The organism is Paenibacillus sp. sgz302114, assembly GCF_056120345.1.
The window spans coordinates 114,377-164,199 of the sequence record NZ_JBVYOI010000010.1; the positions used below are offsets into that span (position 1 = coordinate 114,377).

Here is a 49,823-nt window from a genome sequence, read left to right on the forward strand (position 1 = left end):
GCGAAAAAATAGCACTTGCACCGCAAGGAGGGAAGGAAGGCGATGAAACGAAAGTACAGCTTACGGCGAGGCGCGCTCTTCCTTAGCGGGCTGCTGATGTTGATCGTATTAGCGGGCTGCCAGTTTACGGCGACACCGGCCGATCTGCTGCAAGGTCCGCGCTCATCGCCGGATAGCGCCGCGCTTGCTGCGGCTGTCCAGCGCGAGCTTCCCGCAAGGGCAAAGCTGTCGCTCGCATTGCAGGAGTCGACCAATACAGCAGTGCTGAAGATGGATGCCGACGGCGACGAGCGACTGGAAGCTTTCGTCACCTATGCCGATGAGGGTGCCAATCAGCATGTGATGGTGCTGCGTAATGTGAATGGGACATGGCGCAAATGGTTTATTTTCGCGGAGACGTCGAGCTACGGAATTGATGTGCTTCGCACAGCCGATCTTGATCGGGATGGCCAGCCAGAACTGCTCATCGGATGGAATCAATACGGAGAGCCGAAGCATATGCTCACGTTGTATCATGTTGCTGTCAATGCTGACGAGGTGAACGTGCCGAAGCCGATCGCGGAGCTGCCTTACGACACGATGGGGATTGGCGATGGGCAGGGCGACGGCCGGCCGGAGCTTGCGCTCATTAAGCTGCAGCGGGATAAAATGCAGGCGTCCATCGGAATTTATCAATTCGCTGCCAATCATGTGCAGAAGGTCGGCGCGGCTGAGCTGGATGGGTCGGTGAACGATTATTTGCAGGTGAAACTGGGCAAGGTGTCGCCAGATCGTTACGGCATCGTTGCTGATGCTTCCATCGGTGCGAATTCATCGACGACGACGATGCTTGCTTGGGAAGCAGGAAAGCTCGTTCAAGTGTATCCGCCGCGTGCAACAGGTAATGATCAGGTGCAAATTAATGCGAGGACGCAGCTGAGCGGCGACCGCAATGGCGATGGCATACTCGATCTGACCATGCTTCGTGAAGCGCCTGGACAATCCGAAGGCGTGGCCTATAGCGATCTGCTCTGGATTGAGCAGTATAGACAATGGGACGGCCACAGCTATTTCTCGGTTGTCGGTCAACAGTATGTCGATCCAGGACAGACGTACGCAATTACGATTCCAGAGTCATGGAGCAACTATACGTTTAGCCGGTTGAAGGATGGCAGCGACAATGATGCTGCTCTGGATGCTTTTGACCCTATCAAAGGGCTGCATAAGGAAGTGCTGGCGCTGCGCGTCATTCCGATTGCGGATTGGAGCAAAGAAGAGAATCAGCTAAGCGAGGATGGCAGCCGATATCTGGAGTTAGACACTCGGGATGGACTTGTTTATGTCGCGATCTGGAATGAGAAGCCAGCGGCAGGTGCGGACAACGCGGACTCGGATTCCAAATCAGATGGGGATGAACAGAGGTCGCGCAAATTGACCGGCGTGTTCCCGCCTGATGAGGCAGAGATGAAACAGCTGTTCAGGCTGCTGCCAGAAGCATAAAGTTCGAGGAAGAGAGAAGGGGGGAGAAGAAGCCTTGCGTATTCTATTCGTTGAGGATGAAGAGGCAATTCGCGGCTTCGTCCGCATTAATTTGCGCCGGGGCGGCATGGAAGTGACGGAGGCGGAGGACGGAGAGAGCGCGCTTGCGCTCGCGCAAACGGCTTCTCCGCCTTTTGACGTCGCTCTGCTTGACGTGATGCTGCCGAAGATGAGCGGGTTTGAAGTATGCGAGCAGCTGCGTCAGCAGTTTCCGCGCATGGGCATTATTATGCTGACCGCAAAGTCGCAGGAGGAAGATAAAATTCGCGGCCTTGAGCTTGGAGCTGACGATTACGTGCAGAAGCCGTTCAGCCCCGGCGAATTGGTCGCGCGGCTTCATGCGCTGAGGCGACGTATGCTGCCGCTTGAAGACGCTGGCGCAAGCGCAGCTGGCCAAGGGCCAAGCGCTGCGGCGAGCGGCGGTGCCGCAGCGGGACCGAGCGCTGGCGGCAGCGGGGCAGCAGGAGCGGGCATCGCGGCGAGCGAAAGCGGAAGCGGTGCGGCTGGAAGTGCAGGTGCGGGTGCGCCATTCAGCACGGCAAGCGAGAGCGGCGGTGCCGCAGCGGGAGCCGGTGCTAGCGGTAGTGCCGCGGCAGGAGCAAGCGCCGCCGCGGGCGATTCGCCGCCGCTTGACGCGTTCCCGGCGCCGGCAGCCGCGCTTAGCAGGCAGCCGGCGGCACAAGCGCGCCGGTCTTCGGAGCTTCGCTCCGGCCCATTCCGCCTCTCATCGGCGGAGCGCAAGCTGTGGAAGGAAGGCGTCGAGATCGTGCTCACGCCGACGGAATGGACGCTTGTGAAGCTGCTTATGGAGCGGGAAGGCGAAGGTTTGAGCCGCGATGATATTTTGAACTCGGTATGGGGCCGCCATTACGTCGGCGATTTGAAGATCGTTGACGTCAATATTCGCCGCATCCGGCAGAAGATCGAGATCACCCCTTCCGAGCCGCACCATATTGAGACGCTGTGGGGCTTCGGCTACCGATGGAAGAGGGGCGGGGAGCAATGAGCCGCAGCCTTCGAACCCGTATCGTTCGAAGCTACGGCATACTGATCGTTCTTGTTGTCGTTATGCTTGGCACGATGTTCGGCACGCTTGTATGGAACTACTATTACAGCAGCGCAGTCGGCTCCGTCCTTCAACGGGCGGAGACCGAGGCGGCGATACATACTCGCACGATTGCGTATGAGCCGATGAAGGCGAAAGCCAAATATATGCTGCAAAATATGTCCGAAGGGACGACGCACCTGCAGCTGCTCACAAGCTCCGGCGCTCTCGTCGTGGACAGCAACGGGCTCGGCAGCAGCGCAGATGAAAGCGAAGTAGAACAGACGCCTGATGTCGATCAAGCGATGAAGGGCAAGAAAGGGATTTGGCGCGGTGCCGATCCGGTGACCGGCGAGCGAATCGCAGCCGTGACTTTGCCCGTGATGCAAGGACCGCGAGTCGTCGCGATGTTCCGTTATACGGCGTCGCTTGAAGAGGTCGATATGACCGTCCGCAACATCCTATGGATTACGGTGCTGGTCGGCTCATTCGTCGTACTGCTCTTTTTTACGATGAGTGTGCTCATGGCGAACCGGATTGCGAGGCCGATCCGAAACCTGACGCGCGTTGCAGAGAAGATGGCGGAGGGAGACTGGACCCGCCGCGCCGTTCACCTCCATGACCGTGATGAGATCGGGCGGCTTGCTGAGACGCTGAATACGATGGCATCCGAGCTGACCCGGAGGGAGAAGCTGAAGGAGGACTTCATCTCCTCCATCTCGCATGAGCTGCGGACGCCGCTTACTTCCATTAGAGGCTGGAGCGAGACGCTCGCTTCCGGCGATCCTGGCGACGTTGAGGAGCTGAATCAGGGGCTTGCGATTATCGGGCGAGAGACAGAGCGGCTGTCCGGCCTTGTCGAGGATTTGCTCGACTTCTCCAAGCTGTATGCCAAGAGCATCGTGCTTCATCCTGAGACGCTCGACATTCGCCGAACAATTGGAGAGACGCTGCGGCAGTTCGTTGCCCGCGGACATCGCGAGTCCATTCGAATTATTGGCAAATACAGCGATGAACCGCTCGTAGCGAAGGTGGATGCGAACCGGCTCAAGCAGGTGTTCATCAACGTGCTTGATAATGCGCTGAAGTTCACTCCTAGCGGCGGAACGGTGACGGTGACCGGTGAAAGCAAGTCCGGTGAGGCACAAATTACGATTCAAGATACAGGTCCAGGCATCCCGCCTGAGGATCTACCGCATGTGACGGAGAAGTTCTACAAAGGGACAAGCCAGCGGTCAGGAAGCGGTCTCGGCCTTGCGATATGCAAAGAAATTGTCGAGCTGCACGGCGGACGGTTTCAAGTGAGCAGCGCGGAGTCCGAAGGAACGATTGTGCTGATCTCGATCCCGCTGCTGCCTGAGGAAGAGAGGCAGGAGCCAGCTTCTGGCCACAGTTGAACATACCTAATAACCCGATCCGCAAAGTGCTGTCTGTCGCACTACGCGAATCGGGTTATCTTTTTGCTAAGCTTCCTTTATTCCTTATAGAACAGCGACTTATGATTCTTGATGACGAAGAAGACGGCAATCGCCAAGAGCACAACGATGGTAATGGAAAACCAATGGTTCGAAATCCAATGTAGAAAGGTTGGCATCGTACGAATAGCCTCCTGACCGCTTATGCGAGAGCTTTCATTTATGGCTATTATGCTATAGATGAGGTCTTTCAATTCCATCCAAGGATGGAAGACAACGCTACCGCTTCTATGGTGTAATGAAGTATAATCCTCGTACAGCGACAAAATTATCCAGAAAGCGGGTAGGCAGATGATAAAAGCGAATCAGAATCGAACAAAGCGTACGATTGGCTATGGCGCCACTTTGCTGCTGCTTGCAGCGTTCATGCTCACCGGCTGCAGCGATGATAAGAAGTTGAACGCAAATTCGTCGGAGGCTGTAATCGCTCCAGCGACAAATACGAACGCAGATCAGCCAGCTGATACGGCTCCGATTGATCCGCCTGCCGTCGACCCGCCTCAATATATCGCACCGCTAACAGGGCTCGCTGAAGACAGTGAAGCGAAGAACCGTCCAATCGCGGTTATGGTGAATAACTTTGCCAGTGCCCGCCCGCAATCAGGGCTGCCGAACGCAGACGTGGTATGGGAAGTGCTCGCAGAAGGCGGCATTACGCGGCTCGTAGCCATCTACCAGAGCTATACGGGGAGCGACCCCATCGGCCCGATCCGCAGCAATCGTCCGTATCTTATTCGCATCGGTGACGGGTATCACGCGATACTCGCTCATGCTGGGGCAAGCCAGCAGGGCTACGATATTTTGCAGCATCATGGGAAGGATTATCTCGACGAGATCTCGAACGCCGGCGCTTATTTCTACCGCGAATCGTTCCGGAAGGCGCCGCACAATCTCTATTCGAACTTGGAGAAGCTTCGTGCAGGAGCTGCAAAGAAGAAATATGACGAGACGGTGGACATTCCTACGTTCCAATGGTCGGAGGCGGGGGCGACAGCGAGCGGTGATTCGGCTTCGAAGGTCATCATTCATTTTCTGCTGAAGGACTACAAGCTCTCCTATCTGTACAATTCGAGCACGAAGCTATACGACCGTTTCATCAACGATAAGCCGCACACGGACCTCACGACGAACAAGCAGCTGACCGCAACTAATCTTGTTGTCATTGGCGCGAAGCATAAGACGTACGATGATTATGGCCGGCTTGAGATTGACCTTGAATCAGGCGGGCCTGCAATGCTGTTCCAGCTAGGCAAGAAGATCGACTGTACGTGGGAGCGCGGAAGCGACGGTGCGATCCACATTATGAAGGACGGTCAGGAGCTGCCGTTCGTGGCGGGGCATACGTTCTATCACATTGTACCGATGACGCCGACGTTTGAAGGCCATGTCCAGATCGTGGCTGAATAGAAGAATGCGATTAAGGAGGGGAGCTGTGAACCTAATGGTTCTCGGCTTCTTTTTTTGCAGGGAAGGGGGTTAAAATGAGGTGTGCCGGAAAAGACTAGGAGGGCGTGAAAGTTATCCGCTCAAAATAAATTGCGGTTTTTGAAATAAAGTCATAAAACCTTTACAATCCCTTAACAATTAGAAGGTAAACTATGTTAAGATATTGTCGGTTTCCTGTGGATTTCAGCGAAAAATATCAGGGACGATGGTGTGAATCAAGTACGCTATAACGAAGGGGATAATTATGTTTAAGAAAAAAGACGACGTTTTCTTTACAACGCTTGAATCGATGGCGGACACGATCCTGGAAGCTGTGCACTACTTCGAGCAGAACGTTTCGAAGATCAAGGATGCGACGCAGTTCGCGAAGTCGATGAAAGAGTATGAAAGCAAGTGCGATCGCTATGTACATAAAATTCTGACAGAACTGAATAAAACGTTTATCACGCCGATTGAACGCGAAGATATCCTCAAGCTGACGACGTCGCTGGACGATGTGCTTGACGGCATCGAAGCATGCGCATCCCGTTTCGAGATGTATAACGTTACGGAGCCGGACGAGTATGTCACTCTGTTTGCGGAGAACATCCTTCGCTGCGCGCAGCAAATCAAGAAAGCCATCTATCTCTTGTCCGAGAAGAAGCTGCTTGCGATGCGCGAGCCTGCCATTCACATTAACGAATTGGAGAACCAAGCCGATGATCTGCTTCGCGTCAGCGTGAAGAGCTTGTTCACGAACGTGAAAGACCCGATCGAGCTGATCAAGCGCAAAGAAATCTATGAGCGTCTTGAGCAAACGACCGACTACTGTGAGGATGTCGCCAACACACTCGAAACCATTATTATGCGCAACAGCTAAGGAGCGGGACGAGTAGGATGGACACCATTTACATTTGGGTTGGTATCGTAATTTTTCTAGCACTCGCATTCGACTTTATCAATGGTTTCCACGATACGGCCAATGCGATTGCGACGTCCGTATCGACACGGGCGCTGTCGCCGCGCATGGCCATTATTCTAGCGTCGCTGATGAACTTCGTCGGCGCGGTTATGTTTACGGGCGTCGCCAAAACAATCGGGGGCAAGGTTGCAAATCCGGCAACGCTTGACCACGGCGTACAGGTTGTCGTCGCGACGCTGATCGGCGCCATTGCGTGGAACTTGCTCACGTGGTGGCTTGGTATTCCTTCATCGTCATCGCATGCGCTCATCGGCGCGTTGACAGGTGCGGTAATCAGCTCCGCTGGCTTCGATGCGATTAATTCAAAAGGCTTTGTCGATATCGTGAAAGCACTTATTTTCTCGCCGTTAATTGCATTCGCTGGCGGTTTCATCGTGATGTGGATCTTGAAGCAAATATTCGCCAGATCCAATCCGCATCTTATCAATAGAGGCTTCCGTTCCGGACAGATATTGACGGCTGCGTTCCAGTCATTCACGCATGGTACGAACGATGCGCAGAAAGCGATGGGTATTATTACGTTCGCGCTCGTCGCAGCAGGCATCCAAGATAATACGGATCATATCCCGTTGTGGGTTAAGATCTCTGCGGCAGTGGCGATGGCGCTTGGTACGTCAATCGGCGGCTGGAAGATCATTAAGACGATGGGTACGAAAATTTTCAAGATCGAGCCGATCAACGGTTTCGCGGCGGATATCGTATCTGCGAGCATTATCTTCTCGGCTACGAGTATTCACCTGCCCGTTAGTACGACGCATGTCATCACGTCTTCCATTCTCGGCGTGGGCAGCGCGAAGCGCTTCTCCGCTGTGAAGTGGGATCTCGCTGGACGAATCATTTTATCGTGGATCATTACGATTCCGATTGCGGCGATTCTGTCGGCGCTGATCTATCAAGTGATTGCTTTGTTTATCTAAAAGGTTGAAAAAAGCCGGAATCCTCAAGGTGAGCTCGTTTGATGAGCAGCACTGGGGGTTCCGGCTTTGTTGTTTGTATGGAGCATTAAGAGCTAGCGGCTTGGCGGGCGGCGTTTCCGGCGTGGACGTGAACCACCTGGTGTTACGGTGCTCATGCCTTTGCCTTTTACGGACTTGTGTCCCTTCTTCTTGCGGCGGCGTTTTACTGGTGGGTCATCGTCATCGTCCTCTGCAATCTTGGCGCCTTTCTTGCCTGGCGTGAAGGAGGTGGCAAGCACTTTGATGAGCGGCGCCATCTGCGTAATGCTGCCGACGACCTTCTGCACTTTGCCCATCGTCGTCACGATACCGTCGATGCCGCCCATCCGGTCGACGACACTCTTCAGATCGTTCAGACTGTTCGCGAGATTGAAGCCGGTCTTCTCGGTTTTGGCATCTTCCGCTGCTGCTGGAAGGATGGATGTATTGGACTCGGGAAGCGGGACAATCTGCATATTCGATGCGGGTTGAATTGAAAACGTAGGGACACCGCCGGAGAATTCATTCGACACTTCGGTCGTGTTGAATGGAACGGGCGAGGTGAGCCCGACGCTTTTATTTTTGCCGAGGAAAGGGTCGGAGATGCCCGGGAATTGGCTCTGCCCCTGATTTTGCAGGCCTTGACCTGGCCCTGGACCGCCGTGGGGCTGCGGCGTGTTGCGGCCTGACGGATCGTAGCGGTAGTTCACGGGAGATCACACCTTTGTGCCTTATTTGTATACGTTAGTCTATGGTGTAGGCGAACATACGGATTGGACGATAGCCCGCATGCGCGGAATTAATTTCCGCGTTTGTCTTGAGGGGGATGGGGCGGGAAGCGTTGGAAGCGCTAGTCGCGGTGGCAAGGTAGGGCGGAGCAGCAATAGGCTGGGATGCGCTAGACGCGGCTTTGCGTCCTTCTATTCTGTAAAGCGGTGACGCTTGAAAATTCTACTAGAAAGGACTACAATGAGCATATTATTAGTTCTGGTAGGGGTGAGCGGACGATGCAATTGAAGAAGCTGAATGATAAATCAATCGACCAGCTGTTCGAGGCGGTTTTAACGCTGAAGACGGTGGAAGAGTGCTATATTTTCTTTGACGATCTTTGTACGGTGAATGAAATCCAGTCGCTGTCCCAGCGGCTTGAAGTAGCGCGTATGCTAGGCAAAGGCGCGACATATAATCAGATTGAAGCGGAGACAGGCGCAAGCACGGCGACGATCTCGCGTGTGAAGCGTTGCCTCAACTACGGCAATGACGGTTACAAAATGGCGCTGGAGCGTTCAGGGCGCTAGGTGCCTGCACGGGATGATGATCGAATGACGCTAGATATGAACCAAGGAACAAATCCAGGATTAAACCCAGGGACAAAACCAGGAGTATTAGTGGTAAGCCACGGCTCGCGTGAAGCGGATTGGGTGCGGCTCGTGGACGATGCGGTGGCAGCTTGCGCTGACCTAATGGGCAGCGAGGTGCCGGTAGTATCTTCGTTTCTCGAGCTCGTCGAGGGGCGGCTCATCCAGGACGGTGTGCATGTATTGGAAGCGGAAGGTGTGACGGATCTCTACGTCCTTCCGCTTTTTGTGTCGTCCGGGAGCACGCATGTGGACGACATTGCACAGGCTTTTGGGATGGAGCCGGTGTCGGCGGTTCGCGAAGGAGAGCTAGAGCCGTTCGCGGTGCAAAGCAGCATGCGTGTGCGGTTCGGCGTGCCGATCGACGACGACGGAGATATTGCGGAGCTGCTGCTTCGCAATATTGCTGGGTTGTCGGTGGAGGCTTCGGCGACGCTGGAAAGTGAGCCGAGCGAAGGTGCGGGAGCGGAGCAGCTGCCTGCGGCGGGGCGGCGGCGCGAGCGGCTGCTACTTGTCGCGCATGGTTCGCGCGAAGCGGTGTTTCACGGCCGCTGGCGCGATGGCATGGCGGCGCTGGCGGAGCGGGTGCGCGAGCTCGGCGGATTCGCGGGCGCGCATAGCGCGATGCTGCTGCCGAATCAGGCGGCGTGCAAGCTCGGGGCTTTGCAGCGGCGGTATCCGGATGATGCGTTCATCGTGGTGCCGCTTTTTCTTAGTGAGGGTTATTTTACGCGTACGGTCATTCCGACTCGTCTTGCCGGTCTGAACTATCGGTATAATGGGCGGGCGCTGCTGCCGTCGCCGCAGATTGCGCGCTGGATGGAGCGGCAGATTCGGAAGTGGCTTTCTACGATGTGATGGCGGGGGACTGCTGGAAAAGGCAGTTTGGGAAGTTAGCCGTTAATCGTGTATAGTAGAAGGTAGTGCAAAAGTGCGGATTGGTTGTTGGAGTTTGGGAGGTGTGCGGCAGTGAAAATTAAGCGGGCAAGGCTGATTTATAACCCGACATCGGGACGCGAGGAGATCAAGAAGCGGCTCCCCGATATTCTTCAGCGGCTGGAACGCGGCGGCATTGAAACGAGCTGCCATGCGACATCCGGTGAAGGTGACGCAACGATCGCGGCTGCCGAAGCGGCGGATCGGGGCTTCGATTTGATTATTGCAGCGGGCGGTGACGGTACGCTGTATGAGGTCATTAACGGCTTGGCGGAGAAGGACGTGCGGCCTCCTATCGGGATATTGCCTCTTGGGACGACGAATGATTTTGCAAGGGCGCTTGGCATTCCGAAGCATTGGGAGTACGCATGCGATCTCATTATCCAGCAGTACTCGCGGCCGATTGACCTTGGTCGGGCGAACCAGCGGTATTTTATCAACATTGCCGGCGGGGGCTCGCTTACAGAGCTGACCTATGAGGTGCCGAGCAAGCTGAAGACGATGATCGGCCAGTTGGCCTATTATATGAAGGGTCTGGAGAAAATGACCCGCCTCCGTCCAACGGAGCTTCGCCTGCGTGCGAAGGAAATTGACGAGATTCATGAGGAGATTATGCTGTTCCTCATCTGCAACAGCAACTCGGTCGGCGGCTTCGAGAAGCTGGCCCCAGAGGCGAGTCTCGACGACGGCTTGTTCGATGTCGTGGTGCTGAAGAGGTGCAACCTCGGCGAGTTCATCCGCTTGGCGTCGCTGGCGCTGCGCGGGGAGCACTTGAACGATCCGCATGTCGTGCATTTCCGCACGAGCGAGCTTGTGGTGACGACACCGGATTATGTGCAGCTGAACCTGGACGGTGAGTATGGCGGCACGCTGCCATGCACGTTCACGGCGCTGCCGTCGCATTTGAACATTTTTGTCGATGAAGCGGGCAATTCTACTTATAAATAAGGGTAAGAGCATAGAAGTAAAGGTGGGGCAAAAGCAAGATCAATTGCTATACACCTGAGGAAAACGGAGCGGGTAGGAACGATGAAGGGCAAAGCAGTGCAAGCGCCAGTGGCGAAAAATGAAGAGGTCGTCGTCGACATTGTCGGCTTGACGCATGAAGGCGAAGGGGTAGGCCGCACAGATGGCTTTACCCTTTTTATACAGGGAGCACTTCCCGGCGAGCGCGTGCGCGCGAAGGTGTTGAAGTTGAAGAAGACGTATGGTTACGCGAAGCTGGTGGAGTTGCTCGTGGAGAGCCCGGATCGCGTCGAAGCGCCTTGCGCGATCTATAAACAGTGCGGCGGCTGCCAGCTGCAGCATCTTAGCTACGAGGCGCAGCTTGCATGGAAGCGCCAGCACGTTGTGGACAACCTGGAGCGGATTGGAAAGCTGCGGGTTGCGGGTTCTGAGGGCGAAGGAGTGATAGTACATCCGACGCTAGGCATGTCCGAGCCTTGGCGTTATCGGAACAAGGCAGCTGTGCCGATGGGCATGGCGGCTGCTGTTACAGGCGGCGATGGCGATGGGTTGGTGTTGCCGGAGCGGTTGATCGGAGGCTTCTACGCGCGCGGAAGCCACCGCATCATTGACATGGACGAGTGCATGATTCAGCACTCGCGTAATGATGAGATCGTAGCTCGCGTCAAGGAGATTGGACGCGAGCTTGGCATCACGGCCTACAATGAAGAGACTGGCCGCGGTCTGCTGCGCCATGTGATGATACGCGTTGGCTTCGTCTCCGGCGAAGCGATGATCGTGCTCATCACGAACGGCGAGCGGATTCCGCAAGTAGAGCGCTGGATCGAGTTGATTTGTGCGGCTGTGCCTGGTGTGAAGAGCATTGTGCAGAACGTGAACACGCGCGACACGAACGTAATCTTCGGCGACAAAACCCGCGTCCTCTGGGGCAGCGAGGTTATCTACGATGAGCTCGACGGCATCCGCTTCGCGATCTCGGCGCGCTCGTTCTATCAAGTGAACCCGGTGCAGACGGTGGAGCTCTACCGCCGGGCGGTCGAATACGCCGCGCTTAGTGGTGGCGAGCGAGTTATTGATGCCTACTGCGGCATCGGGACGATTTCTTTGTTCTTGGCCCGCGCGGCTGGCTACGTCTACGGCGTGGAGATCGTGCCGGAAGCGATCGAGGATGCGAAGCGCAATGCTGAGTTGAATGGTATTACGAATGCTTCTTTCGAAGCAGGCCCAGCCGAAGTTGTCATCCCTCGCTGGCGCAAGGAAGGCATTGTTGCAGACGTTATCGTCGTCGATCCGCCGCGCAAAGGCTGCGACGAAGCGCTGCTTGAGACGATCCTGGCGATGCGGCCGGAGCGTGTGGTGTACGTGTCGTGTAATCCATCGACATTGGCGCGCGATCTTCGGGTGTTGGAGGATGGTGGCTACCGGACGGTAGAAGTGCAGCCGGTGGATATGTTCCCGCATACGGTACATGTGGGATGTGTGGCGTGGTTGGTGCGAAATGAATCTGTATATTCTTTAAAATATAAGACCGAAGCAATTTAGAGATGTATCAAAGTAGTTATCCGTATTTTCAAAGCGATGTCAGATCTGACATCGCTTTTTTCTTTTATGGAGTAAGAAAAAGGAATATACTGTAACCCTATTGAATTACTAATTTTGTCGTAGGGCAATATTGTTATTAACTCCAAATCGAGGTGCCTCATGAAGCTAGGCCTTTACGAACAACTGATCAATAAACTCACTAGAGATCAGCTATCTGCACTAGACCCATCATTGTTCCAAATTGGCAAAGAGCCACTTGATCCGGAAGAAGCCAGGAAGCTCCTGTCAACTTATATCTCAGCAGTAACTCGAAGAGCTCTAAAGATGGTTAGAGAAATGGCAGACGATGATGAAGTTGTATTGGCACAAGTTCGAGCGTGTAATGAGATTATTGCGACATTAAAAAACAACCTAGATGATGATGAACTAGATAACTGGAAGCTCGACGAAGAAGGCGAAGTACTTACCTTCGTCTATTCGAAGCTTAATAACATCAGAGGAATTAAAGATGACAAGGTATTACGACCGGCTACGCCATTGTCTCAAAGCTCCCTGTTCACTGGTGCTCACTCCGAACCGAATATGATGAATGAGCTTCAGCATGAAATTGTAACTTCTAATCGCATTGATCTACTAGTCTCCTTTATTAAGTGGAGCGGGCTTCGCATTCTGATGGAACAACTGGAGCAGTTCACTGAGAACGGCGGACACCTTCGTGTTATTACAACTACATATATGGAAGCAACCGACTACAAGGCAGTTGCAGAGCTGAGTCGGTTGAAAAATACGGAAATCAAAATATCCTATGATACGGATCGTACTCGTTTGCACGCCAAGGCATATATGTTTAAGCGTGACACTGGCTTTACAACAGCTTACGTGGGGTCCTCGAATTTATCTAACCCTGCCTTAACAAGCGGCTTGGAGTGGAATATCAAGGTCGCGGAGAAAGACTCCTACGATGTCCTGAAGAAAATAGAAGCGACCTTCGAGAGCTATTGGAATGACCGTGAGTTCAAAGTCTTTACAGCAGAAAATGAGGAGCATCAGTTGCAGTTAAAGGAAGCTCTCGGTCGAAAGAAGCTGCAAGAACAAGAAAAACTGCTCTTCCGTTTCGATATCCAACCGTATGATTATCAGAAAGAGGTATTAGAGAAGCTAGAAGCACAACGGACGTTGTACGGAAAGCACCACAACCTGGTGGTCGCTGCAACTGGTGTGGGCAAGACAGTTATTTCAGCTTTTGACTATAAGCGCTTTGCTCAGAAGAACCCTAATGCAAGACTTCTATTTGTCGCGCATCGTGAAGAGATATTAAAGCAGAGCCGAGATACATTCCGTTTTATTATGAAGGATTTGAACTTTGGTGAGCTTCATGTCGGTGGGGATCGAGCCGGATCCATTGATCATCTTTTTATTAGTATTCAAAGCTTTAATTCGATAAAGCTGGCTCAGATCACAACTCAGGATTTTTACGATTTCATCATCGTAGATGAGTTCCACCATGCCGCAGCACCATCGTATCAGGCGTTGCTCTCGCATTACAAACCTCGGATTCTACTTGGATTAACTGCGACACCGGAACGAATGGATGGCAAGGATATTCTGAGCTACTTTGAGCATACGATCGCAGCAGAAATCCGACTAACAGATGCCATTGATCGAAAACTCCTTAGTCCTTTTCATTATTTCGGTGTAACCGACAGTGTCGACTTGTCGCAAGTAAAATGGTCCCGTCGAGGTTACGATTTGAAAGAGCTTGAGAATCTCTACTCGAACAACAAGATTCGTGTGACGCAAATTCTGAACAGCATGCGAAAGTATGTCACTGATATGGAAGGAGTTAAAGGACTAGGTTTCTGCGTTGGTGTCGATCATGCGGAATATATGGCGAAGGTGTTTAACGATGCGGGGATTCCCTCAATAGCGCTGCACGGTAATTCGAAGGATCAAGAACGCGACCAGGCCAAGTATAGGTTGATTACCGGCGAGATCCGGATGATCTTTGTAGTTGATCTCTATAATGAAGGGGTAGATATACCTGAAGTTAATACGGTCCTGTTCCTTCGCCCAACCGAAAGTCTGACAGTGTTTCTGCAGCAACTCGGCCGGGGCTTGCGTTTGGCTGAGGGCAAGGAATGTTTGACTGTTCTTGATTTCATTGGACAAGCACACAAAGAGTACAATTTCTCCGACAAGTTCCGGGCATTGATTGGCAGGTCAAAGCATTCGATTCAACACTATGTTGAGAATGGGTTTTTTACGTTGCCTCGTGGAAGCTTTATTCAACTCGAGAAACAGTCGAAGGAGTATATTCTTAGGAGCTTGAAACAAGCGACAATAAATCGCAGAAGCTTAATTGGGAAAATGAAATATTTTCAGGAAGATACGGGATTGCCACTATCACTGGAGAATTTTGTCCGACATCATAATCTAAGCTTGCAAGAATTTTATGGAGGTCGGACGGGAAATCGTACATTCTATGGACTGATGGTGGAGGCAGGGTTGATCGCTCCGTTTGAGTTTCAGAACGGTGATTACTTAACAAAACGAATCCCTGCTTTGCTTGGACTGAATTCACGCAGGCTTCTTAGATTCCTCATATCCTACATAGAAAATGGTCAAAAGCCGAACTCTGAAGAAGAGCTACTTATGCTAAACATATTGTATTACACTTTCTATCGTTCAGAGCCTGTTAAGCAAGGGTTTGAGGATATCGTGGAAGGTATTCAATCTGCTGTTTCTTGTCTTGAATTCCGGGACGAACTGCTCCAAATCATGGAGTATAATTATGCTCATATTGATTTTGTTGATAAGAAGAATTCTTTCTCCTATGCTTGTCCGCTCGACGTACACTGTAATTACTCCATGGATCAGATTCTAGCGGCATTTGGATTTTGGAACGCTGAGAAGGCGCCGGCATTTCGTGAGGGCGTTAAGTATTTTGAAGACAAGAAGACCGATATCTTCTTCATTACTTTGAACAAGTCAGATAAAGACTTCTCACCATCGACGTTATATGAGGATTTTGCGATTAATGAACGCTTGTTTCACTGGCAGACGCAAAGCCGTATTAGTGAAGAGACCAACACGGCCCAAAGATATATTCATCACCGGCAAAGGGGCAGTCGAATTGCTTTGTTTGTGCGTGAATACAAAGAGGAAAGTAACTACACGTCTCCTTTTGTATTTTTAGGTGAAGCAGAGTACATCAAGCATGAAGGAAGTAAACCAATGAGTTTCGTCTGGCGCTTGAAGGAAGACATGCCACCATCTCTTGTCCCAGCAGCAAATAAGGTAATTGTATAGGATGTGATTATGCGTGATACACGTAGCGGCAGCAATAATCGAGGATAAGCAGGGAAAGATTTTGATTGCAAGGCGTAAGGAGGGGAAGTCGCAGGGAGGATTGTGGGAGTTCCCTGGCGGTAAGATTGAACCCAATGAGACAGTTGAAGAGTGTCTGCGCAGAGAACTACGGGAAGAGATGAATATTGAGATTGATCCATATGAATTTTTCGGGGAAAATGATCATTTCTATGGAGATTTACATATTAGGTTAATCGCGTATAAGGCAAGGTTTCTGGGCGGTGAGATTAAGCTGGTTGATCATGATAATTATATCTGGGTCAACCTTAGCGGGCTGTCGGAATATGATTTTGCGCCGGCTGATATTAAGTTTGTAGAGATGCTTACAATATAAATCGCATTTATGAGATGCAAAGTGAAAGACCTTATATAATTAGAGAAACTCCAATAGGGCGAAGTGCAATTCTCACAGCTAGTCGCATCAGAAAAGTCTACTTTATTGTTGCGAGTTTCTACGACTGGATTTCTTTTCAAAATTAACCTGTTGTCGTGCTAAAGTTATCGATTTGCAAATGTGATCAATTATTAGAGTGAAATTAGACTTAAGATCATGTTCCCAGACGCGGACTAATATCCATTGTTTTTGGGTGTAATATTGTGTAACTTCCAAATCTCTCTCGATGTTACGGTTAATTTTTTTTAACCAGTAATCTTGATTCTTTGATGGCAACTTGAAATGGATACTACATCCATGCCAGAAACAAGAATCAATAAAAATGGCTACATTGTACTTTTTTATAGCAATATCCGGCTTTCCGTATAATGAAATAACGTTTTTTCGAAATCTAATGCCATGTTTCCAGATTTCTTTAGAGACGGATTGTTCCAATTTGGTGTTTTTCCCTTTTATTTTACTCATAAACTTGTTTCTGTGATCATTATCGCTAATCTTCGCGACCTCCAAGTAAAAAGAATAAGAACATATGTTCTACACACGTATTTTACACTGAGATGCTAACAATAATCAATGGTGTGTATGTGTTCGTACATAATGCTAAAATATACAACAAAGGACTACTCACATGACTCAACAATACATCTATGTACTCCGCCTACTCCCATATCTACAAAACGAAGCAAACTGGACCGAAGAAACCAGTGCCATCGTAAGCAAGCACTTTCAGTACCTCAAGCAGCATCTCGAGCAGGGCACGCTGATTATGGCAGGAAGAACGTCGCCACTGGATGAAACGACATTCGGCATAGTCATTTTCAAGGCAATAAACGAAGAAGAAGCCCGTGCATTCATGCAGCAGGATCCAGCTGTCGCTGAGGGCGTAATGACAGCGGAACTGTTTCCTTTTCATGTTGCACTGTCTCCAATTGAGCTATAGATGAATCAAGCGACAAAAGCCCGAGCGATAACCAATCGTTTGGGCTTTTTGCGTCCTTGCCTCAAACTCTCAACCTCGGAGGCAATCCACCAGTTTTCATGAATACAGATAGTACAGCCGAACCTCCTTCGTTGACGCCCCCGCAAAACCTAAGTTAAACTAATCAAGCAACTTGCAACCGATTACAGCAGGAGTAAGGAGGCACAATGATGTCCAACAACCAACACGACTCAAATCCATATTCCCTTGAATATGCGCAGGAGCTCGACAAGCAAGATGAGCTTGCCCACTTCCGCAACGAATTTTACTTAAGCCCAGACTCCATCTACATGGACGGCAACTCGCTCGGCCTATTATCCAAGCGGGCAGAGCAGTCGCTGCTTGACATACTTGCAGCTTGGAAAATCCAAGGTATCGACGGATGGACGCAGGGCAAGTACCCGTGGTTCTACCTCTCGGAGAAGCTGGCAGCCATGAGCGCGCCGCTCGTTGGAGCTGACGCTGATGAAGTGATCGTAACAGGTTCGACAACCGTGAACCTCCACCAATTAGTCGCTACCTTCTATAAGCCGCAAGGCACTCGCACGAAGATTCTCGCCGATGAGCTGAATTTCCCTTCAGACATCTATGCGCTGCAAAGCCAGCTCAAGCTGCCTGGCTACGACCCGGATGAGCATCTCATTCGAGTGGCAAGCCGCGATGGACGTTTCCTCCACGAAGATGACATTATCGCTGCTATGACAGATGAGATTGCTCTAATCGTACTGCCGGCTGTGCTGTACCGGAGCGGGCAGGTGCTCGATATGAAGCGCCTGACGGCTGAAGCACATGCGCGCGGCATCCTCATTGGCTTTGACGGCTGCCATTCGGTCGGCTCGATTCCGCATTCGTTCAGCGAGTGGGGGGTTGATTTTGCCTTCTGGTGCAATTATAAATACTTGAACAGTGGACCGGGCGGGACAGCGAGCCTGTACGTCAACCGCAAGCACCACGGGACTTCCCCTGGCCTTGCAGGGTGGTTCGGTTCACGCAAAGATAAGCAGTTCGATATGGAGCATCAATTCCACCAAGCGGAGTCTGCGGGCGCTTTCCAGATCGGGACGCCGAACATTCTAAGCATGGCGCCGCTAATCGGTTCGCTCGAGCTGTTCGCTGAAGCGACGCTTGAGAAGCTTCGCCAGAAGTCGCTGCACATCACGCGTTATATGATGGAGCTGATTGAGCACGAACTAGGCGGGTTCGGCTTCACGATCGGCAATCCGCTAGAGGATGAACGCAGAAGCGGTCATGTGAGCCTCGAGCACCAGGATGCGGCGCGGATCTGCAAAGCGCTCAAGGAGATGCAGCACATTGTGCCGGACTTCCGCGCTCCGAACATCATTCGTCTAGCGCCTGTTCCGCTCTACACAAGCTACAGTGACGTATGGGAAACGGTGCAGCGACTGAAAACCATCATGGCGGATAAGCAATACGAGAAATTCGCCAATAAGCGCGATGTTGTCGCATAAGATGGAGAGAGGAGCGCTTGAGAGATGACCTTGATCGATATTTCTCGTCCATTGATGAATGGGGTGCCGACTTGGCCAGGGGATACGGCTTTCAACTATGAAGTGAGCTGGTCCAAGGAGCAAAGCGGCTCGGTGAACGTAGGCAAGCTGACGATGAGCATTCATACGGGGACGCATGTGGATTCTCCGTTTCATTTTGACAATGATGGCCGCAAAATCATGGATCTCGACTTGCAGCTCTACATCGGGCCGGCACGGATGATTGATGTATCTGGCCGAGCGAGCATTGGTGCAGAGGATCTGGCTGCGTCTGACCTCGAAGGGGTTACACGTCTGCTGCTGCGCACAGGCTCATGGACCAACGCCGATGAATTCCCGTCACAAATCACATATCTGAGAGCGGATCTGGCTCCATTTCTACATTCCCGAGGCATTCGTCTCATCGGTGTCGATGTCCCTTCAGTCGATCCCTTGGACAGCAAAGAGCTTGCGGCCCACCACGGTCTGCACACTCATGACATTCACATCCTGGAAGGACTCGACTTAGATCATGTCGCCCCAGGAGATTACGAACTCATCGCGCTACCGCTACCGCTTGCAGAAGCAGATGGCAGTCCCGTACGAGCCGTGCTTCGACCATACACACCATAGACAAAAGGAGCTAAGAACAGATGGCCGACACGCCTACGCCGCAAAACAATAACAATGAGAATCTCGTCTCCGACTTCTCCAAGTCCATGTCTTACGGCGATTACCTTCACCTCGACCAAATTCTGTCCAGCCAGCATCGGCTGTCTGGTCATCATGATGAAATGCTGTTCATCATCATCCACCAAGCGAGCGAGCTATGGATGAAGCTGATCTTGCACGAGCTGAACGCCGCACGCAGCAGCGTACAGCAGAACAACTTGGAGCCTGCTTTCAAAATGCTTGCCCGCGTATCCAGAATCCAGCAGCAGCTCATCCAGTCTTGGGATGTATTATCTACGCTGACGCCTGCGGAGTACATGGAGTTCCGGCATGCGCTCGGCAGCTCCTCCGGCTTCCAGTCTTATCAGAATCGCCTGATCGAATTCGTGCTGGGCCTCAAGAAGCCGAGCGTGCTTGCGGTCTATGAGCATCAGGAAGAGCTGCATAAGCAGCTAACCGATGCGATGAATGAGCCGAGCATCTACGATGCGGCGATCGGAGCACTTGCCAAGCGCGGACTGCCAATCGACGCAGAGTACTTGCAGCGCGACTGGTCGCAGCCATATGTGGAGAACGACAGCGTAAGAGAAGCTTGGCTGACGGTGTACCGCGATGTCGAGCAATACTGGGATCTGTACGAGCTCGCTGAGAAGCTCGTCGATATCGACAGCCGCCAGCAGCAGTGGCGCTTCAACCATATGGGAACGGTGGAGCGGGTCATTGGCTTCAAACGCGGAACCGGCGGTTCGTCTGGCGTTGATTATTTGAAGCATATCGTTAGCCAGCGGCATTTTCCGGAATTGTGGAGCCTGCGCACGGTATTGTAATGGTATGTACGGTTACAGGGCCGCCTATTGCGATAGGCGGTCTTTTTTAAAACTAGGGAGGCAGCAATCATGAACGATGATGTCCTAACGAGCTTACAGCGAGATCAACTGACGAAGCAGGTGGCCAGCGAGTATGGCTTTGAGGAGGTACGCATCTCGTCCTTCTTGGAAGGCTATGGCTCGCAGTTCGTTGCTCTGCTTCACACGAGTGAAGGCAAGTTTGTGTTAAAAGCTAACGATCGCAAGGCAGTGCATACCAAGGTTGTTCCCGCTTATGAGCATCTGCGCGCAAACGACTTTGACGGCATGATTAATCTGCGAAGCACTGTCACCGGCAGCTTGTGTATGGCGATCAACGACGATACGGTCTGCTATCTGTATCCGTTTATTGAAGGGACAAGCCTTAGCGGGGGATCGGAGCTGTTCGCCGGCGTCGGCCATACGCTTGGACGGCTTCATCGGATCGAAGCAGCATCGGAATTGCCGGAATGGGATTTGAATTCGCTAATCGGAGATATTGTCAACGACAGGCTGCCGAGCGTCCCCGAGCCGCATCGGTCGAACCTGCTGGAGCTAACGCCAGGCTTCTCTAAGCTGTCCTCCCTTCCGAAAGCAATCATCCACGGTGATGTAGGCGAAAGCAACGGAGTTTATGATGCTGCCAGCAACCGCGTCATTCTGATCGATTGGGACGGCTGCGGCATCGCACCGCGGATTATTGACGCGGCTTATCCGCTGTTCGGTCTGCTGGACGATCAGCTGCAGTTTCACTGGGAGAAGGCGGCAGCCTACGCCGCAGCGTATGCCGAGTCGATCAAGCTGACGAGCGAGGAGCTGGAGCTGTTGCACTACGCGGCGCTGCTGCTGCCGTGCAATCATATTTTGCACGGTCATCTAGGTACGAAGCTGGCACGAATTCAGTGGTTTATCGACAATCGGGAGCAGGTGGCAAGGCTGTTCGAGCTGTAATTATTCATCCCTAAACGAAAACGAAAACGAAAAATCCCCCAATCTCACGCGGAGATCGGGGGATTTTATTTACACAGACGCTTCCATCTTCTGCGCCGAATGCAGCTTGTAGTACCTGCCGCGCTTCGCGAGAAGCTCGTCATGCGAGCCGCTCTCGGCGATGCCTTTGTCAGAGATGTACATGATCCGGTCGCAGTTCTTCACCGTCGAGAGTCGATGCGCGATGATGAACGACGTCCGCCCCTTAAGCAGCTCATTAAGCCCCTTCTGGAGCAACCGCTCGGTCTGAGCGTCGATAGACGAAGTTGCTTCATCGAGAATGAGAATGCTCGGATTCGCGAGCAGCGTTCTGGCGAATGAGATCAGCTGCTTCTGCCCTTGGGACAGCTTCGAGCCGCGCTCGTTCACCTCGGTCATGTACCCATTCTCGAATTCGCGGATGAAATCGTCAGCGCATACGGTCTTCGCAGCCGCGATGATTTCTTCTTCCGTAGCATCGAGCTTGCCGTAGCGGATATTGTCCATAATCGTCCCTGAGAAAATAAAGCTGTCCTGCAGCATAATGCCCATCTGACTACGTAATGATCTCAGCTGGATTTCGGAGAGATCATGGCCGTCGATGAGGATTTTGCCGCCAGTGATGTTGTAGAACCGCGAGATCAGGTTGACGACTGTCGTTTTGCCGGCACCTGTCGGGCCGACAAGTGCAACGCTCTCGCCTGCTTTAATGTCGAACGTCAGCTTCTCCAGAATGTTAACGCCTGGATCGTATGCGAAAGTAACATCATCAAAGGTCACACGGCCTTTAATCGGAGGAAGCTCCTTTGCGCCAGGCTTATCATTGACGGTAACCGGTTCGTCCAACGTCTCGAAGATACGCTCCAGATAAGACACGGCGTTGATGAAGCTGTTATATAGGTTTGAAATGTTCAGAATCGGCTGCCAGAAGCGCGCTGCATAGCTGCTCATCGCTAGTATGACGCCGAAGGTGGCTTCTTCCGGTCCAATCGCCAGCAAGCCTACAAAATAGATCGCTGCCGTAACGAGCGTCGCCAAATTATCGACCGAGAACGGCATCAAGAAGTTGTAATACATCGTCTTCATCCAAGCGGAACGGTAATTCGTCGACAGCCGCGTGAAGGTTTCTTCGTTATGCTGCTCACGGGTGAAGATCTGCGTGACGCGAATGCCGCTAATGCTTTCTTGCAGATAAGCGTTCAGGTTGGAGCTTTTGTTAGAGATGTTCTGCCATCCCCGGCGCTGCTTCTTCTTGATCATCAGGACGATGCCCAAGAAGATAGGCAGCCCCGCTAGAATAACGAGCGACAGCTTCACATCAACGGCGAACATGAAGATCGCGATGAAGAGGAGGTTCAAGATTTCCAAAATCAGGTTGATGATCCCGTTGGACAGTACGTCCGATACGGAGTTAACGTAGTTGACGACGCGGATGAGGATTTTGCCCTGTGGGCGGTCGTCATAATATTGGAACGGCAGCTTCTGCAAATGCTTGAACAGATCCATCCGAATATCGTAGATAATATCTTGCCCGACACGGGTCATCATCCGTGATCGGATTGTGGCGAATATAACGCTGACGACAATCGTTGCAAGCATGAGCAGCGAATACCAGAACAGTGACTGCTTCTCCTTCGCAGGAATCGTAACGTCAACGATATGCTGCATAATGAGCGGCGCGGAGAGCGAGATGCCAGCTGACAAGGCGCTAAGCACGAACGCGATAATCATTGGCTTCTGCTGCCGCCTAATGTAGACGAGTGCCCGGCGGAAGTGCTTTATATTAAACGGTGATTCCAGGTTCTCATCGATATCGAATTTATTTCTTGCCATACTTCACCATTGCCTCCCTTCCAATGCCCTCGTTCTGCAGCATGAATACATCGTAGTAGTAACCGCGTTTCTCCAGAAGCTCCGCGTGCGTACCTTCCTCAATAATGCGGCCGCCTTCGAGAATCAGGATACGGTCAGCCTGCGCTGTTGTGGATACACGCTGTGCAATGATGATCTTCGTGCATGGGAAGTCGAGCTCCCGCAAGCTGCGCTGAATATGCTCCTCGGTCTCCAGATCGACGGCGGACGTCGTATCGTCGAGAATCAGAATCGGCGGCTGAACAGCTAATGCCCGTGCCAATGCGATACGCTGCTTCTGACCGCCCGACAGGCCGACGCCGCGCTCGCCGACAATCGTATTGTAGCTCTCAGGCATTTTGCCAATGAAGTCATGCGCTGCAGCAAGCTTCGCGAACTTCGTCACGTCCTCCTCCGGCATCTCCGGGTCGCCGAACGCGATATTGCCGTCGATCGTATCGGAGAACAGCAGAACGTCCTGTGTCGCCACGCCGATATTGCTGCGCAGCTCGTCGAGCTCTAGCTTGCGCACGTCGATGCCATCGACGAGGACGCGTCCACGCGTGACATCATAGAAGCGGGGAATGAGGTTAATGAGCGTTGTTTTGCCCGCGCCTGTTGCCCCCATGATGGCGATCGTCTCGCCGGGGTCCACGCTGAAGTTAATATTTTCGAGCACCGTTGCACTGTCGTACTTGAAGCTCACATTCTCGAATTGAATATAGCCGCGGTAACGCTTCTTCACGGTTGCGTTATGCTCATTAACGATTTCGGGATGCGCGTAGTAGACGTCGATGATTTTACTTAAAGAGGCGAAGAAGCGCTGAATATCGTTGATGACGATACCGATGGTGCGCATCGGGTTAGATAGACCCCAGATCAGTGCGGAAAAAGCGGAAAATTCACCGAACGTTATCCGATCATCCATGACGAACAAACCGCCGGCCAGCATGAGGATGACGAGGAACGCTTGAGAAAATATTTCTAAGTAAGGGAAGTAGTCTAGCCAGACAAGAGCTGCGGCTTTGTTGGCTTTGGAGTAATTAACGTTCTTCTCGGTGAACTTCTCGATTTCGAAGTCCTCGCGCGCGAACGCTTTGACGACCCGATTGCCGGCGATGTTCTCCTGCGTTGTCGTATTCAGCTGGGAGAGCTTCTCCCGCAGTTCGACATACATGGGGCGCACGCGCCGTGCGAAGATGAACGCAACGATACAAATTGGAGGCGACAGCACGAGCAGCCATAACGTTAGCTCAGCGTCGATGAAGAAGAAGTAGACGACCGCCGCTGCAAACACCGTCAGCGATTCAATGATCGTCTTAATAATCCATGCCAAGGAGTGACGCACCATCTCGAGGTCGCCGGTCATCTTGGTCATAAGATCGCCAGTGCGGTTCCGGTCATAGTACCGCATGTCTTGGCCTTGGATTTTGTTATACAGGTACACCCGGATACGGAACAGCATGTTCTGTGAGGCGCGCTCATACGTCAGCGTCGTGAAATAAGACAGGCTTGTTCTTAACAGGGAGAAGCCGACCATGCCGAGCACAAGGCCGATTAAGAGCCCGCGTTCCGTGCTCAGATGCTGCGCAGCGCCTTCCCCTGCAATGAAGTGGTCCACGATGCGCTGACCGATGTACGGATTAATGATGGTAAGCGAGGAGCCTACAACGGACAAGAATAGTGCGATAATGTACCTTACCCGATCCCCTTTCAGATTGTGCCATAGCCATTTGAACTGAAACATGTCATCACCGATTTCTGTTTTAGTCTGAATTGCCCTTTGAAAAACTAAAGGAAATTATAGCACAAATGCGCAGGGAAGAAGTGGGAAAGTTGTAAAATGACAAAAGTCTTATGCTTTCTCGCGGTGCTTTTGTCCTTTTTATATCCCATGCAGGGTTTTGTCGGATAAGGTCGAAACTGTCTAGAGCTTATTCTTTCAATTAAGGAGAAACATCAATGCCGTTCGCACGAATGGATCAACAAAATTTGCATTACGAATATCATCAAGTGAGCGGAAGTGATCAGCCTGCAGATACGATCGTGATGATCCACAGCTTAGGAACGGATCTGAGCATCTGGAACTGGACGATCCCTTATCTTCAAGCTCGTTATAATATTCTCGTATACGACGTCAGAGGCCATGGCGGGAGCCAGCAGGCGAGCGAAGTAGATATTACAATTACATGGCGTCTGTTGTGCGACGATCTTGCCGCCCTATTGGCACATTTGCAGCTTGAACGCTATCATCTCGTCGGTCATGGGCTAGGCGGCTACATCGGACTAGAGTTCGTTCGCGAATATCCGGGCAGGGCGTTAACGCTCTGTTTGCTGTCCGTACCGCTGTATTACCCGGTGAAGGTGATGCCGCTTTTATCTGGTGATCGACAGCAGGAAGTGCAACAGAGTAACTCGATCATGCCGGTCGCCGAGCGATTGCTGAGCGCTGCTTGCCATCAAGTCACTCCGGACAAAGAAGAACTGCTCTATGCAGCTTATCGTAAGGTTAACTTCCCCCTCTATGTGAAAATTCGCGATCGAATTACCGCATATATCGCCGCGCAACAGATAGGAAATGTTGATCTTCCCGTGCTGTTCCTAGGCGGGGAGTATGATAGGCTATTCCCGCCGAGCGTGCTGGCGCTTGGGACGATATTGCTTCAAAACTACCGGTTTCTCGTCGTTTCCGATGCTGCTAATGCGGTTCAGCTGGATCAGCCGGCTATGGTGGCGCAGTGGATTGACGAGCATATTCGGAAATCAGTCGAAGCTCCTGAAGTCCCTGTGGTAGAGAAGCTGTCTGCCCATATGCAGGATCAAATCAAAAATTTTGTAGAGCAGGTTCGCCAGCAGAATGATTCAATACATACGCTTGAAGTAGAGGTCATGGGTAATTTTCGCGTTATGGTCAATCGGCAGGTTGTCACCGGAGAATGGAATCAGCGCTACGCCAAGCGACTCCTCGTCTACCTGCTATTCCATCCTACCGTCACGCGAGAGCAGCTATGCGACGTCTTGTGGCCGGAAGCGGAGCTGTCCAAAGCAAAGAACAGGCTTCGCGTATCGCTCAGCTATCTAAAGAGCTTGCTGGACAAACATACCGACGGGAATAACCCTCTCATCGTCGCTGACCGAGAGTGCGTCTACTTGCGCGGCAACATCAAATGCGATTTGCAGGATTTGCTGGGTAAGCTTCAAGCGACGGCATCCGAACAGGACGCGATGCGAAAAGCGCTGCTCAGCCGGGACATTCTCGATAAGACCGCGTACCCGCTTGCTACGGGGATTTTCGACAATTGGCTGCTTGCCATTATTGAGAAGGTGGACCATAAGCTGGAGGAGCTGGCGCGCTGGACAGTGGAGTACTATCGGCAGCATAACGACCTCAGGCAATCGGAGAGATATACGAAATTTGTTGAGCGATTTACATCATCGTAACTTAACCCTCGATTTCCACTCTGAAATCGAGGTTTTTTCATTTTGACCGCATGCCAGATTAATGATAGTGTAACGGTCGGTTTGCTAGAATATGTGAGTCGAAAGGTAGAGCTACAGAGTCCGCCTGGAAAGGAATTACATCCATGATGCTAGAGCAAATAGAATTATTTCATGGGTTATCCCATGTCGATCAAGCGAGATTAATAGGGAAGCTTGTAACGGAGCATTACGAAGCGGGGGCAACCGTATTCGAGCATGGCGACTCCGGAGATTGCATGTACTTCATTCGAAGCGGTCGAATTGAGCTGTTCACTGTTGCCTCGGACGGCCGCAAGCATTCGCTCACGGTGCTCGGGGAAGCGAGCGCTTTAGGCGAAATGGCTTTGCTGACAGGAGAGCCTCGCTCGGCGTCGGCGATTGCGGTAAGCAGTGCTGTATTGCTGCGGATGAACATAGACACTTTTAAAGAACTGATCGACGACTATCCGTCAATCGCGACTTATTTTATCCGGCTGCTGTCACAGCGTCTTGTACGGACGAATCGTGATTTGGAAGCGACCAAACAAGATAAACAGAAGCATTTGCTTGAAGAGCTAAGCACTCTCCCGGAAGCACTCCGCCGGTGTCTGCTCTCTGCATCGCTTGTTCCTGCATTCCATAAACAATGGGCGGAGCGGGAATATGGCATTGCCTCTATTAATGAAGCGCTGGCAGATCGTCCTCTCTGGCAGGCGTACGTCCAGACGCTGGAGAACGATTCGGATTGGTTTGCCATTCATAGCTCTGTTAGAAGCGCATTATCGGAAGTATACGTAAGCAGCTATGGGGTTAAGGCGAAGAGAGCGCTGTTGAGCAGGATAACTGAGCGGTATCTGAATGGTGATAAAAGGTACGACTACGCCGCGCAGCTCTACGTGGAGCAAGAAGACTGGGTGTCTGTTCTGGAGCTTATGCGCGGTTTGGGCGTAGAAGGGACCGGCTATAGCGGGTCCGATGACGATTATCTACTATTCAGGCTGCTCGAATCCTGCCCGAACGACATGATTTTTCGCGAGTACGAGCTTTTCATTCATTATCTGAAAGCTAGTCTGGAAGTCGAGGCGAGGGAGAGCGAGCTTGCAAAACTTGAGCAGGCGTTAAGCCAGAGCTCGGTATACTTTACCGGTACTCAGACCGCCCAGTTGTACGAGCTGGCAGCGGAGCTGTGCCATCGGCTTCAACATCATCAGAGGGCACTGGAGTACCTGCAGCTCGCAGCGGCGGCGTCAGCTTCACCTAAGCAGCAGGAAGAGGAGCGAAGCTTCCTTCTCGCCAAGCAAAATCTAGACCTGCTCCGATTGGCAGGCAAGGCGGAGAAAGCGGGTAAATGGTGGAGCCGAAGCCGATTCGCAGGATGGATTGCAATCGCTCTCTCTATCGCCAGCATCGGGTTCTTCCAATGGATGCAGCCTTTTGGAGGCTTATCGCATGAGGGCATGATGTTCATCGGCGTTGCGCTTGCCGCCGTTGTGCTCTGGATCGTCAACATCGTCCCGGATTACATCGTGGCCTTATTCATGGCGATGTACTGGGTGCTAGCGAAGCTGGTCCCGCCGGAGATCGCCTTATCGGGCTACGCTTCCCCAACATGGATATACATGCTGTGCATACTCGCGCTTGGCGCCGCAATCTCCAAGTCAGGCATTCTGTACCGGGTGTCGCTCTATGCGTTAAAAGCATTCCCGAAGCACTATCAAGGACAGCTCTGGGGGATGATGGCAAGCGGTCTGCTGCTTAATCCGCTTATTCCGTCTTCGTCTGCCAAAGTCGCGCTCGGCGTACCCATTGCAGGGACGGTGTCGGAAGCGATGGGGTTTGCGCCTAGGAGCAAAGGAGCGGCAGGTCTGGGACTTGCAGGCATGATCTTCTTCGGGTTTACAGCGCCGTTCTTCATGACCGGCTCCTATACGAATGTGATGGCTTATAGTCTTGTTGGCGATGGCGAAACATTGACATGGCTCAATTGGTTCGTGTACGCGTTCCCTGCGCTGCTCGTCTTTCTAGTCGGTATGCGGCTGTGGATTTCGCTGCGATATAAGCCTGAGAAAGGCGCGAAGCCTACCGTGTCCGAAGAGGTGCTTGAGGCGCAGCTTCTCATTCTCGGCAAGCTGACCAAGGAAGAGAAAGTGACGGCTGTCGTTACGCTTGGCTGCGTCGCGCTTCTTGTGCTTCAGCCCGTTCATCATCTGGATAACGCATGGGTAATGCTGCTGGGCTTCGCGGCGCTTGTCATTAGCGGTGTGCTCGATACGAAGACGATGATGAACCGAATTGACTGGACGTTCTTGCTGTTCATCGGCATTGCTTTTAGCTTCGCGGCGGTTGCGTCCCAGCTCGGTATTACGGAAGTAACGACTGCCTGGGTAGGTTCGTTTATGAAACCGTTTATGGCGAGCCCTGCATTGTTCCTCGTTGCGGTCATCGTCATTTCGTCCATCGTTACGCTGGTCGTGCGGGATGATCCGGCCGTTATTTTGCTCGTCATCTCCATGCTGCCGTTAGCCAAAGAAGTCGGTATTCATCCGTGGGTGCTCATTTTCGTTATTTTGCTAGCCACAGATCCGTTCTTCTTTGCTTATCAGTCACCGACTTATTTGACAGCGTACTACAGCACGAACGGGAAGCTGTTCAGTCATCGGCAGGCGCAGCTGGTCGCTATAGGATACATCATTGTGCTCATTGCGCTTTCGGTAGCGTGCATCCCGTACTGGAAGTGGCTCGGACTTATTCAATAGCTTGGGATCAACAGGCGCTCATGGCCGCGGCCGACCCTAATACTAAATAGAGAAACCCACGTTTATTAAAAACGTGGGTTTCTCTCATTATCCTTACATCCACCTCAAAGCCGCACTACCTAATCCCATAGCTTGGCGTTGCCGACTTAACCGCTGTCGCCTTGCTCTCGCTGCCACCCGCGTTCACGGCAGCCACCTTGTAATAGTATGTTGTGCCAATAGAGGCTGTCGTATCGGTGAAGGTCGTAGCGGTAATTTTGGTGCCGATCGTCTCGTATGTCCCGTCCGCAGAGGTAGAACGCATGACGTTATAACCTGCTGCATTTTTAACCGCATTCCAAGTGAGGATCACTCTGCCGCTGCCCACATCGGTATGGGCATTGAAATTGCCAGGGGTAGGCAGAATGATGACTTGGCCGAGATCTATATTCGGATTAATAGGCGTTATAATCGTAATGTCTGCCTTATTCACAAACACGGCATTGCTAGGACCGCTCTCGCCAGTGTCATCCACTGCTGTAACGATATAGGTGTAAGTTTTTAACAGACCGGCCGTTGTATCCGTGAACGTCGTTCCGCTAACTTTAGCGCCAACCGTCACATAGGCACCGCTGGAGCCGTCGGCACGCTTCACATTATAGGCGACGAAGCCGCCAACCTTATTCCAGTTAAGGGCGACGCCTGTGCCACTACGTACTGCTGTTAAATTCTGGGGTGGTGGCGGTGGCAGCTCGACGACATTCACGGGCAGAACCCGGGAAGGCGCGCTTTCTCCATAGGAGTTCACAGCTGTTACTTCATAATAGTACGTCTTTCCTTTGGCAGCAGTCGTATCGGTATAGGTCATAGCTGTAACACCAGATCGTTTCGTCGTAAACGGACCGCCAGGCGATTCCGAACGTTTCACGTTGTAGCTCGTGGCATCTTTAACGGCATCCCAGCTCAGCTGAACGTCGGTTCGATCCATGATGATTTCATTAAACTTCCCTACTTCTAGCCGCACGCTATTCAGTTTGGCTGCCAAGTTGTTAGGCGGCTGCGGCGCTGGGCAATGGAAGTCCAGCTGATAGAGCGGATAGCGCAAATCGAGCAGATTTAGCCTGACTTGATCGTCGGCAACCCATATATCATAGCCTGCGATGGCATCCAGTTTGAGAAACGCATTGACATTGATAGAGTCGCAGCGCCCTTGTTCATAGTAACGGTTATAGCCTGCCTGTATGCCCGGATTCAGATCAATTCCCGCATAGGCAATATCGAGTAAGGTGAGTGTCAGTTGAAAATCCGGACCAGCCGTCAGACTCGCATCCACCTTGGAATCTACATTCAGCGATGCGGTGTTTGTGGTGTTATGAATGAGCCGGAAGCCATTGCTAAGCGAGAAATCAAATCCTTCCTCGAGATGGAATTTATTGTCGAAGGTGATCGTCAAGGATGCTCGGAAGTTCGGATCAATCTTCAAGAAGAGCTGCCCTTTGACGAAAACGCCTGTGAAGACGGGCACATAGAATGGAGTCGTCAGCGGAATGAATTTGGGCTCGGTTAACGCTCCTTTTCCGGTATCGGCTTTCACCGTTACATTCGTCGTTATATCGCCTGTAAGAACCAGCTTGGAATAGAAATCAAGATCGACATCAAACCAATCAATATCCACATCAAGGCCAATATCGGCAAGTACCCCCAGATTACAGAAGTTCATGCGAGCATCAAGAATGACACCTCCGTAATTGGCATTGTTCAAACCGATGTTAAAGCAAGGCAAAGTCAAGTTCGCGCTCTGTACCGCCACATTGTTCGTATTAATTTGCACCGAAGAATTGATCGGCGTGAGCAGCTTCGGATTAATCGCTTCTGTCGTATGGATGTCGAGCTTGGAGAAGACCTCCTTCAGCTTAGGGACGGAGGTTTTGACGACAAGCGCGCCATTCTCCTTGCGAACGGATACGACCTTCTTTGCAATTCCCCCATAATAGGTGGAGGTTGGAGGCAGGACAAACACATCGCCGACCTTCAGATTCAGACTCGGATCATGGATCACCCATGTATCTTTATCCCGCATCGAATAATTGGTACTGGTGCTCTTCTTCACTTCTGGCTTGTACTGGACGATTTTGCGAGTAGGCTCTGGCGTAGGCGCCGGGGGAGGATCTACGGGTGAATAGTGCAGCGCGCGTACTAGCATCACCGCTGCTTCCGCTCTGGTAGAGGAATTGCTGCCTTTGAACTTGCCGTCAGGGTAGCCTTGAATGATGCCTGTTTCGAGCGCTTCTTCAATGAGGTCTCGATTCGTCTTTATATCCGCTTGGTCCTTCAGTTTCCCCAGCAGCTTCTCATTCTTCTGAGACGAAGACCCCAGCTGGAGTGCTCTTACGATCCAAATCGCCATCTCATAACGCGTAATAGGCTGGCTCGGTTTAAAGCTGCCATTCGAATAGTCGGCGAGTTGTAGAATACCGCTCATTAGACCAGCCGCTATGTAAGGCACAGACCAACGCGACGCTTCAATGTCCTTGAACGGCACGTATGCGGAATCCTTCGGCAATTTCCTCAGCTCGACAAGCATTTTCAGAAACTGCTCCCGTGTTACTTTGCCTGCGGGCTGAAACGTTCCATCCTCGAAACCGGCCACAATACTTGCTGCCGCCAGCTCCATAATTTCCTTGTTCGCCCAGTGCGTCTGAATATCGCTGAATGCAGCGGGCTGCCCTTGCGTGGTTCCGTTGCTCTCACCCTCAGCGGCGGTAAGCGTCGGACTTATGATGCCAAATAACAGTAGGAAGACGGATGCCAGGATGAGTGATTTGTACGCTCTTCTCAACACAATTACACCTCTCATTTCGCCCCTCATGGTTACTTACGAGTTAAAAATACTAAATTGCAACCGAGAAGGGGGTCGAATGGTAGGAGCTGATTAAATATTTTTTACCGGGATCATTGACCGTGTACGCAGCAGAAGCTGGGACTTTTCCCCTGTAGCCTCTAAACAGAGTTAAGGACCATCTATTCCCTACCGAAGAACCCATGCTTTGTTCGTTCGGCAGCTTTTCTCCGTCTATTGGATTAATTTACTAAAATACGGAGCGAATAAGAAGGAATCTTGACGAAGCAAGGCGAATGCTCTGAGCCGCAAAATTATACATACGGGCAGAAGGGTGATTATCGTTGAGCAAGCAGTCAAAGTGGGTACTTGGTATCGTTTTATTAGTTATGCTATTTACTAGCCGTCCGGATCTAGCGAATGCGCTCGCAGAAATGGACTCCTCTATTCAGGTTTCATATAGTATCAAACCGGGGGATACGTTATACGGGATTGCGAAGAAGTTCTACCTGACCAGTGATTATGAGCGGGTAGCGAAGACGAACGGGCTGGATCCGAAGCAAAGCCTGAAAGCGGGATCGACGCTGCAGCTATCGAATCCGCTCGTGCTGGACCAATATTCGGTGAAGCTCGGGGATACGTTGTATTCGATTACGAACCATTACTTTAATCGTGGTCAGTATTTGGATATGCTCATGGCCTATAATCAGATCACGGACCCAAACACGGGACTGAAGCTTGGCATGGAGCTGCGCATACCGCTTCCTTCCGGAGAGAAGAGACATACCGTCGCGAAGGGCGATACGTTGTACAGCCTTGTGGCGCAGTATATGAAGCTTCAAGACTACCAGCAGGCAATCGCTCGCTACAACGGCATGCTGGAAACGGTCAATTCCATTAAGGCAGGACAAGTGCTGCAAATTCCGAACCTATATTACTTGTCGGAGCCGGTCGTAACGACACCTTTTGCAGACAAGGCGACAACAGCGGTAAAGCAATCGAAGAGCGTCTCGATTGAGATTAACGTGACGCGGAACAAACTGTATGTCTACACCGGCAGCGCTATTGTGAAGAGCTTCGACATCGCTAGTGGGAAGCGGCTGGGGCTCACGCCAATCGGTAGCTTCGAGATCGTGACGAAGCTTAAGAATCCGTGGTATCTGGCTAAGGAAATTCCAGGCGGCGACCCGAAGAATCCGCTTGGCAGCAGATGGCTGGGCTTAAGCGTGCCGAATACGACGGGAACCAAGTATGGCATCCACGGCACGAATGCTCCTTCCTCGATTGGCACGAATGCGAGCGGTGGGTGCATTCGGATGAATAATAAGGACGTAGAATGGTTGTTCGATACGATTCCGACAGGAACCAAAGTAAAGATTCACGCTTAGTGGTGGACGGGCGTTAATGCGTAAATGGAAGCTCGATCCAAAAAGTAGCGTTAAGAATCATGTAAGCCTAAATTTTAATTCATAGTTGACACATCGGAATTATCTGTACATTATAAACCCATAAGATGAAACGAACTTACCGGACCACCGGAAGTTTCCTTTACTAATACTCCTGCGATGGAGCTTGGCATAGGAAACTTCCGGTTTTTGTGTTGTCCAATTATGACGATCGAGGTGGCAGCCTCAAGCGGCGTCCCGGAGCTTCCACCAAGGGGCTGCAGATCGACGTGCGGGATGCGGTCGTGCAATTCGGCGACCTGACAAGCATCGCAAGGAACGGTAGCCATTGGCGGTGCGGCATCGTCCGGGCTCAGACCGGATGTGCGGGTCATGTTCCAGGATGCCCGGCTGCTCCCGTGGAAAAGCGTGCTGGCTAACGTTCGGATCGGTGTAGAAGGCGGCGATCGCGCCAAAGCGCTAGATGCGCTGGAGCTCGTTGGCCTTGCCGACCGCGCGAAGGAATGGCCTTCCGTGCTTTCCGGAGGACAGCGGCAGCGGGTCGCGCTTGCCCGTGCGCTTGTCAGCAATCCGAGCCTCCTGCTGTTAGACGAACCCGCTAGGCGCGCTCGATGCGCTGACTCGCATTGAGATGCAGCAGCTCATTGAGCGATTATGGCTAGAGCGGGGGTTCACCGCCGTGCTCGTCACTCACGACGTGAGCGAAGCGGTAGCGCTTGGCGATCGTGTCGTGCTGGTCGAGAACGGAACGATCTCGCAGGATAGTGCCATTGCGCTGGCGAGACCACGCGAGAAGGATAATGGATTTGCGCATTATGAGAACAGCATTCTGAATCGGGTATTGGGCAGACGCTCCATTAGCGCCAACCAGGACGGGTTTACGATCTAGCATAGTTGGTAAAAGTAGAAGTAGAACCGAGTCTCCTTGTTCGCTGGAGGGGATTCGGTTCTTTTTTACATTATAGAAAGTCGCGAAACGTAAGCTTTTGCCGTAAGTACAATACAGCCGTTTTCACTTGTTCCAGCCAGTTAACCAGGTTAATGATGCGAGCGCTTACTTCTGCTATCATTTTTGTATACACTTACGCTCATAGGTATCTTCTTTGTCGACTTCATACTACTGCTTAAAGGAGTGAGTTGATGAGAAAATTCGCAAGTGCGGCGACGGCCATGCTTCTAGGGGCAACGATCTTTGCTCCATACGTTCTGGCAGCGGACAAGCAGGTGACGGCTCAAAGTCCAGCAGCTCAGATTGAACCGGCGGTTGATGGGAAACGGATCGTGTGGGCGGATAAGCGCAGTGGGAATTACGATATTTATATGAGGGATATGAGCACAGGCCAAGAATGGCAAATTACGTCGGACAGCTCGAAGCAGGTGGACCCTGCTATCTCCGGGAACCGTATTGTATGGACCGATTATCGGAATGGGAACGCGGATATTTATATGATCGATCTTGCTACGTGGGAACAATTCCAGCTTACAACGAGTGATGCAGGCCAGTGGGACCCGGCAATTGATGGCGATACAATCGTCTGGGAAGACAGCAGGAACAGCAACTTGGATATTTATAGCTTTAACCTGAAGACGAATCGGGAGAGCCGAGTGACGACGAATAGCGCAGATCAGTACGCTCCGGCTATCGCGGGCGACAACATCGTGTGGCAGGATGACCGCAGCGGCAATTCGGATATCTACCGGTACAATTCGAGCACTGGGCTGGAGAGCCGGCTGTCGACAGGGGATAATGGCGATCAATCCTCGCCTTCCATTAGCGGCAACACGGTCGTTTGGCTGGATAGCCGGAACGATCAGGATCAGATTGTAGCTTACGATTTGAGCTCCGGGATCGAGCGTCCGATATCAAGCGGCACGACGCCGGATGCGAAGAGATGGAGCCCAGCGGTTGCGGGAGACAACGTCGTTTGGGTCGATACACGGGATGGGAACTGGAACATCTACCATTACAACCTCGAAACTGAGCTAGAGAGCCGGATAACCATGGATAACGCGAAGCATTACGAGCCTGCGATCAGCGGCAGCCAGGTCGTCTGGGAGGACAACCGCAGCGGCAGCATAGCGCTATACACGATAGAGTTGAACGAGAATAATACCGAAGGCGAGTAGACAAGCGAACGATCCATAAGCAGACCGCAAATCGTTACGGATGTAACGGTATGCGGTCTGTTTTGCTTGTGCCGCGCCATACAATGTACTATCACGACAATTATGCAAGCAAGCAGCGCGAGCGCAAAAGGAGGATCGAATGCGAACAATACGTATTGGAGCGGGGCAAGGCTTCTACGGCGATTCGATCATCCCCGCGATAGAAGCGGCAAGGCGCGGCAATGTCGATTATCTCTGTTTTGACTCCTTGGCTGAGCTTACGCTTGCCATTCTGCAGAAGGACCGGCAGCGGGACCCGGCCAAAGGCTATGCGTCAGATATTTCCCAGAATATGAGGGAGCTGCTCCCGCTAGTAAGAGCAAAAGGGCTGAAGCTGATAACGAATGCGGGCGGCATGAATCCGCTCGGCGCGCTGCGTGAGATTGAGCGTGCAGCTCGCGAGCTCGGCGGTTTGCAAGGTTTGAAAATAGCCGTTGTAACAGGCGATGATGTGTTGCCGCAGCTGTCCGCGTTCGCGGCGGAAGGCGTATCGCTCGCGCATATGGAAGACGGGCGCGAATTCGCTGCCGTTCAGAATCGTATCGGATTTGCCAACGCCTATCTCGGAGCAGAGCCCATTGTGGAAGCGCTTCGGCAAGGCGCGGATATCGTCATTACGGGCCGGGTATCGGATTCGGCTCTCTTTCTTGCACCGCTTATTCATGAATTCGGCTGGAATGCAAAGCAGGATTGGGAGCGGCTGGCTCAAGGCGTGCTTATGGGCCATTTGCTGGAATGCTCGGGTCAAGCGAGCGGCGGGAACTTTAGCGGCGATTGGCAGTCGGTCGAGTCGCTGGAGCGCATCGGATTTCCAATTGCGGAAGTGCGCGAGGATGGCGAGTTCGTCATGACGAAGACGGAAGGGACCGGCGGACTTGTGTCCGTTGCCACAGTGAAGGAGCAGCTGCTCTATGAAATCCACGATCCGTCCTCCTACAAGACGCCGGATGTCGTGCTCGATCTAATGAATGTGCAGCTGCAAGATATCGGTCCGAATCGGGTGCGGGTGACCGGTGCGCGTGGAGCGGCAAGACCAGATACGTTCAAGGTTGTGATGGGCTACGCGGACGGCTGGCTCGGGCAGGCCATATGGGGCTACTCCTGGCCGGATGCGGTGGCGAAAGCGCAAACGGCAGATCGGATTATCAGGAAGCAGATTGAAGCGCTCTGTCTGCATTACGAAGAGATTCGCTCGGATTATATCGGCCTCAATTCTTTACATGGCGGCGTATTGGCTAAGCCTCCCTCGGAGGAGCTGAACGAGGTTTACTTGCGTATGGCAGTACGGACGCAAAGCCGGGACGCAGCGGCGAAGCTTGGACGGCTCGTTCCGCCGCTGATGCTGAGCGGCCCGCCGGCGATGGGAGCTTTTCTCGGCGTAATGAAGCCGCGTGAGCTGCTCGGCATGTGGTCGTGCCTCGTGCCGCGTGAGATTATCGAGCGCGGAATCCGCGTGACCGTGCAGGAGGTGGTATAAGCGATGGCGATCATTCGCAAGCAGCTCCGGCATCTTGTGCAGGCACGCTCCGGCGACAAAGGCAATACGATTAACATCGCCGTATTCGCGCCAAACGCGGAAGTGTACGCCGTGCTGCTCCGGGAAGTGACGGCCGAGCGGGTGAAGGGACATTTTCAAGGTATGGTAAGCGGTGAAGTGAAGCGATATGAGCTCCCCGGCCTCCATGCGATGAATTTCGTATGCAGGGAAGCGCTTGGCGGGGGCGGCTCCGCAACGCTGCGCATGGATAATCTCGGAAAATGCTATGCAGCGAATCTGATGAGGCTTGAAATCGAAATCGACGACACCATACTAGTTAGCGCCAAGTCATAAGCGTAAAGAGAGGTGTTCGAATAATGAATTTCGACTTAACGGCAGAGCAGGCGATGATTCGAACGCTCATCCGCGATTTTGCGGAAGCGGAAGTAGCCCCTGGGGCAATTGAACGTGATCGGACCGGCGCGTTTCCGGCGGAGGTCTTCGAGAAGCTGGCGAAGCTCGGGCTGATGGGGCTTCCTTTTCCCGAGCAGTACGATGGCGGCGGGGCGGATACGATCTGCTTCGCAATCGTGGTGGAAGAATTAAGCCGAGTTTGCGCCTCGACGGGTATCACCTATTCGGCGCATGTATCGCTTGGCGGTTCGCCGCTCTACCTCTTCGGGACGGAGGAGCAGAAGCGGGACTATCTCGCTCCGCTATGCCGAGGCGAATATCTAGGCGCGTTCGGCTTGACTGAGCCGGATGCCGGATCTGACGCGGGCGGGACCAGAACGACGGCGGTTCAGAGTGACAACGGCTGGGTCATCAGCGGCTCGAAGTGCTTCATCACGAATGCCAGCTATGCGAAGCATCTTGCGCTCACGGCGGTCACCGACCGTTCGAAGGGAACGAGCGGCATAAGCGCGTTTATTGTGCCGACGGATGCGCCCGGCTTCAGCATCATAGATAACTATGAAAAAATGGGGCTGCACGCCTCCAACACTACCGAGCTCGTGCTCGATCAGGTCGAAGTGCCGCGCGATAATTTGCTCGGCGTGGCAGGCAATGGGTTCAAGCAGTTTCTCGCCGTGCTCGACGGCGGACGCATCGGCATCGGCGCGATGGCGGTCGGCATAGCGCAAGGCGCATTCGAGAAGGCGCTTCGGTATGCGAAGCAGCGCAAGCAGTTCGGGAGATCGCTGTCTTCGTTCCAAGCGATTCAGTTCAAGCTCGCAGACATGGCGACGCAGATTGAGGCGGCGCGCACGATGGTGTACCGTGCCGGATGGCTGAAGGATCAAGGCAGGCCGTTCAAGAAAGAAGCGGCTATGGCGAAGCTGCTCGCGTCGGAGATTTGTATGAAGGTGTGCGATCAAGCCGTGCAAATTCACGGCGGCTATGGCTATATGCGCGAGTACGAGGTGGAGCGGTTCATGCGCGATGCGAAGCTGCTCGAGATCGGCGAAGGGACCTCGGAGATTCAGAGGATGGTCATCGCTGCGCAGCTCGGCTGTTGATGCGGGGTATGCGCAGAAGGTGCCGGCAAGAGGGGGGCGCGGTAGCAAATGGAGCATGAACATGATGATGCGGAATCGGTAAAAGACCGGCTGCAGGAACAGATCGACGAGATCAAACAAGGCGGCGCTGCCAAATATCATGCGAAGAATGCCGAGCAGGGCAAGCTATTCGTCCGAGATCGGCTCTCGTTGTTGTTCGACGCAGATGTGGAGCTGGAGGACGCGATGTTCGCCAGCTGCGCAGAGTATGGGCTGCCTGCTGACGGCGTCGTTACGGCCATCGGCCGTATTCATGGAAAGCCGGTTGCGGTCATTGCGAACGATTCAACGGTGAAGGCAGGCTCTTGGGGAGCACGCACCGTGGAGAAAATCATTCGTATGCAAGAAACCGCGGATAAGCTGCGCATCCCGCTCTTGTACCTCGTCGATTCGGCAGGCGCGCGAATTACCGATCAGGCGCTCATGTATCCGGGCCGGCGTGGAGCGGGGAGGATATTCTACAACGAAGTGAAGCTCTCGGGTCGAATTCCGCAGGTGTGCGTCCTCTTCGGCCCGTCCGCGGCAGGCGGAGCGTACATCCCGGCATTCTGCGATATCGTCATTATGGTGGAGGGGAACGGGTCGATGTATCTCGGCTCTCCGCGAATTGTCGAGATGGTGACAGGGGAGAAAGCGACGCTGGAGGCGCTCGGCGGCGCTCGCATGCACTGCTCGGTTTCCGGTTGCGGCGACGTTCTGGCGAAGAACGAGGAGGAAGCCATTGCGTTGACCCGTACGTACCTGGGCTACTTCCCGGCGAACTTCACGGAGCAACCGCCAACGCGTGGGGCTGAGCCGCCTGCCGATCTCAAAGTGCCGCTGGACAGCATCATTCCTGACAATCAATACACGGCGTTTGATATGTATCAGCTCATTGATGGGCTGATTGATGAGCACTCCTTCTTCGAAATTAAGCGATTGTTTGCACGGGAGCTAATAACGGGGTTGGCGCGACTGAACGGGAAGCCGATCGGTATAATCGCCAATCAGCCAAAGACGAAGGGCGGCATCCTGTTCCACGATTCGGCGGACAAAGCGGCGAAGTTCATCAACCTTTGCGACGCCTTCCACATTCCGCTGCTTTTCCTCGCCGATGTTCCAGGCTTCATGGTTGGCACGGCTGTTGAGCAGGCAGGCATCATCCGTCACGGGGCGAAAATGATCGCAGCAGTGTCAGAGGCGACCGTGCCGAAAATATCCGTTATCGTCCGCAAAGCGTACGGGGCGGGGCTTTATGCGATGGCCGGTCCAGCGTTTGAACCGGACTGCTGCCTAGCGCTGCCTTCGGCGCAGATCGCCGTCATGGGACCGGAAGCGGCGGTGAACGCGGTGTACGCGAACAAGATCGCGGAGCTGCCGGAGGCGGAGAGAGCCGGCTTCATTACGGGCAAACGCGAGGAATATAGCAGAGATATCGACCTCTATCAGCTTGCATCCGATATGGTCATTGACGGAATCGTCCCGGCGCATGGGTTACGCCGCGAGCTTATTAAGCGTTTCGACGTGTATGCGTCGAAGAGCGTTGTGTTCACCGAGCGCAAGCATCCGGTTTATCCGGTATAAAACAAAGGGGGCGGAGCTGATGTCTGATGAGCAGGAGCGGGAGCGGGGGCAGGGGCAGGGGCAGGGGCAGGGGGAGGATTCTGCGTCATGGTCGGAGCAAGTACCGGGGGCATCGGCATCAGAACCGGCATCAACGCCGGCGCCGGTCCTCTGGGAGCAGCGGGGGCATATCGGATATATCCGGCTGAACCGCCCGGAGCAGCTGAACGCGATCAACCGGGCGATGCTGGATGCTCTTGGCGCGCTGATCGAGCAGATCGGGAACAATCCGCGCGATATCCGCGTCGTTGTCATCGAAGGCGCGGGTCGCGCGTTCAGCGCAGGCGCTGATCTGAAGGAGCGCCAGACGATGGGCTCGCCGGAGGACATCCGGCACAGCATCCATCGCATCAAAGCGGTGCTCGCAGCGCTGGAGCAGCTGCCGCAGCCGACCATTGCTGCGCTCAGCGGGCTCGCCTTCGGCGGCGGGCTGGAGCTCGCGCTCGCCTGCGACTTCCGCTACGCCATGCGCGGGGTGAAGCTCGGCCTCACCGAGGTCGGCCTCGGCATTATCCCCGGCGGCGGCGGCACGCAGCGGCTGCCGCGGCTCATCGGCGCAGCGCGCGCGAAGGAGCTCATCCTGACCGCGCGGCGCATCACGGCAGAGCAGGCCTATGAGTTTGGCCTGCTGAGCGGCGTTGCCGATGACATGGCGCTGCTGCACGCGGCCGTCTGGCAATTGGCGGCGGAGCTGCTGCGGGCCGCTCCGATTGCCGTCTATCAGGCGAAGATAGCCATTAATAGAGGGCAGGACGTGGACCTGCAAGCGGGGATGGAAATCGAGACTGCCGCCTACGAAGTCACCATTCCGACGAAGGACAGACAAGAAGCCCTCGAAGCATTCCGCGCGAAGCGAGCGCCTCATTTTAGAGGGGAGTAGCACTCTGAATTACGCTCACCAATCGTCTCGCTCAATTGCCCGCCTGCCTCTCCGCACCGTTTCGCTTAACACCGCATCCCATCACTCCGCTCCCCACCCCCTCCGACTTGACATGCAGCCATTTGGTTGCCTATTATATGGCTATGGACAACCTATTCAAAGCGCTCGCGGATTCCAGCCGCAGACAGCTGCTCGACGAGCTTTTCAAACACAATGGACAAACCTTGACCGAGCTCTGCGAGCATCTCGACATGACGAGGCAATCGGTAACGAAGCATCTCTCTATCCTAGAAGAGGCCCAGCTTGTCGTAACCGAGCGGCAGGGGCGCAATAAGCTGCATTACCTCAACGCCGCGCCGCTTGGAGACATTTATGACCGCTGGATCAGCAAATTCGACCAACACCGGGTAAACATTTTGCAGCAGCTGAAAAGAAAACTTGAGGAGGATCATGTTCAAAGCCATGACAACGACTAAATCCTTTGTTTACACGACGTACATTGCGACCTCGCCGGAGAAGCTGTGGGAGGCGCTGACGAGCAGCGAGTTTACAGAGCAGTACTTTTTCGGAAGTCGTATTGAGTCTGATTGGAAGGAAGGGTCTTCGGTGACCTACTCGCGTGATGGGGAAGTGACGGATTACGGGACAATCATCAAATGCGAGCCTTACCGGGTGCTGTCGTTCACTTGGAACTATGTGACGGACAAGTCCGGGCGCGCAGAGCCATCGCAAGTAACGTTCCTGCTCGTGCCGATGAACGGCACCGTGAAGCTGACGCTGAAGCACGAGAATCTAATTCCTTCGGATATCGTTGAACGCGACGACACCTTCGAAGGACTCAACAATGGTTGGCCAGCGATTCTTAGCAACCTGAAGACTCTGCTCGAAACCGGAAGCATATTGCCGCCTGTATCCCTATAATCCTGTTAAAGAAAGCGAGTGTTCCGCGACAATGACGAATAACTTAACCAACGTAACCAAGATACGCATCAACAAGTCTGCTGCAGACGTCTTCGATGCGTTCGCCGACCCGGACAAGCTCGTTCAGTTCTGGTTCGCAGGGTCAGGCCGATTAGAACAAGGCAAGACGTTCATCTGGCGCTACGAGGAATACAATGCCGAGGTGCCGATTTACGTTGCCGAGCTCGTGGAGAACGAGCGAATCGTATACCGCTGGGGCGGCGAAGACGGAGGAAATCTCGTTACGATAAAGCTGCATCCGGAGCAATCGTCCACCACCGTAGTCGAGGTTACCGAAGAAGGCTTCGACGCGAGTACAGACAGCGATCAGCTTCGCCAAGACATGATTGGCAACAAAGAAGGCTGGACCTATATGCTCACTTGCCTCAAAGGCTATCTCGAGTACGGTGTGAAGCTCCGCGCTTCGCTTGTGTTTTAGTCCATAATCGTCCATTACTCACCGGAATCTCCCATGCTATACTAGTAGAAGCAGTATGTTGCATAGCACAAGCATTCCAAATTACCGTGTTTCCGGCGAGAGGATGAAGATTTTCATGGCAAGCTGGCTTCAGCAAGGGTTAGGGATTAAATGGTTCACGCAGCATCAATGGAACAGTCATAAGCTCGTACGTACAAGCACTGATGATTCATCCGAGACAGCAAGCTATACAGCCGATCTACCTGAGGTGCGGATCGAGCTCTCCATTCAGCCTCATGCGGCTTCGCAGACAACAAGCTGCTATAAAGCTGAAGTGCGAATCACACCTAAGCAAGCTGAGCTCGCGATAAGCGGCGTCCAGTTTACGATGCCGATTGCAGCGGATCAGACCTGCGTGTGGAAACCGCAGCTTGCGCCTAAGGATAATATGGTTATCGGGGACAACATGTTCCGTTCACCCGCAATTATCTTCGAGAACGCTGAGCGAATGGCCGCATTCGTGCCAGATCTGACGGCAATTGAGCAGGACCGCCGCATCCCGCATGTGATGGATTATACGCTGCAGGATCACTCGCTCATGTATGGCCTTTGCAGCTATGAGGAAACAGGGCATGTATATCACAACCTGACCCCAACATCGATTTTGATAAAAGAACCGCTCGTATTCCGATTCTATCTCGCGGAGTGGGCGAAACAAGCAGACGCTAGAGACAAAGACTACCGCTGCGTGGAGCAGTTTTTATGGAATACTTTTGCCGTCGAAGCCAAGATGCCTGCCGAGCAGGAGCTTGATGTCATCGAAGGGCTCAAACCTTACGCGGAATACGCCTATAGCTGGGCACTCGACCGTTGGAAGGACGTCACTTGGCAAGAGTTTACGCTCAGCAGCGGCGAAGAGGTCGGCGGTGTCGTATTTATCGTCCGTGCCCGGCAGAAGCCAGGACTTGGCGAGGAAGACCAGTGGCGAGAGCCGAAGAGCCTCTGGAATCAAGCGTGGTTCTGCGGTCTGCGAACTGCGTACGGCTACGCGCAATGGGGGCGAACTCACAGCCGCGAGGACTGGGTAGCGAAATCGGAGAAAGCGCTTAACTTCGCGCTGAGTGCTCCGCAGGAGAACGGACTTTTCCCGAGTTATTTCAAAGCAGGGGAAGACAACAGCTGGGAGTCCGGCCGCTGGTACATGTCCGCGCCTCGTCGTCCGGATGGACATGATGGCTTCGTGCATCTGCTCGATGCATCTTGGACGTGCTATTGGATGCTGAAGTGGTACCAAGATGTATACGCGGATGAGCGGATTTTGCCTTATGTGCGTAATTATGTGAACCGCCTGCTTGAGCTTCAGCTTGAAAGCGGCGGCTTCCCGGCATGGGTGAATCCGGTCACCTCGGACATCTCCCCTTACTTGCTGGAGAGTCCCGAGACTTCCATGCACATCATGCTTCTGACCCTGCTGCACGGCATAGAAGCAGATGCTCGCTACATTGCTGCTGCCGAGCAGGCGGCGGAGATGGTGCTGCGCGACGTCGTTCAGAAGGGACGCTGGGAGGACTTCGAGACATACTGGTCCTGCTCGAGGCAATGGGAAGGCAAGCAGTTCGGCGTGCTGGATGCGCGAAGCGGGCTTTACAACCAGTGTAATTTCGGCATGTACTGGACGGCGGAAGCGTTCAAGGATTTGTATGAAGCAACGGGCACGGCGCGTTGGCTGGATGCTGGAGAGCAGGTGCTCGCCGAAGCATCGTTCTTCCAGCAGATCTGGCAGCCGCCGTTCATCGAGGTGCCGGCAATCGGCGGATTCGGGGTCATGACTTCGGATGACGAGTGGAATGATGCGCGGCAAAGCCTCTTTGCGCTTACTTATCTCGATTATTACCGCGTAACGGGCAACAGCAGATACAAGGCGAGAGCGCTCTGGGCGATGAAGTCCTCCTTCTATATGATGTACTGCCCGCTCAATCCGGTTGTAAAGGCGAAGTACGAACGCGTTCATCCGCAGTTAGACGAGCGAGATTACGGTTTCCATATGGAGAACTTCAACCATCATGACGGATCGGCGGTTGAAGGGCTGGGCGAATTTACGATCTTCGATTGGGGCTGCGGCGCTGCAGCCGCTTCGCTTGTCGAATTCGAGCGCAAGCTGCGTCAGTTGACGCCCTCGCTAACTTAACACAAAAAAGACTCAGTACCCTTATCGCAAAAGGGTCTGAGTCTTTTTATTATTCTTCTTCCGTTAAGCGCAGCACTTCGATCAGCTTCAGGAACAAGCTAAGCACGATAGCGGCAACTGTCGCCAGCGCCATCCCTTTCAGCTCGAAATTGCCCATTTTCAGCGTAGCGCCGCTCAGTCCGATCACAAGCACAATCGTCGTCAGCATCAAATTCGCCGGCTTCGAATAATTAACCTTCGTCTCAACAAGCATCCGCAGACCGGAAGCGGCGATAACGCCGAACAAGAGCAGAGACACGCCGCCCATAACCGGCTGTGGAATCGTTTGAATGAGTGCAGACAGCTTCCCGACAAAAGAAAGCACGATCGCTAGGCAAGCCGCGCCACCCACGACCCATACCGAGTACACTCGGCTGATCGCCATAACGCCGATATTTTCGCCATACGTCGTGTTCGGCGTAGAGCCTGCGAAGCCGGAAATAATGGTCGAGATGCCATTGCCGAGCAGCGATTTGCTGAGACCCGGATCCTTCGTGAGATCCTTCTCGACAATATTGCTGGTAACGATGAGATGCCCGATATGCTCAGCGACAACGACAAGCGCGGCAGGCGCAATAATGGCGATGCTGGTCCAGTCGAAGGTCGGCTTATAAAACGTAGGAGCGCTGAACCAAGGTGCTGCGCTGAGCGCTGCTTTCACATCAACGACGCCGAGAATACAAGCAAGCACATAACCGACGATGATTGCGATCAGAATCGGAATTACCCGAAGGAAGCCGCGGAACAGGACGGAACCGACAACTCCAATACTGAGTGTAACGATGGATACAGTCAGTGTCGTCGCATCAGGCGACCAATCTGCAGGAGCATCGGAGCTGGCGATGAAGCCTGCCATCTGCGCAGCGACCGGCACGAGCTCAAGCCCGATAACTGCAACGATTGCGCCCATCGCAGCAGGGGGAAAGACGACGTCGATCCAGCTTGTTCCGGCCACTTTAATAAGGAGAGCGATTAGTGTAAAAATAATCCCGACAATAATAAAGCCGCCAAGCGCAGCAGAATAACCGCCTTTGGAGTTCAGCACAACGAATACCGGGGAGAGAAAGGCGAAGCTTGAGCCCAGGTAAGCGGGTATTTTGAAGTTCGTAATGAGCAGATAGAGCAGCGTTCCGATCCCGTTCATAAGCAGAATGGTCGACGGATCGACTTTGAACAGAATAGGTACGAGCACTGTGGAGCCGAACATCGCGAAGAGATGCTGCAGGCTGAGCGGGACGCTGGCAAGCAGCGATGGTCGTTCATGGACTTGGATGATTTTGGACAACGGTATAGAGCCTCCTGATGTAGATAATATGCATTTTTGCCAAACGTAATCGTAACATACTTGCCCTAGGCATATAAGCGCTTGACAAAACTTTTAATAATGTCATAATGACAATATAAGAAAAACGAGCAGGTAAGGTGATCCCACTTGAACGAACCGCTAGACGACGCAGCTACGTATTCACCAAGCAAATATCGGACGCCGGACGGCGCGCCTGCCGATATCGTCATCTTTACAATTACATCTCAGGTCCGCAATAGAGTGAAGAAGTCGCTTCCGACGAGGCAGCTCGAAGTGCTGCTGATTGAGCGCAAAGGATGGCCATTCGCAGGGCAATGGGCGCTGCCAGGCGGATTCTCCAAAGATACCGAGACGATTATGGAAAGCGCGAAGCGGGAGCTGCAAGAAGAGACGGGCGTTGAAGACGTTCATATCGAGTACTTGAACGTTTACAGCGAGCCGGGGCGTGATCCGCGGGGCTGGATTATTTCACATGCGTTCGTGGCACTCGTGCACGAGAGCTATCTTGCGGGCCGCAGAGCCGCCGATGATGCTGCTGACGTACGGCTGTTTCCGGTGAGTGAGGCGCTCGCCATGAATCTTGCTTTTGACCACGAGCTTATTTTGCAAGATGCGCTGAACCGAATTCGGCATCAGATGCTGACCACGACGATTGCCCGCGAGTTTCTCCCTGAGGAGTTTACGATTGGCGAGCTGTATCAAGTAATCGAGGCTGTCGTGCCAGAGTTCGTGGAACGCAACTTTATCCGCAAAATCACATCAACGCAGAGCCGCAAGGGCATCATTGAAGAAGTGCGAGATTCACGCGGTGAGCTGAAGCTATCGAACCGCTACTCGCAGCGCGCAGCCCAACTGTACCGTTTCACGGATTTTCTGCCTCAGCTGTCTATATACAGCTAGGCATTCTTTTATCCAGTTTAATAATGTCATAGTGACATGATTATTAAAATGAGGATGGTGGGCACGATGAAAGCATTGATCGTCATTGATTACACGGTTGATTTTGTAACGGGGAAGCTGCCTTGCGGGGAGCCTGCAATTGCCATTGAAGACCGCATTGCCGAGCTGACGCAGCTGTTTGTCCGGCAAGGGGATTTTGTCGTGATGGCGGTTGACCTTCATTATGAGCATGAGGCGTTGCATCCTGAGCACAAGCTGTTTCCTCCCCACAATATCGAAGGCACGCCGGGGCGGGAACTGTTCGGCAAGCTGAGCGATGTTTACGAAGCGGAGCATGAAAGTATCTATTGGATGGACAAAACTAGATATAGCGCATTTTGCGGAACAGATTTGGAGCTGCAGCTTCGGATGCGAGGAATAACGGAGCTTCACCTCGTCGGCGTATGTACGGATATATGTGTGCTGCACACGGCGGTGGATGCCTATAACCGCAGCTTTCAAATTGCTGTTCATGCTGATAGCGTTGCCTCGTTTAATCCGCAGGGCCATGAATGGGCGCTGCAGCATTTTACCGGCTCACTTGGCGCAGTGCTTCTGAAGAACAATCAACCTATTTCGTGATATGAAGGAGATGTAAGTAACGATGGCTACGACGATGCAGAAACAAATCATAGCGGATCTCAAAGTAAAGCCTCAAATTCATGCAGCCGAGGAAGCGCGCAATCGAGTGGAGTTTATGAAAGCATATTTGAAGCGTACGAAGGCTCGAGGCTTCGTGCTAGGCATCTCCGGCGGGCAAGATTCCACGCTTGCGGGCAAGCTCGCGCAGCTGGCGGTAGAGGAGTGGAATGCAGAACATACGGATCAAGTGAGCTTCATAGCGGTGCGGCTGCCTTATGGCGTGCAGCAGGATGAATCGGACGCGCAGGATGCCATTACGTTTATCGCCCCGACTCGTACGGTGACTGTAAATGTGAAGCCAGCGGTGGACGCGGCGGTTGAGCAGTTTGCCGTAGCTACGGGCGAGAAGCTTGGAGACTTCCACAAAGGAAACGTGAAAGCGCGGGAGCGAATGAAAGCGCAGTATGATATCGCTGCCCACTATGGGCTGCTGGTGCTCGGAACCGACCATGCGGCCGAGGCGATCACAGGATTCTATACGAAGCATGGCGACGGCGCCTGCGATATGGCTCCGATCTTTGGACTTAATAAACGGCAGGGCAGGGCGGTGCTGAAGTCGCTGGGATGCCCGGAGCATCTTTATATGAAGAAGCCAACTGCCGATCTGGAAGATCTGAAGCCAGGCTTGCCGGATGAAGAGGCGCTCGGCATGAGCTATGAGAATCTGGATGACTACTTGGAAGGCGTGACATTGCCTGAGGAACTGAGCGATCGAATCGAAGCGCGCTATAGAGCGACGGAACACAAACGGCGCGGGCCGGTTACCGTCTATGACGAGTGGTGGAAGGGGTAAGGTGGATGGGCTACGATAATCTGACTCTTCACACGGATAAATATCAGATCAATATGATGTACGCGCATTGGATGCTAGACTCGCTTAATGATCGTGCAGTGTTCGAGCTATACTTCCGCAAGCTGCCATTTGGCAACGGCTTCGCGGTAGCAGCAGGGCTTGCGCGTGCGATTGCCTATATTGAAGGGCTCCATTTCGGTGAAGAGGAGATCGCCTACCTGAGGGAGCAAGAGGAGAATTACAAGGAAGAGTTTCTACAGCTGCTCCGCGAGTTCAAGTTTACGGGTAACTTGGACGCCGTCCCGGAAGGGACGATTGTCTTCCCGAATGAACCGCTAATTCGCGTTGAGGCGAGGGTATTCGAGGCGCAACTGATTGAGACGGCGCTGCTTAATTTCGTCAACTTCCAAACGCTGATCGCGACAAAAGCTTCGCGAATTAAGCAGGTTGTAGGCGATGATGTGCTGCTCGAATTCGGCACACGGCGGGCGCAGGAAGCGGATGCAGCGATCTGGGGCGCGCGGGCAGCTTATATAGCTGGCTTTCACGCGACTTCCAATATGCGTGCTGGCATGCTGTTTCATATACCAACCAAAGGCACGCATGCGCACGCTTGGGTGCAAGGCCACGAGACTGAAGAGGAAGCCTTCCGCAAATATGCGGAGGTGCTTCCCGATCAAGTAACGCTGCTCGTCGATACGTACGATACTCTGCGAAGCGGTGTGCCGAATGCCATTCGCATCGGACATATGCTGGAGCAGCAGGGCAAGCGGATGAATGCCATCCGGCTGGACAGCGGCGACTTGACGTATCTGTCTCAGCGCGCACGGGCGATGCTGGATGAAGCGGGTTTGCCGTATGTGAAGATTGTCGCATCGAATGACTTGGACGAAAATATTATATTCAACTTAAAAGCGCAAGGAGCGCGGATAGATGTATGGGGTGTCGGGACGCAGCTCATCACGGCAGGCGATCAGCCTTCGCTCGGCGGAGTTTATAAGCTTGTCGCTCGGGAGCAAGATGGAGCATTCATACCGGTTATTAAGATTTCAGGCAATCCCGAGAAAGTAAGCACCCCCGGCATCAAGGAAGTGTACCGCATCATCAACCGAGAGAGTGGAATGGCTGACGGCGACTATATTACACTCCGCGAGGAACTGGCGGTGGGACGCGGCGAGCCCATTCAGCTTTATGATCCTCTTCATCCCTATATGCCAACCGTTATTGATAAGTATGAGGCTGTTCCTCTGCTGCGGAGTATCTTCCAGGGCGGTGAGCTTGTTTATGATGTGCCGGAGCTAGATGCTGTTCGAGCTTATCACAAGCAACAGTTAAGCCAGTTCTGGCCGCAGTATCTCCGCAAGCTGAATCCAGAGATGTATCGCGTGAATATTAGCGTTGCAGCATGGCAGTTGAAGTTAGACTTGATTAAGCAGCATAGGGAGCAATAGGAGGTGCCTAAGGCGCCTCCAAACTTTTTTGAGAAAAGGCTTGCCAAGTCGAATCAAGTCGTGTTATATTCTATTTCTGCCGCTGAGACATACACGATGACGCGGTGGTCGAAACGAAAACAAGTTGAAAAATAAAGCTTGCAATTAAGTTTCGATGTATGATATATTCTAATTCCGGCCGAGAGGCTGGGACGAGAAATAAGCAAGTTTGTTCCTTGA

42 protein-coding genes and 1 pseudogene (1 of these 43 cut by a window edge) are annotated in these 49,823 nt (G+C 52.9%); 36 read left to right on the forward strand and 7 right to left on the reverse strand.

Features of this window, described 5'->3' with window-relative positions; translation table 11 throughout:
* The 7 genes from AC0LWF_RS21695 to AC0LWF_RS21725 all read left to right on the forward strand — a co-directional run.
* Positions 1–12 carry the 3' end of a polysaccharide deacetylase family protein gene (locus AC0LWF_RS21695; RefSeq protein ID WP_474653622.1) on the forward strand. It extends 1,071 nt beyond the left edge of the window, so the window shows 12 of its 1,083 coding nt (coding positions 1,072–1,083); its start codon lies off the left edge, out of view; it ends in the stop codon at positions 10–12.
* Positions 13–42: 30 nt separating this feature from the next.
* A complete protein-coding gene (locus tag AC0LWF_RS21700; RefSeq protein WP_474653623.1) occupies positions 43–1,479 on the forward strand; it encodes an FG-GAP repeat domain-containing protein in 1,437 nt (478 codons plus the stop codon).
* Positions 1,480–1,513: 34 nt separating this feature from the next.
* On the forward strand, positions 1,514–2,524 hold the full coding sequence (locus tag AC0LWF_RS21705) for a response regulator transcription factor (RefSeq protein ID WP_474653624.1): 1,011 nt from the start codon (positions 1,514–1,516) through the stop codon (positions 2,522–2,524).
* Positions 2,521–3,960 (forward strand): sensor histidine kinase, encoded by a 1,440-nt coding sequence (locus tag AC0LWF_RS21710; protein ID WP_474653625.1) that lies wholly within the window; start codon positions 2,521–2,523, stop codon positions 3,958–3,960. The genes AC0LWF_RS21705 and AC0LWF_RS21710 overlap by 4 nt, the downstream gene beginning before the upstream one ends.
* Positions 3,961–4,329: 369 nt before the next feature.
* Positions 4,330–5,445, forward strand: a complete 1,116-nt coding sequence (locus tag AC0LWF_RS21715; protein ID WP_474653626.1) for a DUF3048 domain-containing protein — start codon at positions 4,330–4,332, stop codon at positions 5,443–5,445.
* Between the two features lie 283 nt (positions 5,446–5,728).
* Complete coding sequence (locus AC0LWF_RS21720) at positions 5,729–6,343, forward strand: DUF47 domain-containing protein (RefSeq protein ID WP_474653627.1); 615 nt, start codon at positions 5,729–5,731, stop codon at positions 6,341–6,343.
* Positions 6,344–6,360: 17 nt separating this feature from the next.
* Complete coding sequence (locus AC0LWF_RS21725; RefSeq protein ID WP_474653628.1) at positions 6,361–7,362, forward strand: inorganic phosphate transporter; 1,002 nt, start codon at positions 6,361–6,363, stop codon at positions 7,360–7,362.
* A 92-nt stretch (positions 7,363–7,454) separates the two neighbouring features.
* On the opposite strand, the gene AC0LWF_RS21730 is transcribed toward AC0LWF_RS21725, so the two are convergent.
* The gene (locus AC0LWF_RS21730) at positions 7,455–8,090 is read right to left on the reverse strand and encodes a hypothetical protein (protein WP_474653629.1); all 636 of its coding nucleotides are present in this window, start codon (positions 8,088–8,090) and stop codon (positions 7,455–7,457) included.
* Between the two features lie 297 nt (positions 8,091–8,387).
* On the opposite strand from AC0LWF_RS21730, the gene AC0LWF_RS21735 reads away from it, so the two are divergent.
* The 6 genes from AC0LWF_RS21735 (at position 8,388) to mutT (ending at position 15,885) form a co-directional block, all read left to right on the forward strand.
* On the forward strand, positions 8,388–8,678 hold the full coding sequence (locus AC0LWF_RS21735; RefSeq protein ID WP_126014197.1) for a YerC/YecD family TrpR-related protein: 291 nt from the start codon (positions 8,388–8,390) through the stop codon (positions 8,676–8,678).
* A gap of 24 nt (positions 8,679–8,702) precedes the next feature.
* Positions 8,703–9,596, forward strand: coding sequence for a sirohydrochlorin chelatase (locus AC0LWF_RS21740; RefSeq protein WP_474653630.1), 894 nt, complete (start codon positions 8,703–8,705; stop codon positions 9,594–9,596).
* Positions 9,597–9,707: 111 nt separating this feature from the next.
* Positions 9,708–10,622 (forward strand): diacylglycerol kinase, encoded by a 915-nt coding sequence (locus AC0LWF_RS21745; RefSeq protein WP_474653631.1) that lies wholly within the window; start codon positions 9,708–9,710, stop codon positions 10,620–10,622.
* An 81-nt stretch (positions 10,623–10,703) separates the two neighbouring features.
* Positions 10,704–12,182, forward strand: a complete 1,479-nt coding sequence (gene rlmD, locus AC0LWF_RS21750; RefSeq protein ID WP_474653632.1) for a 23S rRNA (uracil(1939)-C(5))-methyltransferase RlmD — start codon at positions 10,704–10,706, stop codon at positions 12,180–12,182.
* A 159-nt stretch (positions 12,183–12,341) separates the two neighbouring features.
* Positions 12,342–15,491 carry a DUF3427 domain-containing protein gene (locus tag AC0LWF_RS21755; RefSeq protein ID WP_474653633.1) on the forward strand — a complete coding sequence of 1,050 codons (3,150 nt, stop codon included), beginning with the start codon at positions 12,342–12,344 and terminating at the stop codon, positions 15,489–15,491.
* A gap of 13 nt (positions 15,492–15,504) precedes the next feature.
* A complete protein-coding gene (gene mutT / locus AC0LWF_RS21760; RefSeq protein ID WP_474653634.1) occupies positions 15,505–15,885 on the forward strand; it encodes an 8-oxo-dGTP diphosphatase MutT in 381 nt (126 codons plus the stop codon).
* Positions 15,886–15,987: 102 nt separating this feature from the next.
* Here the strand turns inward: mutT and AC0LWF_RS21765 are convergent, their stop codons facing one another.
* Positions 15,988–16,455: a very short patch repair endonuclease gene (locus tag AC0LWF_RS21765; RefSeq protein ID WP_474653635.1), complete on the reverse strand. Its 468-nt coding sequence runs from the start codon at positions 16,453–16,455 to the stop codon at positions 15,988–15,990.
* A 118-nt stretch (positions 16,456–16,573) separates the two neighbouring features.
* Between AC0LWF_RS21765 and AC0LWF_RS21770 the strand changes: the two genes are divergently transcribed.
* From AC0LWF_RS21770 to AC0LWF_RS21790, 5 genes are all read left to right on the forward strand, one after another.
* A complete protein-coding gene (locus AC0LWF_RS21770) occupies positions 16,574–16,885 on the forward strand; it encodes a YciI family protein (RefSeq protein ID WP_474653636.1) in 312 nt (103 codons plus the stop codon).
* Between the two features lie 209 nt (positions 16,886–17,094).
* Positions 17,095–18,393: a kynureninase gene (gene kynU, locus AC0LWF_RS21775; protein WP_474653637.1), complete on the forward strand. Its 1,299-nt coding sequence runs from the start codon at positions 17,095–17,097 to the stop codon at positions 18,391–18,393.
* Between the two features lie 24 nt (positions 18,394–18,417).
* The gene (gene kynB, locus AC0LWF_RS21780) at positions 18,418–19,044 is read left to right on the forward strand and encodes an arylformamidase (RefSeq protein WP_474653638.1); all 627 of its coding nucleotides are present in this window, start codon (positions 18,418–18,420) and stop codon (positions 19,042–19,044) included.
* Positions 19,045–19,064: 20 nt separating this feature from the next.
* A complete protein-coding gene (gene kynA / locus AC0LWF_RS21785; protein WP_474653639.1) occupies positions 19,065–19,910 on the forward strand; it encodes a tryptophan 2,3-dioxygenase in 846 nt (281 codons plus the stop codon).
* Between the two features lie 69 nt (positions 19,911–19,979).
* On the forward strand, positions 19,980–20,879 hold the full coding sequence (locus tag AC0LWF_RS21790) for a phosphotransferase (protein WP_474653640.1): 900 nt from the start codon (positions 19,980–19,982) through the stop codon (positions 20,877–20,879).
* A 69-nt stretch (positions 20,880–20,948) separates the two neighbouring features.
* On the opposite strand, the gene AC0LWF_RS21795 is transcribed toward AC0LWF_RS21790, so the two are convergent.
* Together AC0LWF_RS21795 and AC0LWF_RS21800 are read right to left on the reverse strand one after the other, a co-directional pair.
* On the reverse strand, positions 20,949–22,730 hold the full coding sequence (locus AC0LWF_RS21795; protein ID WP_474653641.1) for an ABC transporter ATP-binding protein: 1,782 nt from the start codon (positions 22,728–22,730) through the stop codon (positions 20,949–20,951).
* Complete coding sequence (locus tag AC0LWF_RS21800; RefSeq protein WP_474653642.1) at positions 22,717–24,495, reverse strand: ABC transporter ATP-binding protein; 1,779 nt, start codon at positions 24,493–24,495, stop codon at positions 22,717–22,719. Before AC0LWF_RS21800 ends, AC0LWF_RS21795 begins: the two co-directional genes overlap by 14 nt.
* Positions 24,496–24,710: 215 nt before the next feature.
* Between AC0LWF_RS21800 and AC0LWF_RS21805 the strand changes: the two genes are divergently transcribed.
* Both AC0LWF_RS21805 and AC0LWF_RS21810 read left to right on the forward strand, forming a co-directional pair.
* The gene (locus AC0LWF_RS21805) at positions 24,711–26,189 is read left to right on the forward strand and encodes an alpha/beta hydrolase (RefSeq protein WP_474653643.1); all 1,479 of its coding nucleotides are present in this window, start codon (positions 24,711–24,713) and stop codon (positions 26,187–26,189) included.
* A gap of 143 nt (positions 26,190–26,332) precedes the next feature.
* Positions 26,333–28,963: an SLC13 family permease gene (locus AC0LWF_RS21810; RefSeq protein ID WP_474653644.1), complete on the forward strand. Its 2,631-nt coding sequence runs from the start codon at positions 26,333–26,335 to the stop codon at positions 28,961–28,963.
* A 115-nt stretch (positions 28,964–29,078) separates the two neighbouring features.
* On the opposite strand, the gene AC0LWF_RS21815 is transcribed toward AC0LWF_RS21810, so the two are convergent.
* Positions 29,079–31,784 carry an S-layer homology domain-containing protein gene (locus tag AC0LWF_RS21815; RefSeq protein WP_474653645.1) on the reverse strand — a complete coding sequence of 902 codons (2,706 nt, stop codon included), beginning with the start codon at positions 31,782–31,784 and terminating at the stop codon, positions 29,079–29,081.
* Positions 31,785–32,125: 341 nt separating this feature from the next.
* Between AC0LWF_RS21815 and AC0LWF_RS21820 the strand changes: the two genes are divergently transcribed.
* Entirely contained in the window at positions 32,126–33,169 is a 1,044-nt protein-coding gene (locus AC0LWF_RS21820; protein WP_474653646.1) for a LysM peptidoglycan-binding domain-containing protein, read from the forward strand.
* Positions 33,170–33,279: 110 nt separating this feature from the next.
* Here the strand turns inward: AC0LWF_RS21820 and AC0LWF_RS21825 are convergent, their stop codons facing one another.
* Positions 33,280–33,561, reverse strand: a complete 282-nt coding sequence (locus AC0LWF_RS21825; protein WP_474653647.1) for a hypothetical protein — start codon at positions 33,559–33,561, stop codon at positions 33,280–33,282.
* On the opposite strand from AC0LWF_RS21825, the pseudogene AC0LWF_RS21830 reads away from it, so the two are divergent.
* From AC0LWF_RS21830 to AC0LWF_RS21880, 11 genes and pseudogenes are all read left to right on the forward strand, one after another.
* Positions 33,494–34,076: pseudogene (locus AC0LWF_RS21830) on the forward strand (ATP-binding cassette domain-containing protein); the annotation flags it as partial. The gene AC0LWF_RS21825 and the pseudogene AC0LWF_RS21830 overlap by 68 nt on opposite strands.
* Positions 34,077–34,327: 251 nt before the next feature.
* Positions 34,328–35,314, forward strand: coding sequence for a hypothetical protein (locus tag AC0LWF_RS21835; protein ID WP_474653648.1), 987 nt, complete (start codon positions 34,328–34,330; stop codon positions 35,312–35,314).
* Between the two features lie 139 nt (positions 35,315–35,453).
* Positions 35,454–36,830, forward strand: a complete 1,377-nt coding sequence (locus tag AC0LWF_RS21840; RefSeq protein ID WP_474653649.1) for an acyclic terpene utilization AtuA family protein — start codon at positions 35,454–35,456, stop codon at positions 36,828–36,830.
* A gap of 3 nt (positions 36,831–36,833) precedes the next feature.
* A complete protein-coding gene (locus tag AC0LWF_RS21845; RefSeq protein ID WP_474653650.1) occupies positions 36,834–37,184 on the forward strand; it encodes an AtuA-related protein in 351 nt (116 codons plus the stop codon).
* Positions 37,185–37,207: 23 nt separating this feature from the next.
* Positions 37,208–38,347, forward strand: coding sequence for an acyl-CoA dehydrogenase (locus tag AC0LWF_RS21850; protein WP_474653651.1), 1,140 nt, complete (start codon positions 37,208–37,210; stop codon positions 38,345–38,347).
* A gap of 48 nt (positions 38,348–38,395) precedes the next feature.
* Positions 38,396–39,949, forward strand: coding sequence for an acyl-CoA carboxylase subunit beta (locus tag AC0LWF_RS21855; RefSeq protein ID WP_474653652.1), 1,554 nt, complete (start codon positions 38,396–38,398; stop codon positions 39,947–39,949).
* A gap of 19 nt (positions 39,950–39,968) precedes the next feature.
* Positions 39,969–40,868: an enoyl-CoA hydratase-related protein gene (locus tag AC0LWF_RS21860; RefSeq protein ID WP_474653653.1), complete on the forward strand. Its 900-nt coding sequence runs from the start codon at positions 39,969–39,971 to the stop codon at positions 40,866–40,868.
* 137 nt (positions 40,869–41,005) lie between these two features.
* A complete protein-coding gene (locus AC0LWF_RS21865; RefSeq protein ID WP_474653654.1) occupies positions 41,006–41,344 on the forward strand; it encodes an ArsR/SmtB family transcription factor in 339 nt (112 codons plus the stop codon).
* Positions 41,319–41,789, forward strand: coding sequence for an SRPBCC family protein (locus AC0LWF_RS21870; protein WP_474653655.1), 471 nt, complete (start codon positions 41,319–41,321; stop codon positions 41,787–41,789). The genes AC0LWF_RS21865 and AC0LWF_RS21870 overlap by 26 nt, the downstream gene beginning before the upstream one ends.
* Positions 41,790–41,820: 31 nt before the next feature.
* Positions 41,821–42,267 (forward strand): SRPBCC family protein, encoded by a 447-nt coding sequence (locus tag AC0LWF_RS21875; protein ID WP_474653656.1) that lies wholly within the window; start codon positions 41,821–41,823, stop codon positions 42,265–42,267.
* A 115-nt stretch (positions 42,268–42,382) separates the two neighbouring features.
* The gene (locus AC0LWF_RS21880; protein ID WP_474653657.1) at positions 42,383–44,434 is read left to right on the forward strand and encodes a hypothetical protein; all 2,052 of its coding nucleotides are present in this window, start codon (positions 42,383–42,385) and stop codon (positions 44,432–44,434) included.
* Positions 44,435–44,483: 49 nt separating this feature from the next.
* Here the strand turns inward: AC0LWF_RS21880 and uraA are convergent, their stop codons facing one another.
* Positions 44,484–45,758 (reverse strand): uracil permease, encoded by a 1,275-nt coding sequence (gene uraA / locus AC0LWF_RS21885; protein WP_474653658.1) that lies wholly within the window; start codon positions 45,756–45,758, stop codon positions 44,484–44,486.
* A gap of 147 nt (positions 45,759–45,905) precedes the next feature.
* On the opposite strand from uraA, the gene AC0LWF_RS21890 reads away from it, so the two are divergent.
* From AC0LWF_RS21890 to AC0LWF_RS21905, 4 genes are all read left to right on the forward strand, one after another.
* Positions 45,906–46,679 (forward strand): NUDIX hydrolase, encoded by a 774-nt coding sequence (locus AC0LWF_RS21890; RefSeq protein WP_474653659.1) that lies wholly within the window; start codon positions 45,906–45,908, stop codon positions 46,677–46,679.
* Between the two features lie 66 nt (positions 46,680–46,745).
* A complete protein-coding gene (locus AC0LWF_RS21895; RefSeq protein ID WP_474653660.1) occupies positions 46,746–47,300 on the forward strand; it encodes a cysteine hydrolase family protein in 555 nt (184 codons plus the stop codon).
* 34 nt (positions 47,301–47,334) lie between these two features.
* Complete coding sequence (gene nadE, locus AC0LWF_RS21900; protein WP_474653666.1) at positions 47,335–48,153, forward strand: NAD(+) synthase; 819 nt, start codon at positions 47,335–47,337, stop codon at positions 48,151–48,153.
* Positions 48,154–48,158: 5 nt separating this feature from the next.
* A complete protein-coding gene (locus AC0LWF_RS21905) occupies positions 48,159–49,604 on the forward strand; it encodes a nicotinate phosphoribosyltransferase (RefSeq protein WP_474653661.1) in 1,446 nt (481 codons plus the stop codon).
* Positions 49,605–49,823 lie beyond the last annotated feature (219 nt).

Excerpts from the sequence above, each read along its gene's own strand:
- AC0LWF_RS21700 (WP_474653623.1), top strand. The coding sequence starts at position 43 with ATGAAACGAAAGTACAGCTTACGGCGAGGCGCGCTCTTCCTTAGCGGG.
- AC0LWF_RS21710 (WP_474653625.1), top strand. The coding sequence starts at position 2,521 with ATGAGCCGCAGCCTTCGAACCCGTATCGTTCGAAGCTACGGCATACTG.
- AC0LWF_RS21715 (WP_474653626.1), top strand. The coding sequence starts at position 4,330 with ATGATAAAAGCGAATCAGAATCGAACAAAGCGTACGATTGGCTATGGC.
- AC0LWF_RS21720 (WP_474653627.1), top strand. The coding sequence starts at position 5,729 with ATGTTTAAGAAAAAAGACGACGTTTTCTTTACAACGCTTGAATCGATG.
- AC0LWF_RS21725 (WP_474653628.1), top strand. The coding sequence starts at position 6,361 with ATGGACACCATTTACATTTGGGTTGGTATCGTAATTTTTCTAGCACTC.
- AC0LWF_RS21735 (WP_126014197.1), top strand. The coding sequence starts at position 8,388 with ATGCAATTGAAGAAGCTGAATGATAAATCAATCGACCAGCTGTTCGAG.
- AC0LWF_RS21740 (WP_474653630.1), top strand. The coding sequence starts at position 8,703 with ATGACGCTAGATATGAACCAAGGAACAAATCCAGGATTAAACCCAGGG.
- rlmD (WP_474653632.1), top strand. The coding sequence starts at position 10,704 with ATGAAGGGCAAAGCAGTGCAAGCGCCAGTGGCGAAAAATGAAGAGGTC.
- AC0LWF_RS21755 (WP_474653633.1), top strand. The coding sequence starts at position 12,342 with ATGAAGCTAGGCCTTTACGAACAACTGATCAATAAACTCACTAGAGAT.
- AC0LWF_RS21770 (WP_474653636.1), top strand. The coding sequence starts at position 16,574 with ATGACTCAACAATACATCTATGTACTCCGCCTACTCCCATATCTACAA.
- kynU (WP_474653637.1), top strand. The coding sequence starts at position 17,095 with ATGTCCAACAACCAACACGACTCAAATCCATATTCCCTTGAATATGCG.
- kynB (WP_474653638.1), top strand. The coding sequence starts at position 18,418 with ATGACCTTGATCGATATTTCTCGTCCATTGATGAATGGGGTGCCGACT.
- kynA (WP_474653639.1), top strand. The coding sequence starts at position 19,065 with ATGGCCGACACGCCTACGCCGCAAAACAATAACAATGAGAATCTCGTC.
- AC0LWF_RS21790 (WP_474653640.1), top strand. The coding sequence starts at position 19,980 with ATGAACGATGATGTCCTAACGAGCTTACAGCGAGATCAACTGACGAAG.
- AC0LWF_RS21795 (WP_474653641.1), bottom strand. The coding sequence starts at position 22,730 with ATGGCAAGAAATAAATTCGATATCGATGAGAACCTGGAATCACCGTTT.
- AC0LWF_RS21800 (WP_474653642.1), bottom strand. The coding sequence starts at position 24,495 with ATGTTTCAGTTCAAATGGCTATGGCACAATCTGAAAGGGGATCGGGTA.
- AC0LWF_RS21805 (WP_474653643.1), top strand. The coding sequence starts at position 24,711 with ATGCCGTTCGCACGAATGGATCAACAAAATTTGCATTACGAATATCAT.
- AC0LWF_RS21810 (WP_474653644.1), top strand. The coding sequence starts at position 26,333 with ATGATGCTAGAGCAAATAGAATTATTTCATGGGTTATCCCATGTCGAT.
- AC0LWF_RS21825 (WP_474653647.1), bottom strand. The coding sequence starts at position 33,561 with ATGACCCGCACATCCGGTCTGAGCCCGGACGATGCCGCACCGCCAATG.
- AC0LWF_RS21835 (WP_474653648.1), top strand. The coding sequence starts at position 34,328 with ATGAGAAAATTCGCAAGTGCGGCGACGGCCATGCTTCTAGGGGCAACG.
- AC0LWF_RS21840 (WP_474653649.1), top strand. The coding sequence starts at position 35,454 with ATGCGAACAATACGTATTGGAGCGGGGCAAGGCTTCTACGGCGATTCG.
- AC0LWF_RS21845 (WP_474653650.1), top strand. The coding sequence starts at position 36,834 with ATGGCGATCATTCGCAAGCAGCTCCGGCATCTTGTGCAGGCACGCTCC.
- AC0LWF_RS21850 (WP_474653651.1), top strand. The coding sequence starts at position 37,208 with ATGAATTTCGACTTAACGGCAGAGCAGGCGATGATTCGAACGCTCATC.
- AC0LWF_RS21855 (WP_474653652.1), top strand. The coding sequence starts at position 38,396 with ATGGAGCATGAACATGATGATGCGGAATCGGTAAAAGACCGGCTGCAG.
- AC0LWF_RS21860 (WP_474653653.1), top strand. The coding sequence starts at position 39,969 with ATGTCTGATGAGCAGGAGCGGGAGCGGGGGCAGGGGCAGGGGCAGGGG.
- AC0LWF_RS21865 (WP_474653654.1), top strand. The coding sequence starts at position 41,006 with ATGGCTATGGACAACCTATTCAAAGCGCTCGCGGATTCCAGCCGCAGA.
- AC0LWF_RS21870 (WP_474653655.1), top strand. The coding sequence starts at position 41,319 with ATGTTCAAAGCCATGACAACGACTAAATCCTTTGTTTACACGACGTAC.
- AC0LWF_RS21875 (WP_474653656.1), top strand. The coding sequence starts at position 41,821 with ATGACGAATAACTTAACCAACGTAACCAAGATACGCATCAACAAGTCT.
- AC0LWF_RS21880 (WP_474653657.1), top strand. The coding sequence starts at position 42,383 with ATGGCAAGCTGGCTTCAGCAAGGGTTAGGGATTAAATGGTTCACGCAG.
- AC0LWF_RS21895 (WP_474653660.1), top strand. The coding sequence starts at position 46,746 with ATGAAAGCATTGATCGTCATTGATTACACGGTTGATTTTGTAACGGGG.
- nadE (WP_474653666.1), top strand. The coding sequence starts at position 47,335 with ATGCAGAAACAAATCATAGCGGATCTCAAAGTAAAGCCTCAAATTCAT.
- AC0LWF_RS21905 (WP_474653661.1), top strand. The coding sequence starts at position 48,159 with ATGGGCTACGATAATCTGACTCTTCACACGGATAAATATCAGATCAAT.